Here is a 53045-nt window from a genome sequence, read left to right as displayed (position 1 = left end):
GTCCGCGTCGCCGCCGGCCTGCTGTGCTTTTTGCTCGTATTCGGCTTTCTCGGTCTCGTCCTTCGCGCCATCGGCGAGGTCCTGCCACCGGTCCTTCGACCCCGCAGCCGCCTGCGCCGCATCCTGCGCCTCGCGCGCCCGGTCCAACGCCGCGAGCGTCTCGGCCTGCACGCGCTCCAACGACGACGCGTACCCGACCAGCGCGTCCCCGGCGGCGACATACCGCGAATGGGCCTTCCGGATCTCCCCGACGGTGTCTTCCTTGGCACTCATCAACGAGTCCACGGCCTGCGAGATCGTCCCCTCGACATCCAACCGGGACATCGAGGAGGCCGCGTTGTCGATCGAGCGGGCAACCTCCTGATACTCCTGCCCACCCGACAGCACCAGCACCGGATCCCCCGGCGTCGGATCAGCGTCCAACCCCACCGGCGACCAATCAGACGGCCTCACGCGCCGTCGCCTGAGATGCCCTTGGCTAGGTCGCCATCGATCTGCGTGAACGCGTCAGCCACCTGGGTCGAGGCGTCGGCCAGCTTGCGCAGGTTGTCCGTCATCTTGCCGCGTGTGTCGTCCCACTTGTGCGCGAAGTCCCGCACCACGCCGGACAAGCCCTCGTGCCCCACGGCCTCCGCGATCCGGTCACTATTCGCATTCGCGTTCTCGAACTCGTTCGCCACCGTCGTCAGGCTCGAACCCAGTTCCCGCACTGCATCCAGATCCACCTTCAGATCAGCCATCGCACACCGCCTTTTCGCCGTCAGTCACCGTCTGATCAGCGAGGATACTGGGCGCTCGCACGGCGGGCCATGGGTTTAGGTACCCATGGCCACTGGCCGGGCGGGTCATACCTGCTACGCGGTCGGCAGGGCGATCGCAGGGAGCCGACATCGGTCTGCGGGTTGACGGTCGGGCGGGCCTCTCGTTGTCGGGCCCAAGAGGTCCCACACGGGACGATTCGTCGCTCACACCTGGCGGTCTCCTTCGTTCCGGTCCTGACGGGGACCGTTCCGGGACGGGCGTGGTGCAAGTATCACGAGGAGGCTTCTTCTGAACGCGCGATGAACGTCCAGACCACTGTGTCTTGAGGGGTGATGGTAGGTGTGTCGTGCACCTTCTGCTCGATGGTCACGGTCGCCTGCTCTCCCAGCAGGACCGCCAGTTCTTGAGCGATCTCCTGGAGGTCCTCCGTGCCGTCATCGTTGATCTCCCGCACTTGGCACGTGAGGGTCACATGGAGACCGTCGACGGCGACCCCGAACGCCAGAGCGCCCTGCGGGATGAGCCCGAGGGATGCCTGGGTCGCCTGAACGATGATGTAGTTCTCCCACACGGGGGCGTTGCCTAGATCTTCTGGTGTCGGCAGTGTCATGGGGTCCAACCTGGGGTTGTAGGAACGACGGTGGGGCTGCCGCTTCCCTTGATGAAAATGGTGTCCGTTGTGACTCGAACGATGACGTCGTGAGGAACGAGGTCCCACCGGGCACGATTCGTCGCTCATACCTGAGCGTCTCAGCCGTTCCGTTCGAGAACCTGGACAGCGTCGGCGGCGGCGCTGACGACGGCGCTCCAGCCCGGATGCGCCAGGTACGCCGCGTCGGGCTCGTCGCCCAGCTCGTCGACGATCGGCTCCAGGACGGAGTTGAGCTTCTCCAACACGTCAACCTCGTCGGTCGTGATGATCGATCCGACGCTCTCGACCGGGTCGGGCAGCACCGTGGTGTCGTCGTAGAGGACGTGAACGTTGAGGTCCAAGTCGCCGTAGTACGCCTCGTCATCAGACACTTTTCCCCACCGCGTGCGCTGGTGCTCGGGGTCGCTCAAGGAGCGGAGAGACGTGATCACCTGCGCTCGCATCTCTGGGTACTGGATCTTGCTGAAGGCCACGACTACGGGAGCGCCACCTTCGGCAAGATAGAAGTGGTCCGGGAACCACTCGACGTGCCAGTGCTCGCCAGGCTTCCCTTCCCGCGCGAAGCTGACGAGGTTCTCTGTCAGGACCTTCCGGCTCTCCTGGCTTCCCGTGATCCGCATCGCGGCCGCGCTCTCGTCGTGGTCGATCAGGACCAGTGACTTGGAGGACTCGACCCGGACTGAGGTGAGTGCCTCGTCGTAGGGCCAGATCCTCTCCGGGGCCTCGACCTCGATCGTCGTCGGAGCGTTGGCGACAGCCGCGGCCAACGCGGCAAGGCCTTCGGGATCGGCGCCGATCTCCATCTCGCCGGACTCTGTGTGCCGCCGTACGTGAATCATGCTCACCTGCCTTTCGGTCCGAAGTGGTGGAGTCGCCCCGGTCTCGTCAGGAGTTCTGGTCTTCTTGCGTCGTGACGGCCACCAGCTTTGCCCTGAGGCTGGTGAGGTGCTCGAGCGACTGTCCTTCGATCAGGGACGCGGTGATGTCGGCTCCTATCGCGTTGGCGAGCCAGTCAGCGACGATGCTCTGTTCCTCGACGGTCATCGTTGAGAAGTTGACCCCGATGACGCTGACGTTCTCGTCGAGGATCCGGCGGAGGTCGCCCGTTTCGGCCTCCACGTGGCGTTCGAGAAAGTCGAACCACCACGACGAGCTGACGTAGTCGTCCTGTACGCGGTCCGAGCCGAAGGCGATCATCGCAGTCATGGTGGAATCGATATCCGTGAACGCCTGCGCCACCTGCGTCGAGGCGTCCGCCGCGGGCCATGGGTCGAGGCACCCATGGCCCGCTGTCCGCCTGAGGTGAAGGTCGTCCTACGCAGGATAGGTCCGGAAGGTCTGGGTGCGTTCGAGGAACCCTTCGGCGAAGAACGTGCTCCGCACGGTGTTCTGCTGCACTCCACGCAGGAAGTCCGTGGTCGTCGTCTCGAACCGTTCCCACGCGTCGCCGTCGGCGTTCTGGACGTAGATGGGGTACGGGTCATCGACGGCCGCCTCCGGCTCGACGAGCCAGTAGAGCACCGGGCCGGTGCCGGTGCTGGCCCAGGCGATGAGCCGTGCGCCGGCCGGCAGGTCGTCGGGCGGGGTGGAGAACTCGTTCTCCCAGAAGATCTGCAGGTCCTCGAACACGCCGTTCGAGTCGAGCAGGTTCCGGTCGCTGTACTGCTCGCCCGGCGCGTAGACCCGGATGTAGTCGAACCAGAGGCCGTCGCCTCCGGCGTCGACCAGCGCCCGGTAGTCCTGCGGGATCCGGAGCTGCAAGACGTTCTCGGCCTGGTCCCAGTCGAAGGGCTCGCCGGGCGGGACCAGTCCTCCGGCGTCGATCAGCTCATCCAGGCTTGCCATGCGTCATGACCTCGTTCCGAAGAAGAATCCATCTGCGTTCTTGGTGATGTTCCCAGCTTTCACCTCAGCACTGAGCAGGGGCAGGTCAGTGCGGGAGTGCTGATCGTCATCGCGGCAGTCGCGGCCAGGTGTCCCGCCTGGTGGACGTCCAACGCGGCCAACGTCTCCGCCTGCACACGTTCCAGGGAGGACGCGTACCCGACCAGGGCGTCCCCCGCGGCGACATACCGCGAATGGGGCCTTGCGGATCTCCCCGATGGTGTCTTCCTTGGCACTCATCAACGAGTCCACGGCCTGCGAGATCGTCCCCTCCACATCCAACCGGGACATCGCCGAGGCGGCGTTGTCGATCGACCGGGCGACCTCCTGATACTCCTGCCCACCCGCCAGCACCAGCACCGGATCACCCGGCGTCGGATCCGCGTCCAAACCGACCGGCGACCAATCAGACGGCCTCACGCTGCACCGTTGGCGGGAGCCGGTGCCGCTGCCCTTTTACCATTGGTCACCCGTCTGACCAGGGAGGATACCGGGCGCTCTGGCGGTGGCTCATGGGTTGAGGTACCCATGGCCGCCAACCGCGGCGGACGATAGCGCCGACCCGGCCCGCAAGGCAGCCGGGGCAGGGAACCACCACCACCGATTAGACTTCCGACGGCGCACGCTGCGTCCCGCCGTCGGACAGCCCCCGGGCGACGAACGGCGGAAACCCACCCCACGCTGGAAGGACCTCTCCGTGCTCCGCACCCACACGGCCGGCTCACTACGGGCCGAGCACATCGGCCAGACCGTCACCCTCACGGGCTGGGTCGATCGCCGCCGTGATCACGGGGGAGTGGCGTTCATCGACCTGCGTGACGCGTCGGGCATCGCCCAGGTCGTCATCCGGGACGAGGAGATCGCCCACCCGCTGCGCGCCGAGTTCGTGCTGCAGGTGACGGGCGAGGTCGGCCGACGCCCCGAGGGCAACGCCAACCCCAACCTCGCCACCGGTGAGATCGAGGTCGTCGCGACCGAGGTCATCACGCTCAACGAGTCGGCCCCGCTGCCGTTCCAGGTGTCCACCGCGCTCGCGGACACCGAGGTCATCGGCGAGGAGGCGCGCCTCAAGCACCGCTACCTCGACCTGCGCCGTCCGGCACCGGCCGCCGCGCTCCGCCTGCGTTCGAAGGCCAACCAGGCCGCGCGCCGCGTGCTGGACGAGCAGGAGTTCGTCGAGATCGAGACGCCGACCCTGACCCGGTCCACCCCGGAGGGCGCCCGCGACTTCCTGGTCCCGGCCCGCCTCGCGCCCGGCTCCTGGTACGCCCTGCCGCAGTCGCCGCAGCTGTTCAAGCAGCTGCTCATGGTCAGCGGGATGGAGCGCTACTACCAGATCGCCCGCTGCTACCGCGACGAGGACTTCCGCGCGGACCGCCAGCCGGAGTTCACGCAGCTCGACGTCGAGATGAGCTTCGTGGAGCAGGACGACGTCATCGCCCTGGGTGAGAAGATCCTGCAGGCGCTGTGGGCCCTGGTCGACGTCGAGATCCCGACCCCGATCCAGCGCATGACGTTCCACGAGGCAATGCGCCTGTACGGCTCGGACAAGCCCGACCTGCGCTTCGGCAACCCGATCGTCGAGCTCACCGACTTCTTCAAGGAGACGCCGTTCCGCGTGTTCCAGGCGGAGTACGTGGGCGCCGTCGTCATGCAGGGCGGCGCGTCGCAGCCCCGCCGCCAGTTCGACGCCTGGCAGGAGTGGGCCAAGCAGCGTGGCGCGCGCGGCCTCGCCTACGTCACGTTCTCGGAGGACGGCGAGCTCGGCGGCCCGGTCGCCAAGAACCTGTCCGACGACGAGCGGGCGAACCTCGCGAAGGCCACCGGCGCCGAGCCGGGCGACGCGGTGTTCTTCGCCGCGGGCAAGACGTCCGACTCCCGCGCGCTGCTCGGCGCGGCGCGCGTCGAGATCGCGCACCGGACCGGCCAGATCGACGAGAACGCCTGGGCGTTCGTGTGGATCGTTGACGCCCCCCTGTTCAAGCCGGCGGGCGAGGATGACGACGTCGACCTGGGCTCGTCGGCCTGGACCGCGGTGCACCACGCGTTCACGTCGCCCACCCCCGAGTGGATCGACACGTTCGAGCAGGCACCCGGCGACGCCCTGGCCTACGCGTACGACATCGTGTGCAACGGCAACGAGATCGGTGGCGGCTCGATCCGTATCCACCGCCGTGACGTGCAGGAGCGCGTCTTCGAGGTGATGGGCATCGGTCAGGAGGAGGCGCAGGAGAAGTTCGGCTTCCTGCTCGACGCCTTCGCGTTCGGCGCCCCGCCGCACGGCGGTATCGCGTTCGGCTGGGACCGTATCGTCGCCCTGCTGACGAAGTCCGCCTCGATCCGCGACGTCATCGCGTTCCCGAAGTCGGGCGGCGGGTTCGACCCGCTGACCGCTGCACCGGCTCCGATCACGCCCGAGCAGCGCAAGGAGGCCGGCGTCGACTTCCAGCCGGAGGCCGCAGCGCCCGTGGCGGCCACCACGGCGTGACCCGGCTGGGCCGGCACGGGCTCGACCACGTCTTCCACGCCGTCCGGACCGACTTTCTCGACGTCGCCCGGTCGTGGACGGACAGCACGGGTCCGGACGACGCCGGTGCGGCCGGCGTCGTCGAGCTCGCCGACCCGACGGGCGAGCGCGCCGGACGCGTCTACGCGGCGGTGGGCGAGCCGGCGCGCGTCGCGGCACTGCTCGGCACGGTGACGCCGGACGACACGGTGCGCGGTGTGACGATCACGCGCGGTTCCGGGGTCCTGGCCGGAGAGACCCTCTCCGGCTGGGGCCTCGCACCCGACGCCACCTGGGACCGGATGGTCACCGAGACCGCGCCGAAGGTGCCCGACGCCGCCGGGGCCGTCGTGGAGCTGCTCGACCTGGACCGCGACGCCGACGAGATCGCGGACCTGCTCGCCCTGGCCAACCCGAGCACGCGGCAGGGGGTGCACGGACCTCGCGCGCGCCGTGCCCGCTGGTACGGGGTCCGGGTGCCTCCGGAGGTACCGGGGCGCAGCTCAGGGAGTCTCGTCGCGGTCGGCTCGGCCATGCCCGTCCCGGGCGACGCGGTCCACCTGGGTTCGATCGGTACGCTGCCGGCGGTCCGCGGCCGTGGGTACGCCGGGGCCCTGACGGCGCGCATGGCGGCGGACGGTGTCGACGAGCGTGGGCTGGTGACTCTCGGGCTGTACCACGACAACGTCGCAGCGCGGAGGGTCTACGAGCGGCTGGGCTTCGTGCTGGCGCACGAGGTGGAGACGTGGCACCGCGCCTGACCCGCGTGTTTGCCGGGCGTACCTGGGGCAACACTGGTTAGGTGGAGGCGGGGCGCCGGTCCCGGTGCCTCGAACCCAGCTTTGAGAGGCAGCCTCATGACCGAGAACGAAGGCGGCACACCGCGCGATCCGCAGCGCGATCCGGAGACACCGTTCACGCAGCCGGTGCCGGAGTCGTCGCTGGACGCGGAGCAGCCACCGGGCACCCCGACCGACCCCACCTCGAACGAGCCGTCGGGCCAGCCTGGTGCGCATTCGCCCTACGGGATGCCAGGGGCGCCCGCCGCCTACGGGCAGCCCGGGGATCCCGCCACCCAGCAGTACGGCTACGCGCCGTCGCCGCCCAAGAACGACCTGGCCGTCTGGTCGCTGGTCACGGGCATCCTGAGCTATGTGTTCTGCCCGCTGCTGCTCGGCATCGCGGCGATCATCACCGGCACCATGAGCCGCAGGGCTGCCGACGAGGGCCTCGCGAACAACCGCGGGATGGGGACCGCGGGTCTCATCCTGGGCTGGATCAACGTGGCCCTGTCGTTGCTCGCCATCGTGTTCTTCGTGATCGCCATCGCGGCGGGGCTGTTCGCCGGAGGCCTCGGTAGCTTCTACGAGATGAACGAGATGCGGGACATGACCGGCTACTGATCCTCCCGCCTGCGTCGACGGTGGGGTCGACGGTGGGGTCGACGGTGGGTAGGCTTCCCCATCCGAACGACGTGCCGCACCCGGGGTCTGACCTGTAGGTTTGGCACCTCCGCGCCGGGTCAGCCCCGGCACAACGCAAGCAGAGAGGCAGCACGATGACCCAGCCTGACGGCGGCCAGTCGCCGTACGACCCGCCGCAGCATCCTGAGCAGGGCCAGCCCGCGTCGCAGCCGGGAGCGGCTCCGGGGGAGCCGCCGCCGTACCAGCAGGCGCCGTACCAGCAGGCGCCGCAGGGACCCGCCTACGCGCAGGGCGGTCAGCCGTACGCCTACGGCGCCGCACCGATGCCGAAGAACAGTCTCGGTGTGTGGTCGCTCGTGCTGGGCATCCTGGCGGTGCTGGGCTGTGGCCTGCTCACGGGCATCGCCGCGATCATCACCGGGCACAAGAGCCGCAGGGCTCAGCAGGAGGGCCAGGCGGACAACGGGGGCATGGGGCTCGCGGGCATCATCACCGGTTGGGTCGGCATCGCATGGACCACGATCTACATCATCATCATGATCTTCTTCGTGGGCATGGCCATCAACGACCCGTCGTTCCAGGACAGCTTCGAGCAGGAGATGGAGAGCGGCTACTCCGAGAACTACTGAGTCGTCCCGCGGTCGCCGGTCAGCCCGGCACGCTCCTGGTGAGATATCCGATCTCGTCCGGGGCGTGGCGGGCTGACCTGTAAGTTTATGCCCTGCGCCATACGGCGCGCCGAGCATGGAAGGCAGCGTGATGACCCAGCCCGACGGGTGGCAGTCCCCGTACGACCCGCCGCAGCCGTACCAGCAGGGGCCGAACGTCCCGCCGCCGTACCAGGAGCAGCGGCCGGAGGCCCCACAGTCGCCCTATCATCAGGCGCCGTACCAGCAGCAGCCCGCCCCACAGCAGCCTTACGGGCCGACGACCCCGTACCAGCCTGGTGCCCAGCAATACCCGCCGTCCATGTACGCCGCCTACGGATACGCGGCGACGCCGCCCAAGAACGGGCTCGGCGTCTGGTCGCTGGTCCTCGGGATCGTCAGCATCGTGATGCTGTTCACCTGCCTCGTCGGGTTCCTCGCCGCGATCCCGGCGCTCATCACCGGGTACATGAGCCGCCGGGCGCATCGCGAAGGTTTGGCGAACAACGGCGGCATGGCACTCGCCGGGATCATCACCGGCTGGGTCACCGTCGGGCTGACGCTCCTGCTCACGGTCCTCCTGGTGGCGCTCGGCCTCTCTGGAGAGCTGGACTGACCGTCACCGCGGTGCCGTCCCCCGGGTGAGATCCGCCTTTACGAGCGGTATGCGGTGCGCTGACCTGTAGGTTCAGTGCTCCGAGCCGCCCGGTGCGGCCTGAGCAGGCGTCGGGGCAGCTGCAGCCGTACCTGTCCGGGCCGCAGCCTTCGCAGGTCGTTCCCCAGCCCCAGTACGTCTACACGGTCTCTCCGCCGAAGAACGACCTGGGTGTCTGGTCCCTGGTGACGGGCATCCTGAGCTGGATCCTCTGCCCGGTAGTCCTGGGTATCGTCGCGATCGTCACGGGCAACGCGAGCAAGAGAGCGGTCCGGCAGGGGCAGGCGAACAACCCCGGACTGGCGACGGCCGGCCTGATCCTCGGCTGGATCAACGTAGGCCTGATCGGTGGGTTCTTCGTCGTGTGGATCGTCGTCGTGGTCATCGCGTTCAGCGGTGCCGGGATTGCCGTCTTCCAGGAGTGAGGAGCCCGGCGGCGGCGACGTAGCCGTCGGGGCGAACCAGGAGGGCGGTGGCGCCGCCGTCGGCCCGGCGGGTCAGGACCCGCTCGGCCGGGTCCACCTCGCCGAGGGCGGCGGGCAGGTCCGGTGCCGACGCACCTGCCCGAGCGACCAGGACGAACCGGCCCGCCCGTAGCGCCTCGGCGAGGCGTGCGCCGCCCTCCAGAGGCAGGTCGCGCGCCCGGGTCCCGACCAGCGGGTGCGCCCCATGAGGCCGTGGGTAGGCGACGCCCAGTGCGGAGATGAAGCCCGCGGCCCGCCGCCGGATCGGCGCGGCACGCGAGACGATCCCTACGCCGATGGTGCCCGCGATCGTGGCGAACGGACCCCGGCTGGTGGCCGCCCGCAGGATGCCACCGCTGGCGCGCAGGACCTGCCGGCCGACGGGATGCCGCTCGGCCTCGTAGCTGTCGAGGAGCTCGGCACCGACGCCGTCGGGCAGCCGCAGCGTCGCGGCAAGCTTCCAGCCGAGGTTCGCGGCGTCCTGCATCCCCGTGTTCATGCCGAGCCCGCCGGCCGGGCTGTGCACGTGCGCGGCGTCGCCGGCCAGGAGCACTCGGCCGGAACGGTAGGTGGGGGCCTGGCGCTCGTCGGCGTGGAACCGGGACAGGAAGCGCGGCTCGGTCATGCCGAAGTCGTCGTGCAGGGTGGCGCGCGCGATGGAGCGCACCTCGTCGAGCTCGACGGGCTCGTCCTCGCTGACGGAGCGGTTCCCGTGCCAGCCGATGAACCGGTACCAGCCGTCGCCGAACGGGGCGATGAAGCCCAGCGAGTCGTTCGCCGCCGCGACGGTCAGGGTGTCGGCGGGCTCGCGAGCCAGCCGGACGTCGGCAAGGACCATCGACCGGATCACGGCGCGGCCGGGGAACGGGATGCCCACCGCGGCCCGGACCGTGGAGCGGGCGCCGTCGGTGCCGACCAGGTACCTGGCCCGCAGGTGTGAGCCGTCGGCGGTCGTGGCCGTGACGCCGGCGTCGTCCTGGGTCAGGGACGTGACCTCGGTGTCGTAGCGGAACACGGCGCCCGCCGCCTCCGCACGACGGCGCAGCAGCCGCTCCACCTCGTACTGGGGCGTGACGAGCACGTACGGGAACCGGGAGGGCAGGTCCGCGAGGTCGATGGTGAGCTTCTCGAAGAGCTGGACGCTCCGTACCGGCCGCCCCTTCGCGACCAGCTCGTCCGCGAGGCCGCGCGCGTCGAGCACCTCGAGGCTGCGGGCGTGCACGGCGAACGCGCGCGTGAGGTTGCTCAGCTCGGCCGGACGCTTCTCGACCACGGTGACCCGGGTCCCCGCGGTGGCGAGGTCTCCGGCGAGCAGCAGGCCGGTGGGCCCCGCTCCGACGACGATGACGTCCGTGTCCATGATGTCCTCCTCCGGTGCGTGGCCAACGGTTGTTTGCCAACGCCTGTTGGCCACGGTAGCCAGGTCCTGGCGGCGAAGTCAACGACCGTTGGCATACAGTTGTTGGCATGACTGGCCCCGAACGCCCCCGCCGCCGCTCCGACGTGACCCGCACCGCGATCCTCGAGGCGGCGAGGGAACGCTTCGCGTCCGACGGCTACGAGCGTGCGACGGTGCGCGCCATCGCGCGCGACGCCGGGATCGACCCCTCCATGGTCATGCGCTACTACGGCTCGAAGGAAGGCCTGTTCGCCGCGGTGATCGACGTCGAGCTGGACTTCCCCGACCTCAGCGAGCTCGACCCGGACCAGCTGGGCGTCGTCCTGGTCACGCACTTCCTCGACCTGTGGGAACGCGACACGGTGCTGCGGACCCTGCTGCGCGTGGGGGTGACGAACGAGTCCGGTTCGGACCGCCTGCGCCAGGTGTTCGCCACCCAGCTCGTGCCGGCCGCCCGGGCGTTCGTGCCCGACCCCGCCGACGCCGAGCGGCGTGCCGCGCTCGTGGCCTCGCAGGTGCTCGGCATGGCGCTGGTGCGGTACGTGCTGAAGTTCGCTCCGGCCGCGGACATGTCCAGGGAGGATGTGATCGGTTGGCTCGCACCCACCGTGCAGCGGTACATCACGGCGGAGACTCCCTGACCCGAGGTGGGGCCTGAGGGTGCTGCTCAGCCGGCTCGGGGCCACACCACGGTGAACCGGGCGCCGCCGTCGGGCGACTCGCCCACGGCGACCCGCCCGCCGCGCCGGCGGACCAGCTCGGCGACCAGCGCCAGGCCGAGCCCGGCGCCGCCGGAGGAGCGCGCGCGGTCGTCCGCGACCCGGTAGAAGCGGTCGAAGACCTTCGCCCGGTGTTCCGGCCGGACGCCCGGGCCGTCGTCGTCGACAAGCACACGGACGCTGGTCCGGCTGGTCAGCACCGACACCACCACCCGGGTCCGGGTGTACCGGCAGGCATTGCGCAGGAGGTTGTCGAGGACCAGCTCGACCTCGGTGTGCGCGGCGGCCGCCCACGCCTGGCCGGTCATGGCGTTGACCACGACCGGCACCGGTTGCTCCCCGACGCGTTCCACCGCCACGCGCACCTCGCCGACCAGGTCGACGGTCTCCGCAGGCGGCAGCTCCCCGGCGTCCGAGCGCGCCAGCGCCAGCAGCCCGTCGAGCAGCGCGGACAGCCGCTCCGCGTCCGCGAGGACGTCGGCGTGCACCTCGTGCGAGAGCTCCGGATCGAGGTTGGCGACCGCGACCTCCGACTGCACCCGGATGGACGCCACGGGCGACCGCAGCTCGTGCGCCGCGTCACCCGTGAACCGCCGCAGCCGTTCCGCGGTGGCGTCCTGCTGGTCCAGCAGGGAGTTGAAGTCGTCGGCCAGGGCGCGCAGCTCGCCGGCCGCCGCGTCGGGCACCTCCACGCGGGCGCCGGGTGCGAGACGGCGGACGGACTGGCGCATCCGGGCGACCGGGCGCAGCGCCGAGCCGACGGCGAACCAGATCGCGACGCCGGCCACGACCGCCCCGACGAGCGCGGTGCCGAGCAACCATCGGCCGCCCGAGGCCTCGGCGGCGCCCTGCCCCACGAGACCGGCCCCGACGACGACGAGCCGCTGGCTCCCGTCCGGCGCGGTGACGACGGCGCCGTGCCACCGGACCGGCCCCCGGCCGTCGGTGGTGGTCGGTCCGCCGGCCTTCAGCGTGCGGACCTCTTCGCGCGTGAGGTTCGGCGACGCGCCGTCGTCGACAGAGCTCCCGGCGGTGTCCAGGACGCGCACCTCCAGGCCGTCGGGCGGGACGGGGGCGCGTCCGGCGACGACGGCGCGGGTGGCGCCGCTCAGCTCCGCCCGGAGCTCGTCGTCCATGGCGCGCGTCAGCAGCGGTCCGAGGCCCTGGCCCGCGACCGTCGCCAGCCCCAGCAGGCACACCAGCGTCACCGCCGTGGCGAGGGTGGTGACCCGCAGGCGCAACGACAGGCCCGCCCACGGCCCGCCAGGCGACCCCCGCACTAGAGCGGGTCCCCGAGCTGGTACCCGTGGCCCCGCACGGTCCGGACCAGACCGTCGGCACCGGCGGCGGACAGCTTGCGGCGCAGGTAGCCGATGTACACCTCCACGACGTTCCTCGTGGCGGCCCACTCGTCGCCCCACACCTCGTTCAGCAGCTCCTGCTTGGTCCGGACGGTCCCCGCGCGGGTCGCCAGCACCTCCAGCAGCGTGTACTCACGGGGGCTCAAGGGGACGTCGGCGTCGTCGTACCGCACGGTGCGTGCCTCCCGGTCGATCGTCAGCGGCCCGACCCGGATCAGGTCCCGCGGGGTTCCCGTGGCGGCGCGGCGCAGGGTGGCGCGCAGCTGAGCGAGCAGCACCACGAAGGAGAACGGTTTGACCACGTAGCCGTCGGCGCCGAGGTCCAGGCCGTCGGCCTGGTCCACCTCGCCGTCCTTCGCCGACACGAGCAGCACGGGTGTCGCGATCCCGTCGGCCCGTAGCTCCTCCAGCACGCGGTACCCGGACAGGCCGGGAAGCATGATGTCCAGCAGGATCGCGTCGAACGACCCGGTGCGCGCCAGCCGCAGCGCCGTCGGCCCGTCGGCGGCGACCGTGACGTCCATGCCCTCGGCGCGCAGCCCGCGGTCCAGCGCCTTGCGCACGCCCGGCTCGTCGTCGACCACCAGTATCTGCGGCCTCATGCCTGCCAGCATGCCGTATGCGGGGCCCTTCCCGGAGCATCTTCGGACGCTGAAGGTCACGACCTCGGCATGCGACCGCTACCTGAGGGAGGTCTCAGCGGGCAGGGCGCATCGTTGACGTGTCGGATGCAGCACACTGGTCGAAGAGCGAAGGAGCTGGACATGGGGCCGAGGACGAAGGCACTGGTCGCCGCAGGGGCAGGCATCACGGTAGGGATCGCAGGCCTGGCGCTGAGCACGCTGCCCGCCGGCGCGGACGACGACCCGGTGCTGCCGGCGATCGGCGCGGAGGAGCTGGTCACCTCGGCGCTCGCGGCACGGGCGCCCGCGTTCTCCGGTGTGGCCGAGATGCAGAACGAGCTCGGGCTGCCCGCCGTGCCCGGCACAGAGGCGCTCGACTTCGAGTCGGTCCGGGTTTTCCACGACGGCGAGGAGAGCGCGCGCGTCCAGGTCGAGCGGGAGGCGTCCGAGCTGACGTTCGTCAAGGGCAGCGACGAGGCGTGGGCCTACGACTCGCGCGAGCACTCGGCGAAGCGCTTCACCTGGGACGAGGCCGATGCCGCAGCGGCAAGGGGGCACGCAGAGGCCGAGCTGGCCGACCCGTCCGAGGCGGCGGCGGAGATCATCGAGCGTCTGCGTCCGACGAGCGACATCGCCGTCGACGGCACGGCGCGGGTCGCCGACCGCGCCGCGTACGAGCTCGTGCTCACGCCCAAGCCGACGGAGAAGACCCTGCTGCGGGAGATCACGATCGCTGTCGACGAGGAGACGCGGGTCCCGCTGCGGTTCGACGTGTTTGCCAACGGCAGGTCCGAACCGGTGCTGTCGCTCGGCTTCGTCGAGTTCGAGGTCGGTGCGCAGGACGCGGACCTGTTCGAGTTCACGCCGCCGGAGGGCGCTGAGGTCGAGACCACCGAGGCCGACGACGCCGTCGGCTCCGCCCGCGACGCCAAGGGCCGTGACGACGTCGGGCAGTACGCGTCGACGGTCGGCGAGGGCTGGGACACGGTGGTGATCGGCGAGGCTCCCGACGACCTGCCGACCGAGGCAGCGGTCGAGGACGGGCAGGATCTCGGTGGGATCCTCGCGCAGGTCGGGCAGCCCGTGACCGGCGAGTTCGGTACCGGGACGCACGTCCAGGTCGCCGTCGGCGGCGCGGTCGTCACCGACGACGGTCGTATCGCGGCGGGGGCGGTGCCGCGGCAGGTGCTCGTCGACGCCCTCGACACCGACGGCGCGGTCCAGCAGTGACCGCAGCCCGTGCCGGAGCGGCGGTACCGGAGGCCAGGAACGGCTCCGGTACCGCCCTCGCGGCGCGCACGCGGGGGCTGCGCAAGGTCTATCGCGGCACGGTGGCCGTTGACGGGGTGGACCTGGAGGTCCCGGAGGGCGCGGTGGTCGGGATGCTGGGGCCCAACGGCTCCGGCAAGACGACGACCATCCGGATGCTGCTCGGCCTCGTCGAGCCGACGGAAGGGGAGATCGAGCTCCTTGGCATGCCGATGCCGAGGTCGGCGGACCGGGTGCTCCCGCACGTCGGGGCGCTGGTGGAGGGTCCGGGGTTCCATCCGTTCCTGTCCGGCCGGGAGAACCTGCAGCGGCTCGCCGCCGCCGAGCCGCTCCTGTCCGGCAGGGAGCTGGACGGCGCCGTGTCCGCGGCGCTGGAGCGGGTGGGCCTCGCGGACGCCGCCAGGCGGAAGTACCGCGCGTACTCCCTCGGCATGAAGCAGCGGCTGGGCCTCGCCTCGGCGCTGCTGGTCCCGCGCAGGCTCGTCGTGCTGGACGAGCCGACGAACGGCCTCGACCCGGCAGGCACGCAGGAGGTCCGCCGGATCATCGCGGAGCTGCAGGCCAACGGGGTGACCGTGCTCGTGTCGTCCCACCTCCTGGCGGAGGTCGAGGCGACCTGCACCCACGTGGTCGTGCTCAACCAGGGCGTCGTCGTGGCGCAGGGCGCGCTGGACGACCTGCTGGAGTCCGGCAGTCCCACGCTGTTCGTGTCCACGCCCGACGGCGCATCGGCCGTTGATGCCCTGCGGGACCACCGGATCCCGGCGCGGCTCGCGCCCGACGGCGTCCGTGTGGACATCACGACGACGGCGCCTGCGACCGTGATCGAGACGCTGGTCCGTGCCGGTGCGCGGGTGGACGAGGCCCGCCGGGAGCGCGCCGGGCTGGAGGACGCCTTCGCGCGGCTGACGCACGACGTCGGTGAGCTGGTCGGCGAGCTCGACCCTGACGAGCCGGAGTTGGTGCGATGACCACCCAGGGCCCGGTGGCTGCCCGAGGCGCGGCTGTACAGGGCCGGGCTGCCGCGCCGGACGCCGACGCCGTCCCGCCCGAGGCGTCGCCCGTTCGCCGGCGCGCCCCGATCGGGCGTCTGCTGCGGGCAGAGGTGCGGTGGATCTTCCGGCGACCGAGGACGCTGGCCGTGCTGGGCCTGCTGGTCCTGCTCCCGGTGATCACCGGCGTGGCCGTGGACCTGACGCTGGACGGCGCCACCGCCGCCCCGGTCGACGCCGGTCCAGGTGGTGCGCCAGGGGCCGGCGGGGGACCACCGATCTTCGTGACGATGGCCACCAGCGCCTTCGTGCTGCCGCTGGGGTCGCTCATGACGCTCCTGATGCTCCTGCTGCCGCTCACGGTGGCGATGGCGGCCGGCGATGCGCTGGCCGGTGAGCAGTCCCACGGCGCGCTGCGCGGCTGGCTGCTCGCGCCCGTGAGCCGCGGTCGGCTGCTGCTGGTCAAGACGGTGGGCGTGCTTGTCGTCGCGCTGGTCGCGGCCGGGCTGGTCGTCACGTCGGGCCTGGTGACGGGGTTCCTCCTTGCCGGGACCGACGGCCTGGTGTCGATGTCCGGGACGGAGCTGTCGGTCGGCGGCGTGCTGTGGCGGCTGGCCGTCGCCGTCGCCTGGGCGACCATCTACCTGATGGCTGTCGGTGCTGTGGCCCTCGCGATCTCGGCCTCCACGGAGCACCCGATGCTGGTCGTGGTCGGCGTGCTCGGCGGCCTGATCGTCTCCGTGGTCCTGATGCAGATCCCGGCGCTGGACTGGCTCCATCCCTACCTGCTGCCGTCGTCGCTGACCAGCCTGGTCGACCTGATCCGGGACCCGGTGTCGTTCGACGGCCTGGTCGAGGGAGCGTTCCGGGCGGTGTGCTACCTCGTCATCGGGCTGTCGGTGGCCTACGCCCGCCTCACGACCAGGGACGGCTGAGCGCTCCCGCGCGGGGAGGCGGCGTCGCCTCCTCGTGCGGACCGCTCGGGTGCGAGTTCGCGTGCCTAATCGTTTAGGGCCGTGGGCTGCGGCGACGTCGCGTCCTACGTTTCGACGTGACCGCGCCGCTGACGTCGCACGAAACGGAGACCACGACATGACCATCGATGCTCCCGGCCCCACCGAGGTAGTCAGGACCGCAGCGGGACAGCACTCAGAACCGGCCCCGTGGCGGGCGCTCGCCGAGCGGGCGGCTCCCGTGCTCGGCTGGATAGTCACCCTGGCGATCGCAGCGAACCTTGGTCAGGGCGCCTTCGGCCAGCTCACCGAGTCCGAGCGGTCCGTCGGCATGTTCGAGGCCATCGGCTACCCGGCCTCGGCCGTCCTCCTGATCGGCGTGCTGCAGGCAGTGGGGGTAGTGCTCTACGTGGTGCCGTGGACGGCGTTCCTCGGCGCCCTGCTCCTGACCGCATACCTGGGCGGCGCGGTCGCGGCACACATCCGGATGGAGGACACGGTGGCGCACGTGCTCACGCCGGTCCTCTACGCCGTGGCGCTCTGGGCCGCGCTGTTCCTGCGCAGCGAGCGGATCCGCTGGGCGGTCCTGACCGGGCGCTGAGCTCGCCGGGGCGCACCGTGGTGCGCGGCATGGGCGCCGCAAATCACGTTGCGCCCCGGCGTGGGGCCGTGTCAGGCTCTCTCTGCTCCTGCGGGCGTTCCGCGGTGTGAGGGAGCGACCCGAAGGACTGTGATGACAGGCATCTCCCGGTACGAGACCACCTCGCGCTGACGCCTGTCCCGCCGCACCATCCGTTGCGGCATCCCGGCGTCGGCACCAGCCACCACCCGGGAGTCCTTCCATGTTGTCCAACCCTTCCGTCGTGCTGCACGACGTCACCTTCGCCTGGCCCGACGGCGCCGTCGCGCTCGACCACGTCTCCGGTTCCTTCGGCCGCGGCCGCACGGGCCTGACCGGCCTCAACGGGGCGGGCAAGTCCACCCTGCTGCGCCTGGTCGCGGGGCTCCTCACGCCGACGTCGGGCAAGGTCACCCTGAGCGGGACCGCCGACTACCTGCCGCAGCGGATCACGCTCGATCTCGATGCCACGGTCGCCGACCTGCTCGGCATCTCGCCGGTCGTGCGCGCGCTGCGCGCCATCGAGTCGGGCGACGTCGATCCCGCGCACTTCGACGTGGTCGGCGACGACTGGGACGTCGAGGAGCGGGCGGCCGCCCTGCTCTCGGCCACCGGTCTGCCCACGGGGCTGGACCGCTCGGTCGCGACGCTGTCGGGCGGCGAGACCGTGCTCACCGCGATCACCGGGGTGCGGCTGCGGCAGGCGAGCGGGGGCGGCGCCGTCGCGCTGCTCGACGAGCCGACGAACAACCTCGACGGCGCTGCCCGCGAGCGCCTCTACGAGCTCGTGCGGGGCTGGCGGGGCGCGCTCGTCGTCGTCTCGCACGACCTGGCGCTGCTGGAGCTGATGGACGAGACGGCGGAGCTGCGCGCAGGCTCGCTGACCACCTTCGGCGGTCCGTACTCGGCGTTCCGGGAGTGGCTGGAGGTGCAGCAGGAGGCGGCGGCGCAGACGCTGCGCGCGGCCGAGCAGACGCTGCGCCGGGAGAAGCGGCAGCGGATCGAGGCGGAGGAGCGGATAGCGCACAGCGAGCGCAAGGGTCGCAAGGACGCCGCGAACAGCAGGTACGTGAAGGCGGTGATCAACGACCGCCGCAACGGCGCGGAGAAGTCGCAGGGTTCGCGGCGGGGGATGCTCGACGACAAGGTGGGCTCGGCCCGGGCGGCGGTGGACCAGGCGGAGCGGGCGGTGCGGGACGACGACCGGATCTTCGTGGACCTGCCCGACCCGGGGGTGCCCGCCGGGCGGCGGCTGGCGGTGCTGCGCGGTGCGGACGGCCGGGAGATCGTGGTCCAGGGTCCGGAGCGGTTAGCCCTGACGGGCCCGAACGGCGTGGGCAAGACGACTGTGCTGGAGCGGCTGCTGGCGGGCGGGCCGACGGCGGTGGGCGAGCTGCTCACGGAGCGTGTCGCCTATCTGCCGCAGCGGGTCGACGTGCTGCCCGAGGCGACTACCGTGCTGGAGGCCGTGCGGGAGGGCGCGCCGCACGTGCCGCCGGGGGAGCTGCGCAACCGGCTGGCCCGGTTCCTGGTGCGGGGCGCGGCGGTGGACCGGCCGGTCGCCACGCTCTCGGGCGGCGAGCGGTTCCGGGTCGCGCTGGCGCGGCTGCTCCTGGCGGACCCGCCGGCACAGCTCCTCGTGCTGGACGAGCCGACGAACAACCTGGACACAGCCAGCACCGACCAGCTGGTGGACGCGCTGTCGGCGTACCGGGGAGCGCTGCTGGTGGTGAGCCACGACGGGGCGTTCCTGGACCGGCTGGGTCTGGACGCGGAGATCCGCCTCGACACGGCGGGAAACCTCACGGAGATGCGGCGCTGATCTTCCGCACCCGGACCTCGGGTCACCACGGTGGCCCGAGGCCCGGGGAACGTAGGGAAAAGCCCCCGGTGTCGCAATGATCAGGTAAGCAATAAGGTCTCCCTACGTAATGGCTTGGAAGTCAAGGGGGCGACCATGCAAGCACGTCGACGGTGCCGTGTCTTCGGTGACTTCACCGCTCTGACAGCCGCCCGGCCGACCGTGCTCGCACCGGACGTCGGAGCGCCGCCGCTGGCCGGCGGCATCGCGCAGCAGGACCTGGAGCTCACCGGCGTCAGCGCCGGGTTCTGAGATGGGCGCTCGAACACGAGACGCCCGCGGGTCGGTGCGCCGCGGCCGGGTGCGCCGCGGGCCGCCCGGGCCGCACGTCCTGGTCACGCTCGTGGCCGCCGTGGGGCTGCTCGTGCCCGCAGGGACGGTGACGGCCGCAGCCGGTGTGCGCACCGCGCCCCCCGATGTGCCCACGACGTTCACCCACCCTGGCGTGCACGTGAGCCGGCCCCAGCTCGACTTCGTCCGGCAGCAGGTGCAGGCCGGCGCCCAGCCCTGGCTGCGTGCGTACGACTCGATGATGGCGAGCCGGTACGCGTCGCTGTCCTACACGCCGCACCCGCGCGCGGTGGTCGAGTGCGGGCCGTACTCCGAGCCGAACCACGGGTGCACCGAAGAGCGCGACGACGCGATCGCCGCCTACACGCACGCGCTGGCCTGGTCGGTGACGGAAGACACGCGGTACGCGAAGAAGTCGATCGCGATCATGAACGCGTGGTCGCCGGTGATCGAGGACCACACCAGGTCGAACGCGCCGCTGCAGACGGCGTGGGCGGGCTCGGTGTGGCCGCGGGCCGCCGAGATCATCCGGTACACGGACGCCGGATGGGCGGCGGCCGACGTCGACCGGTTCGAGACGATGCTGCGCGACGTCTACCTGCCGGAGGTGATCGACGGGTACAACGGCAGCGGCAACTGGGAGCTGACGATGATGGAGGCCGCCGTCGGCATCGCCGTCTTCCTCGACGACCGGGACATCTACTCGTCGGCCCGCGAGCGGTTCCTCGTGCGGGTGCCCGCGTACATCTACCTGACCTCGGACGGGCCGGTGCCGCGCACCGTGCCAGGCTCCGGGCGGGACACACCGGACGAGATCTTCTCCTACTGGCACGACCAGCGCACGCTGGTGGACGGCCTGGCGCAGGAGACCTGCCGGGACTTCACGCACACCGGCTACGGCATCTCGGCGATCTCGCACGTGGCCGAGACCGCCGCGATCCAGGGTGACGACCTCTACCCGGAGGTGGGGGAGCGGCTGCGCCACGCGCTCGAGTTCCACTCGACCTACGAGCAGGGCGCCGCCGTGCCGTCCTGGCTCTGCGGCGGGTCGGTGCAGCTGGGGCTCGGCCCGGTCACCGAGGTCGGGCTCAACGCGCTCCACGGGCGCCAGGACCTACCGATGGCCAGTACGCAGGCCCTGACCGAGTCCACGCGGCCGGACGGTACGAACGGCCTGTTCGTCGCCTGGGAGACGCTCACCCACGCGGACAACCCGCACGTGCTCCGCTGACCCGTTGCCCCGTCCGTCGTTGGCACGCCCACGACGGACGTGGTCAGCGGGTGGAGTAGCTGGTACGCATCGTGTAGTCCTTCTCCGGGCCCGTCACGCGCCAGTGCAGCTCCCACGACGGCGTCGGCTCGTCCGGGACGTCGATGCCGCCCCGGTAGAGGTCGAGGCCGCACGGGTGCTCGACGGCGCCGGCGGTCCACGGGTGGAAGTCCCGGCCGTCCTCGAACGTGACGCGCCAGCGCCGTTCGACGCCGGCCGGCTCCCGGACCAGGAACAGCGTGCGCGACACGGGGGTGCTTCCCCCCGCCCAGCTCAGCGTGCCGTGCTCCGTCCAGCGCACCCGTCCGTCGTCCTGAGCGGTGAGCTCTGCCGTGCCCCGTGCGGTGTACCCCACGCCGTCGCGGTGGTCCTGGATCTCCCGGTGGAAGTCCCAGGTGCCGACGAGTCGCAACGGATCCATGGCTTCATTGTCGCTGGTGCGCGTGGTCCCTGGTGCGCGGGGCGATGGTGCCGGTGCCGGTGCCGCACGTGCCTCCGCGAACGACACCACCGTCCAGAGCGAGGACGCAGCCCTCGACCCGGCAACCCCTTCGCCACGGCGTCAGCCCTCCCGTACGGGCCGCCCGACTACTCCGTGATCCGCGAGGAGCACTACGAGCCCGCCGTCGTCGCGGGCATGGCCGCCCACCGCACGGAGGTCGAGGCGATCGCCGTCGATCCGGAGCCCCCGACGGTCGAGAACACCCTGGAGGCGCTGGAGCGGGCGGGACAGCTGCTGGACCGGGCGTCGCGAGCGTTCCACAACAAGCTCTCCGCGGACTCGACGCCGGGCACTCGAAGAAGCGATCGAGCATCACGCGCGACGCTACGAGGAGACGCCGCCCCCGCCGTTAGGCGCGGAGCGTGAGCGCCAAATCCGTAGCCTACTGCGGTAGATTGAGACTCTCGCCGGGAAGGCCTCTCCTACGGCAGTCCCGGCGAGCATAATGAGATAGCCCCACTTGAAAGGCCCCTGCTAGGGCCGTTCAGGTGGGGCTTCTCTCATGTCCGGGCCGGCTCGAGGTCCGTGATGACGAAGCGGTCCTTCGCGTCGATCTCGCCGCGATCGATGCGCCGGCCCTGCCCGACCGGCATGAGCTTGATGTCGAACAGGAGCCTGATGATGGTCCGACGACGCGCCATCGACAGCTCCTTCCACTGAGACGCCACTGCGCCAGTCCCCAGACTCAGCCCCTCGAAGTCCGGCGCCGTGCGAGTGCGCAGGCGGTTCTGAGCATCGCGCAGGAGGCCCCGGGCCACGCCAGCGGCATCCTCGTAGTCCTCCTGTTCCATGGTTCCGGCCCCGAGCATCCTGGACATCATTTTGAGCCGATCGTTCAGCTTGGTGATCTCGGCCTGGACCGCCTGCTGATCCTCGGGCTCATCGTCGGAGAAGAGGTTCGCCGCGTCGGGCCGGGAGAGCCGGGCGACGGCCGCGCCCTCGATGAAGTTCTCGGCAATGTCGCGCTCGATGAAGACATGACCGGCCTTGCAGGCGTAGGTCTTCCTGAGCTCGCCGCGCCTGGGCTTGGTTGACGCGATGACCGGACCCTCGCACTTGCCGCACTCGAACGCACCGACGAGGACGTTCTGTGGTGCCCGCCCAGTCCTGCCCGAGTTTGCGGAGCGGTTCGGGCTACGGTCGATCTCCGTGAGCCGTAGGTAGGTGTCCAGGTCGAGGATCGGCTCCCACGCGGCAGGCCCGACCTGCTTGCCGTTGTAGACGCGGATCGCGGCGTTGCGAGCGTTTGTGAGGCAGTTCTGCACGCCCTCGCTCGTCCAGTCCTTGCCGAACCCTCGAGGCGGGTTGAGGCCCTTCGAGCTCCAGAGCTGAGCGATGGCGGCGTACGTCTCGCCGGCCAGGGCCATCTTCGCGCCCAAGCGGATTGCGTCCGCCTCGGCAGGGATCGTCCCCATCCAGTCTTCCTGGTAGCCGAACGGCCTCGGACCACCAAGGTGGGGGAGGCCCTGCGACGCCTTCTGCTCGTTCTTCAGGCGCGTGCGAGCGGCCTTGCGCTCAACCTCAGCTCGAGCGACCGCGCCCAGGATGCGCGCGACCATGCGACCAACGTCGGTCGTCAGGTCGATGTCACCGGAGACCGTCGCGACGCCGACACCCTGCTTCTCGGCGATGTCGATGAGCTTCTCGAGATCCGCCATGTTGCGGGTCATCCGGTCGATGTGCCAGGCGACAACAACGTCAGCCTCGCCGGCCTCGATCATCCGCATAACCTCGGTCCAGCCGTTGCGGCCCTTCCCGCTGTAGCCGGACATCGCGATATCCCTGATGGGCTCCCTCACGACCACCCAGCCGCGCATGTCGCAGAGCTGCTGGCACGCCTTGGCCTGCCGGTCGTTGGACTGCCCCTCACCCGTGTCGTCGCGAGAGACCCGCGTGTAGATCACGGCGCGCTTGGGCATGATGCGGGCGCTCATTCGCGCCCTCGCTGCTCGGACTCGTGCTCCTCGAGGAGGCCGAAGATGCGCGCCATGGCAGCCTCCTCGGGCGTCGTGTGCGTGCTCTGCTGGACCGTCGCGATGCCCACGCCGTGCTCTGCGGCGAGGTCGCTGAAGTCCTTCAGTTCCTCGGCCGACCGAGTGAGGCGCGACGCCTGCCAGGCGACCACGATGTCCACCTCGTTGCCCTTGACCATGTTTAGGAGGCGGCCCCAGCCGGGCCTGTCGTTGTCGTTGCCGGAGGCGCTGTCGCCTACGACCGCCGCCACGTCCCACTGGTTCTCCTGGCAAAGGCGCTGGCACTCTTCCACCTGCCTCATCGCACCGATCTGCTCGGTGTCCTCGCTGGCCGTGCGCGTGTAAATCGCCGCTCTCGTCATGGCCCGCAAGGATACCGAACTTGGTGGTGAATCCAAAGCAGGCAGTAGCCTGGATGAACAGCCTCGTGGTCCAGAACGAGCTGCTCGGTCAGCGGCCCGTCGTGACCAACAACCTGAACATCGTCAAGCCCCCGGCCGGCGAGCCGACGCTGCTCGTCTGGGACGAGGTGACCACCCTGTTCCACGAGTTCGGGCACGCGCTGCACGGCCTGCTCAGCGACGTGCGCTACCCGTCCCAGTCGGGCACGTCCGTACCGCGCGACTTCGTGGAGTACCCGTCGCAGGTCAACGAGATGTGGTCCTGGGAACCGGAGATCCTGCGGTCGTTCGCCGTGCACCACGCCACCGGCGAGCCGATGCCTGCCGAGTGGGTGGACACCATGCTCGCCTCCCGTGTCTGGGGCGAGGGCTTCGCGACCACGGAATACCTCGCCGCTGCCCTGCTCGACCAGGCGTGGCACCAGCTCGCGCCGTCGGACGTGCCGACGTCGGTCGAGGACGTGCTGCCCTTCGAGGCTGCGGCGCTCGCGGCGGCGGGCGTCGACTTCGAGTCCGTGCCGCCGCGGTACCGCACGACCTACTTCAACCACATCTTCGGCGGCGGGTACTCGGCCGGCTACTACTCCTACATCTGGTCGGAGGTGCTCGACGCGGACACCGTCGAGTGGTACGCGGAGAACGGCGGCCTGACGCGCGCGAACGGCGACGCCTTCCGGCACAGGCTGCTCGCCCGCGGCGGGTCGCAGGACCCGCTCGCCTCGTTCGAGGACCTGCGGGGGCGGCCGGCGGAGATCGGGCCGCTGCTCGAGCGCCGCGGCCTGGTCTGACACGTGCCCGACGTCGAGCACGGGCTGGGTACGGTTGCTCCTGTGACTGACACCGTTCCGACCGCCACGCCCACGCCCGTGCCCGCCGCCGCCGACGAGGTCATCCGGATCTGCCAGGAGCTGATCCGGATCGACACGTCGAACTACGGCAACAACGAGGGCCCGGGGGAGCGCGCCGCGGCCGAGTACGTCATGGAGCTGCTGCACGAGGTGGGCCTGGAGCCCGAGCTGTTCGAGTCCCTCCCCGGGCGTGCGTCCGTCGTCGTGCGGCTGGAGGGGCAGGACCGCAGCCGTCCGGCGCTCGTGCTGCACGGGCACCTCGACGTCGTGCCGGCGGCCAAGGACGACTGGACCGTCGACCCGTTCGGCGGGGAGGAGACCGACGGCCTGCTCTGGGGCCGCGGCGCCGTCGACATGAAGGACATGGACGCCATGATCCTTGCGGTCGTCCGGCAGATGGTGCGCGAGGGACGCAGGCCCGCGCGCGACGTCGTCGTCGCGTTCTTCGCCGACGAGGAGGCCGGCGGCGTGTACGGCGCCCGGTGGGCGGTGGACCACCGGCCCGAGCTGTTCGAGGGCGCCACAGAGGCCATCTCCGAGGTCGGCGGCTACTCGGTCGAGCTGGGCGGCAAGCGCGCCTACCTGCTGCAGACGGCGGAGAAGGGGCTGGCCTGGCTGCGCCTCGTCGCGGACGGCAGGGCCGGGCACGGCTCGCAGGTCAACGAGGAGAACGCCGTGACGGAGCTGGCGGCGGCGGTCGCGCGGATCGGCCAGCACGCGTGGCCGTACACGATCACGCCGACGGTCGACGCGCTGCTGCGCGGCGTCGGCGACCTCACCGGGCTCCCCGTGGACTACTCCGACCCCGCGACCATCGACGAGCTGATCGGCGCGCTCGGCCCCGTCGCGAAGTTCGTGGGCGCCACGGTGCGCAACACCTCCAACCCGACCCAGCTCCAGGCCGGCTACAAGGCGAACGTGATCCCGGGCCGGGCCGAGGCGACGCTCGACGTGCGGCTCCTGCCGGGCCACGAGGAGACCGGCATGGCGAAGCTGCGCGAGCTCGCCGGACCGACGGTGCGGATCGAGACGATCCACCAGGACACGGCGCTCGAGGTGCCGTTCACCGGCTCCCTTGTCGACGCCATGGTCGCGGCGATCGACGCGGAGGACCCGGGCGCGACGGTGCTGCCCTACACGCTGTCGGGCGGCACGGACAACAAGTCGCTGCACCGGCTCGGGATCACCGGCTACGGTTTCGCGCCGCTACAGCTCACGGGCGACCTCGACTTCGCGGGCATGTTCCACGGCGTCGACGAGCGCGTGCCGACGGAGGCGCTGAAGTTCGGCACGCGTGTGCTGGACCGCCTGCTGGCGACCTGCTGAGCGGGCGGGACCGGTCAGAGGGTGGACGAGACCTTGATGATCTTGCGGCGCAGCCAGACCTTGCGCCTGCCGCCGATGTAGAGAAGGGTCCTTGCCAGCTCCCAACGGCCGTACTCGGCCTCTTCGGTGAGCAGCCGGCGAGCGTCCGGCACCGTGGTGTCCGGGTCGAACGTCACGACGCGGTACTCGTACTGGCTGTGCTTGCGGAACACGGAGCCGTCTCTCGCCATCTGATGCACCGTCCTCGGGTCACGGGTGAGGTCAGTTTATGCCGGTTTCATTGCTGAGCGGCGACAGCAACACACTTCGATCCGCCCATTGTGACCCACCGAGCGACCGGTGCGCAGTGACCGGGCTCGCAGTCACGAGGTCGGCACCGGCCGTCGGGCGTCGCGGCGGAACGTCACCGGACGGAGCCAGGTCACGGTGCGCCACAGCCACTCGACCGGGCCGTAGGTGAAGTACGTGAGCCAGAGGCGGCTCAGGAGAGACTGCGCCACGATCAGGGCCAGGGACAGCACGACCACGGGTGCGACGCTCGTCAGGTGGCCGACGTCGACGACCAGCGGGACCAGTGCCATCACGATCGCGGCCCCGACGTAGTTGCTGAGCGCCATCCGGCCCAGCGGCTCGAAGGCGGCCGCGATCACGGTGCGGGCGGGAGTACGCCACACCAGCGCGAGCCCCGTGACGTACAGCACCGCCATGACCAGGCCGGCGATCCCGCCCGGTGTCGAGAACCGCGGGTCGCCCTGCGTGGTCTGCTGCCACAGCAGGGCGGGTCCCGTCAGCGCCACCGCGACGGCGAACACTACGGCGACGGCCTTGCCGGAGGTCTCGAGGGCCCTGGGCAGCCCGAAGGCTGCCGCGCCCGCGCCGAGCAGCACGAGGCCCGGGACGGACGTCAGACCCCCGCCGAAGAGCGCGTACGCGGCGACCGTGAGCACGACGCCGGCCCCGAGCGTCACCCAGCGGGGGGCGAACAGGACGACGGGCAGCATCAGCAGGCCGACGATCCCGTACTCCAGCAGGATGTTGCCAGGGTAGGCGAACATCAGGAGCCCGCCGATGAACGTGAGGCCGACGAGGCGGCGCACCAGCACCAGCCCGGGGCGCGCGGCGCGGGTGCGGGCGCCGTCGAGCACGATCCGGAGGCTCATGCCGAACAGGACGATGAAGATGGGCACGAAGCGGGTCTGGACCGTGAGGTAGAGCGCCTCTTGCAGCGGGTCGGTGACCGGGGCGCCGCCCTCGATCACCCGTGCCATGCCGACCTCGGTGATATCGATCGCGTTGACCAGCAGGATTCCGAAGACGGCGAAGCCGCGCAGCGAGTCGAGGAACCGCCAGCGCTGTCGGGTCCCGGCCGCCGGACCGGCTGCGAGGGCAAGAGTGCTCATGCCCACCATCCAAACGATCTGCCGCCGTCCCGTCGTCCGCCCACGGGACGACGTTCCCGGTCAGGCATCGGGGGAAACCCTGTGCGGGGCACCTCGGAAGTCGGCCGTAACGATCAGGACTTGCGATCCCGCCGGCCAGGACCTGACGCTAGAGTCAGGGCATGACCGTTGAACCGCGTGCCGCGCTCGATCGCCTCGTTGCCGCACTCGAGGCCCATCATCACGCGGTCGCCACTCGCCGGAGTGACGACGACCCCGCCGTCGACGACGCGTACGACGTGCTCGCCGACGCCTACGAGGTGTACGAGGAGTCCTTGGCCACGGTGTTCGGCGAGGTGACGCCGTTCTACCTGGCCGACGAGGTTGACGACGACGACGACGAAGAGGACGACGACGAGGACGACGACCTCGAGGACATCGACTTCGACGACGACCTGGAGGAAGCGGAGGAGCAGCCGCAGCCCGCGCAGCAACGCTGATCAGCCACGGGCGCCGGCACGGTCACCAGCGCTCGGGGTAGCCGATCTCGGGGGCGGAGACGTCGTCGAGCGCTGCGTGCACCTCGTAGGGCAGCTCGAGGGTCGCGGCCTCCAGCGACGAACGAAGCTGGGCGGGCGTCCGCGCGCCCACGATCGCCGACGCGATGCCCTCGCGCTCCAGCAGCCACGCGATGGCGACCTCCCCGGCGGCACGGCCGAGCCCCTCGGCAGCGGTAGCCACCGCCTCGACGACGGCGGGCGCCGAGCCCTCCAGGTACGGCTGCACGAACCCCGCGAGCGCCCCAGCGGCCCGTGAGTCCGCAGGGATGGCGCGCCGGTACTTGCCGGTGAGCACGCCGCGCCCGAGCGGTGACCAGGCGAGCAGCCCGACCCCGAGGGCGTCCGCGGCGGGCAGCACGTCACGTTCCACGCCGCGCTGCAGCAGCGAGTACTCGAGCTCGACGGCGGCCAGGCCGATGTCGGGCTCCAGCAGCGTCGCGACGCGCGCGGTGGCCCAGCCGGGGTGGTTGCTCAGCCCGACGTACCGGGCACGTCCGCTGGTGACCGCGATGCGCAGCGCGTTGCAGGTCTCCTCGAGCGAGGTGTGCGGGTCGGGGCAGGCCACGAGGAACAGGTCCACGTGATCGGTCCCCATGCGCAGCAGCGACTCGTCGAGGCTGTCGAGCAGAGCGCCGCGGGAGGCGTCCACCACGCGGCCGGAGCCGCCGTCGGGCCGGGACTCCGACCGGATGCCCGCCTTGGTGGCGAGCACCACCTCGTGGCGTGCCACCTTGCCGGACAGCAGCGTGCCGATGACTCGTTCGGCGTCGCCGTCGGCGTAGCTGGCCGCGGTGTCGATCAGGGTGCCGCCGGCGTCGAGGAAGTCTCGCACCTGCTCGGCCGCGTCGATCTCGTCGGTGTCGCGACCCCATGTCATGGTCCCGAGCCCGAGTTCGGAGACCCGTAGGCCAGAGCTGCCCACGCGGCGTCGTTCCATGTGAAGCAGGCTACCCGCGGCTCCAGCGGGTGCGTCAGGAGGCGCGCCGTGGGGTAGTGTCACCGCCCGTGACTGCGTGGGAAGCGATCCTTCTGGGCCTGGTGCAGGGCCTTACCGAGTTCCTGCCGATCTCGTCGTCGGCGCACCTGCGGATCGTCGGTGAGCTGATGGGCTCGGGTGATCCTGGTGCGGCGTTCACCGCCATCACGCAGATCGGTACCGAGGCGGCGGTGATCATCTACTACCGCAAGAAGATCGGCGCGATCCTCGTCGCCTGGTTCAAGGCGCTGTCCGGCGCGAGCGGCAAGGGCTGGCGCGCGCGCACCGGCCTGGGGCCGCGGCCCGGGTCCGTCGACGTGCGGCACGGCCGCCCGGGCGTCGTCGCGGACCACGACGCCGCGATGGGCTGGTACATCATCTTCGGCTCGGTCCCGATCGTGGTGCTCGGCCTGCTGTTCGAGGAACAGATCGAGTCCACCTTCCGCAACCTGTGGCTCACGGTCTTCACCCTCACGTTCTTCGGCCTCCTCCTTCTCCTGGCCGACATCTTCGGCCGCCAGGAGCGCGAGCTGACCTCGCTCACCGGGCGCAGCGCCATCGGCTTCGGTCTGGCCCAGGCGCTGGCTCTCGTGCCGGGCGTCTCGCGCTCCGGCGGCACCATCACGGCCGGCCTGACCATGGGCTTCACGCGGAAGGCCGCCGCGGACTACTCGTTCCTGCTCGCCCTGCCCGCCGTGCTCGGCTCGGGCTTCTACCAGCTGTTCAAGACGCTGGGCGAGCCGATCACCGCCGGGGCGCCCGGCTGGGGCGCCACCATCATCGGGACGATCGTCGCGTTCGGCGTCGGGTACGCGGTGATCATCGGGTTCCTCAAGATCATCGGGAACTACTCCTACAAGCCCTTCGTGTACTACCGGTTCGCCCTCGCCGGCGCCGTCGCCTGGCTGCTCATGTCCGGCACCATCGACGCGACCGGCGGCGTCGCGTAGAACACAGGCGCAGGGCCCTGACGTGGTCCGGGGGTGTCGTTGCCGACGGTTATCGTTGGTGGCGTGCACGCCTGGCCCACACCCCAAGTCCCGGAGCTTCCCGGCTTCCCCGCCTCCGACCCGGTGCGGGTCCACGACTCGTCCACCGGTGAGCTCGTCGAGGCGGCGCCGGGGCCACGCGCCCGGCTGTACGCGTGCGGCATCACGCCGTACGACGCCACCCACATCGGCCACGCGAACACCTACGTCGCGTTCGACCTGCTGGTGCGCGCCTGGCGCGACGCGGGCAAGGACGTCGTCTACACCTCGAACGTGACCGACGTCGACGACCCGCTGCTGGAGCGCGCGGAGGCGACCGGGATGGACTGGCGCGAGCTCGCCGCCTCCCAGACCGCGCTGTTCCGCGAGGACATGACGGCGCTCGGCGTCGTCCCGCCGGACACGTGGACGGGGGCCGTGGAGTCGGTACCCGAGGTCGCACGCGCCGTGGCCGCCCTGGTCGAGTCCGGTGCCGCCTACCGCGTGCCGGTCGAGCCGGGTGCCGGCGGCCCGACGCCGGAGCTGGGCGACGTCTACGCCGACCTGACCGCGGACCCGCGCTTCGGCGCCGTCGCGCACCTCGGCCGCGAGCAGGCGCTGGCCGACTTCGCCGAGCGCGGCGGTGACCCCGACCGCGCGGGCAAGAAGGACCCGCTCGACCCGCTGCTGTGGCGCCGCGAGCGCACGGGCGAGCCCGCCTGGGACGGCGGACCGCTCGGTACCGGGCGCCCGGGCTGGCACATCGAGTGCGCGGTGATCGCCCGGGACGGGCTCGGCCTGGCCGAGGGGGAGCGGTTCGACGTGCAGGGCGGTGGCTCGGACCTGCTGTTCCCGCACCACGAGATGTCGACCTCGCACCTGCGGATGCTGTGTCCGGGGCCGCAGGGGGGCGAGCCCGCCGGGGCGCGCACGCACGTGCACGCGGGCCTCGTCGGCTACGAGGGCGAGAAGATGAGCAAGTCGCTCGGGAACCTGGTCCTGGTGTCGCGCCTGCGCGCGACAGGGCACGACCCGATGGCGATCCGGCTGGCCCTGCTGGTCCACCACTACCGCACCGAGTGGGAGTGGGACGAGACGTCGATGCCCGAGGGCGAGGCACGGCTCGTGCGGTGGTGTTCGGCGGTCTCGGGCAACGGCGGCCCACCGGCCTCCGCTACGCTGACCGCGGTCCGTGCGGCGCTCGCGAACGACCTCGACGCACCGGCCGCCGTGGCCGCCGTCGACGCCTGGGCCGAGGTGTCGCTGGACCCCGCGCGGGACACCTCCGCGGACGAGGAGGGCGCCCCCGGGATCATGGCCCGGACGGTGAACGCCCTGCTCGGAGTGCGTCTTTGACCGTTCGGTGGCCTGGTTTGTACCAGGTAGGCCAGGGCCACGTCATGCGCCGGTCAGGTTAGTTTTGACCCCTGCTTCCGTTTGCATTTAACCCGGGGCAGGATGGGGAACATGACGGAGTACGAGGAAGACTTCACGGGCGAGACCCGGGTCACCGTCACGACGACGCCCCGGTGCAGCACGCGTTATCGCGTGGTGCGCAACGGGCCGGGATACGCCCCGGTCTACGACCGCGTAGAGGACGCCGCACGGTGCCTCGAGACGTGGGTGGGATTCCACGGTCCGGACGCCGGAGTGCGGATCGAGCCGATCTCGAACAGTGCGTGAACCCGACCGCCAGAACCGGATGAGAGAGGCCTGAGCCCCGGTGGGGCTCAGGCCTCTTTGCTGCGCCGGTACCGGCTGCGTGCGGTCAGAGCTTCTCGGGGCCGCTGTCCTTGCCGCCGGTGTCCCGGCGGCGCAGGTAGCGCTCGAACTCCCGCGCTATCGCGTCGCCCGACGCCTCGGGAAGCTCGACGGTGTCCTTGGCCTCCTCCAGCTGGGCCACGTACTCGGAGATCTCCGAGTCCTCCGACGCCAGCTCGTCCACGCCGTGCTGCCAGGCGGCAGCGTCGTCGGGCAGCTCACCCATCGGGACCGACTCGCCGAGGATCTCCTCCACGCGCGTGAGGATCGCCAGCGTCGCCTTGGGCGACGGCGGGTTGGCGACGTAGTGCGGCACCGCCGCCCAGAGGCTGACCGACTGCAGGTCGCGCTGCGCCGCCTCGTGCTGCAGCACCCCGACGATCCCGGTCGGACCCTGGTAGGTGTTGGCCTCGATGTCGAGCACGGCCTGCAGGCCGACGCTGTCCGACGTCGCGGTCATCGGGATCGGCCGCGTGTGCGGTACGTCGGCCAGGAGCGCGCCGAGCGTGATCACCGTTCGCACCCCGAGGTCGTCGGCCACCTGCAGCAGCTCCTCGCAGTACTTGCGCCAGCGCATCGACGGTTCGACGCCGTGCACGAGCACCACCTTGCGTTCACCCACCTGCGCCACCGACACGGACGTCGTCGGCCAGGTGATGGACCGCTTGCCGTCGTCGTCCAACGAGATGTACGGCCGGTTGACCTGGAAGTCGTGGAACTCCTCGGGATCGAGCTCTGTCACCTTCTCGGCGCCCCACACCTCGGCCAGGTGCGTGAGAGCCGTCGTAGCGGCGCTCCCCGCGTCGTTCCAACCTTCGAAGGCAGCGAGGAGCACGGTCTGGCGAGGCGAGGCCTGCTCCGGCCGCTCGTGATGCGCGTCGGTCATCCCCCCAGCCTAGGGTGTGGGGCGCTCGGCGTGGCCAGGGGCGCGGCCGCGTTCGCGGACGGGCGAATCGCAGGTCCGGGGTCCTCGGCGGACCGGGCGGCCAGGTCAGAACACCGGCACGCCGGCCCGCAGCGCACCGCGCACCTGCACCTCGACGCCACGCCAGGTCCCGGTCCACAGGGTGTAGCCAGGGTTGACCATGCGCTGGTCGATGGGGTGGTCCAGGCCGAGCGCGCGGGCGATGCTCTCGCCGTCGTCCAGGTGCCAGGGCTGCAGGCACACGCGCTCAGGCGTGACGGTGAGGACTTCGATCCAGTCCGCACGGACATGACGCAGGAGATCGATGACGTCGCCGAGACGTTCGGTGACCGACTGCGCTGCGATGGGGTTCACGAGGCTCTCCGGGGCACGGGTCGGGCATAGGGCGGACAGGGACGACTCGCTGTGTCCACTGTGCGCCGAAGGCATGGGACGTGCCATCGGCAGCGCTCGGGACGTTTCGGTGATAGATACGTCCCTGGGGGGTAACACGTGAGGAATCAAAGACTGGTCGCGGCGATGAGTCAGGCCGGCCTGAGCCAGGTGCGGCTCGCGGCCGCCGTCGGCGTGGACCCGAAGACCGTGGAGCGGTGGGTGGCCAAGGGCCGCACGCCGCACCCGCGCCATCGCGTGGCGGTGTCCGACGCTCTGGGCTGCGACGTCGCGGCGCTGTGGGGCGACGTCGACCGGGCCGAGGCGGCCGCCCAGGAGATCGTCGGGGTGTACCCGGCGCGGCGTGCCGTGCCGTCCGGGACCTGGCGGGCGTTCCTCGCGGGCGTGGAGCAGCGGTTCGAGCTGCACGCGTTCGCGGCGACGTTCCTGCCCGACCAGACCCTTGACCTGACCACGGAGATCGTCACCATGGCTGCGCGTGGCGTGCAGGTGCGGATGCTGCTGGGCGACCCGGAGGGCGATGCGGTCACCATCCGTACCCAGGAGGAGGGCGGCACGGGGCTCGCCGGGCGGATCGAGCTGGTGCTGGCCTACCTGGCGCCCGCCCTCGGCACCCCGGGCGTCGAGGTGCGGTTGCACGACCAGACGCTGTACGCCACGACCTTCCGGTTCGACGACGACCTGCTGGTCAATACGCACGTGTGGGGCTCGCCCGCCGGGGCCAACCCGCTGCTGCACCTCAAGGACGGCCCGGAGGCCTCGATGGCGCCCGCCTACCAGGCGGCGTTCGAGCGGGTCTGGAGCACTGCGAAACCACTGGAGGCCTGGCCCCGGACGGAGGACTCGGGCAGGGTGGCGTGATGGCACGGCTCGACTATTTCGACGACCCTGCCGCGCCACCCGTCAACTCGGTGGTTCCCTCGGTCACGGTGGCGGTGCGGGACACCGTCGGACGGCTGTTGCTCATCCATCGCACCGACAACGGGCTCTGGGCGCTCCCGGGCGGCGGCATCGACCCGGGCGAGACCGTCCGGGAGGCGGGCGTCCGGGAGACCGAGGAGGAGACCGGCTACCGCGTGCGGATCACCGGCCTCGTCGGGATCTACACCGATCCCCGGCACGTGATCGCGTACTCGGACGGCGAGGTCCGGGCCCAGTTCTCCATCTGCATGCGCGGCGCGGTCACGGGCGGTGCGCTGCGGACCTCCGGCGAGTCGAGCGAGGTCGTGTGGCAGCCCGTCGACCGGCTCGGCGAGCTGGACGTCCACCCCTCGATGCGGCTGCGGATCGAGCACGCGGTGGACCCGGTGCGGACGGAGCCCTTCCTCACCTGAGCGGCGGCCGCTCCAGCCGGCGCTCGACGGCCGACACGATCCGCCGCAGCCCGGGCTCCACGCGCTGCATGCTCCGCGACACCAGGTGACCCGGCGGATAGCGGTCGTAGATGTGGTCGAACCGCTCGTCGACCGTGACGACCTCGCCCCGCGCCGACGTCGTCATGTCGCAGTACGTGAGCAGGTCCAGGAGGTCGCCCGAGGGCTCGGGGAACTCGCGGCGCAGGATGGTGTCAAGGCCCCGCTCCGCCGCCTCGACGGTCGCCGCCGTGTGATGCGCGACGAGGCCGGTCAGCGCCGCCGGGGCACCGAGCGCACGAAGACAGCGGGCGCCGTCGAGCTGGTGCAGGCCCGTGTCACGAGCCGCCGCGGCATAGCCGATGTCGTGCAGGTAGGCGGCGGAGACGAGCAGCTCCGGCCGGCCCAGCGCCCGCGCGACATGCTCGGCGCGCCGTCCGACGCCGATCGAGTGGGCGAGCCGGTCGGCGTCCGGCTCGAAGAGCTCGGTCAGGAGTGCCTGTGCGCCCGCGGGGTCCAGCTTCCACGGGGTGGTTCCGTGCATCGGTTCACCGTAGATCGCCGGGCCGTGCACGGCGCGGCGGGCGGTGAGAGCCGTGGTCGGGGAAGGCGCGCTGGTCTGCATCGGTGGCCTCCGTCGTCAGAGCTCTGGGCGACCGTTGACTACCCAGTCGCGGACCATCGTCAGAGCGCGGTGATGGCCGGCCAGCGCGTCGTCGCGCGTGGCGTGCAGCTCCGCGTACTGCTCGGTGCAGTCCAGCCGGTCGTCCTCCGCGAGCACGCCGTCTGGGTCGAGCCGCTCGACGAAGACCATGGTCTCGTAGATCAGCGGGGTGGGACCGTCCTCGTCGTCGAGAGAGGCCGCGGTATCGACACCGGTCCAGACGGTGGACACGTGGTAGAACCCGATGTGGTCCCGCGCGACGTGGGCGCTGCCGGCCCCGAGGCGCAGCACGGACCACTGGTCCTGTGTGATCGGCTTGCCGTCGAGGTCGTAGTACATCCGCTGCGAGAGCCGCTCGAAGAAATCGGGTCCGAACACTGTCTGTTTCCCTTCGGTCGATGCCGGAAGCCGTCGGCCGAGGCCGCCGATCGAGGGTCAGCATTGCTCAGGACGTCGCGGCGCGCGCGGCGGGGCTGTGGGGTGCGACGCTGGTCCCGGCGCACGATCTTGGACGCGTGCCAGCCGGGAATGTGGATGTTTGTCCGATTGCTCCGCTAGAAATCACACTGAGAGGTGCGCGGCGGACCCCGGGTTCGGGTGAGTATGAACGAATGCTCAACCTGCGAAATCACCGGGCCCTGCTGTCCGCCGTCGGAGCGGCCCTCGTCGCCGGCGCCGGTGGCGGCATCGCCTGGTCCCAGGCCGAGCGCACCAGCGAGCCCGCTGACGTGCTGCTCGATGCCGTGGAGCACAGCGAGTCGACGATGCGCGACTACATCGACGAGGTCAGCGGCCGGTTCGACGAGATCGAGGCCACCTCCGACGCCGGGCAGCAGGAGGAGCTCGCCACCGCGCTCATGACGGACGTGCCCGACCTTGCCGCAGAGGCGCGCGACGAAGTCCTGACCGCCAAGGAGGACGTCCAGGCGGTGATGCTCGCCGACGACAGCCGGCTCGACCGGGCGCGCGACGCGTACGTGGCGCACATCGATGCCTGGATCGCGGAGTACGAGCAGGCGATGGTCACCCCTGCGGGCGTCGTCGAGATCGAACCCACGGTGAACCGGACGTTCGACAAGGCGGTCACCGCGTTCGACCGGGCCTCGCTGGACGCCGGCCAGGAGGAACGCGTGCAGGAGCTGCTCGCGGACTGAGCTCGGTGCTCAACGACGGAAGACGCCGGTCCCACCTGTACAACGTCGGCACCTACGATGTGCCAGTGCCCCGTGACTCATCCGCTGCCCTGCCCGCTGCCGTCCTGCCCGCTGCCGTCCTGTTCGACATGGACGGCACCCTCGTCGACACCGAGCCCTACTGGATGCTCGCCGAGCGGGAGATCGTCGCAACGCACAGGGCGACGTGGACCCATGAGGATGCGCTGAGCGCGGTCGGGCAGGCGCTCGTCACCACCGGCGGGATGCTGCGCGACGCCGGCGTCCCGCTCGAGCCCGCCGAGATCGTCGGCTGGCTCGTGGCCCGGGTGAACGAGCAGCTGCGCGAGGCGGTGCCGTGGCGCCCCGGCGTGCTCGAGCTGCTCGAAGACCTGCGCGCTGCGGACGTCCCGTGCGCGATCGTCACCATGTCCTACCGCGGCCAGGCCCAGCTCGTCGCGGACGGCGCGCCCGCGGGCACCTTCGGCCACCTCGTCACGGGCGACGAGGTGACGCACGGCAAGCCGCACCCCGAGCCGTACCTGGTGGCCGCGGGCCTGCTCGGCGTGCGACCGGAGGACTGCGTGGCGATCGAGGACTCCAGCCCCGGGATCACGTCGGCGCTCGCCTCGGGCGCCCGCACGCTGGGTGTTCCCGCCGTGGTTCCCGTGCCGCAGCGCCCCGGGCTCAGCCGTGCGGCCTCGCTCAAGCAGATCGACCTGGACGTGCTCGCACGCATCGTGTCGGGCGAGGTCGTGGACCTGCTCGGCTGATCCGGACCGGGACCCGGACCCGGATCCGGATCCGGATCCGGACCGTGATCCGGAGGCGTCACGCGGCCCGGCGTCCGGTGCGGCGTCGGACTCGGTTCAGCCGGCGATACCCAGCCGCAGCTGGACGGCGCCCTCCGGGATCTCCGGTGGCGTGCCGCCGAACTCCGGGCAGATCGCCTGGTGCGCGCACCAGCCGCACAGCTTGGACCTGCGCGGCTTCCACTCGCCGGTCCGCGCCGACTCCTCGATGCCCGACCAGATGGCGCGGATCTTCTGCTCCGTGTGCTCCAGGTGCTCGGCCGTCGGCTCGCCCCGCAGCACCTGGCCGTCGCCCAGGTACACGAGCTGCAGCATCTTGGGCAGCACCCCGCGCTCGCGCCACAGGACGAGCCCGTAGAACCGCATCTGGAACACCGCCGACGTCTCGTAGCCCGGGCGCGGAGACTTGCCGGTCTTGTAGTCGACCACCCGCACGTCGCCGGTCGGCGCGATGTCCAGCCGGTCCACGATGCCGCGCAGCAGGGGACCGCCGTCGAGCTGCGACTCCACCAGCAGCTCCCGCTCGGCCGGCTCCAGCCGGTTCGGATTCTCCAGCGTGAAGTACGTACCGAGCAGCGAGCCGGCCCGCGCGAGCCAGCCGTCGCGGTCCTGCCCCTCCGGGCCGACCCCGTCGGTGAACAGCGACGTATACCGGTCGTCCGCCTCCAGCAGCCGGTCCCACTCGCCAGGCAGCAGGTCGTGCGCCGCGGCGAGCGTCCGCTCGCCCAACGGGGCGTCGTAGAGCCGCTCCAGCACGGCGTGCACCAGGGTGCCGCGCGCGGCTGCGGCCGACGGCGGCTCCGGCAGCCGGTCCACCGTCCGGAACCGGAACAGCAGGGGGCACTGCATGAAGTCGTTCGCACGGGAGGGCGACAGGGCCGGCGGCCGCGAGGGCGCGCGCACCGCCGGTGCGGCGTCGACCGCCTCGGCCGGGATGCTCGGCACCGGCTCCTGGGATACCTCCGTCGTCGTCATGGCCCCAACCCTATGGGTGGCCACCGACATCCCCGGGGAGTCGTCCACAGCGTGCCGTGCACCCGAGGGCGACAGGGCGGTTAGGTTTGTCCGGTGACCACCTCGGAGCCCGCCTCCACGCCAGCACCGCCCTCCCCCCAGCGTTCGAAGGGGTTCGTCATCGGCCGCGTCGCCGGCGCGCCCGTCATCGTCACGCGGTCCTGGTTCCTCGCGGCGTTCATCCTGACCATCCTGTTCGTCCCTGCCGCGGAGTCGCGCGTGCCGGGGCTCGGCGCAGGTGCCTATCTCGTCGCGTTCATGTTCGTGCTCCTCCTGTTCGGCTCTGTGTTCCTGCACGAGACCGCGCACGCGCTGGTCGCCAGGGCGCGCGGCCAGAACGTGACCGAGCTCGCCGTCACGCTCTGGGGCGGCCACACCGCCTACACCGGCGGCCTGGGCCGGCCGCTCGACGGCTTCTTGGTCGCCGTCGTCGGGCCGCTGACGAACCTTGCGCTCGCGGCCGGATTCTTGTTCGCCTACCAGGCCTCGCCGGTGATGGACGCGTACCAGGCCCCGTCGGTGATGGACCTGCTCCAGGGCTCACATGTGATGGACGTGCCGACGTTCCTGCTGTGGGCCGGCGCGGCGTCCAACGCGCTCGTCGGTGCGTTCAACCTGCTTCCCGGACTCCCGCTCGACGGCGGGCAGATCCTTGAGTCCCTCGTCTGGGCCGTCACGGGCAGGCGTACGACGGGCACGGTCGTGGCCGGCTGGGTGGGCCGCGTCGTCGCCGTCGGCGTGCTGCTCTGGGCCCTGGTGCTGCCGTACGTGCTGGGTACCAGGCCGGACATCTACAACGTCCTTTGGTCGGCGCTGATCGGGGCGTTGCTCTGGGCGGGTGCGGGGGCCGCGATCACCAACGGCCGGCGGCGCGAGGCGGTCGCGCGTCTGTCCGCCGCCGGGCTCGCAGGCCCCGCCGCACTGGTGCCGCTGGGTGCCACCGTCGCCGACGCGCTCGACGCCCGGGCGGCGGCGGGCGGCGGCGTACCGTCCCTCTACGTGGTCGTCGTGACTCATGACGGCGTCCCGATCGCGGTGCTCGACGCCGACGCCGTCGCCGCGGTACCCGCAACGGCCCGGGCCCAGACCCAGGTCGACGCCGTCGCGGTGCCGTTCGCGCCCGGGTCCGCGATCCACCCCGAGCTGGCGGGCACCGAGCTGCTGACGCACCTGGCCCAGCGGTCCGGCGGCGCCAGGCTGGTCCCGGTGGTCGACGCGGGCAGGGTCACCGGGGTGCTCGACCTCGCCGACGTCGCGCGGGCGGTCCGCGCGACGTGACGGGCGGCGCCGCGCCCGCCGCACGCGGGCAGGTGGCCCAGCGCCTAGGATGGTCGGTCGTGACCACACCCACCGATACCCCGACCGCCACCGGCGCCGAGCAGCGCCGCGGCCCGTTCCGAGTGGGCGACAAGGTCCAGCTGACCGACCCCAAGAATCGCCTGCACACCATCACGCTGCAGCCCGGCGGCACGTTCCACACGCACAGGGGCTACTTCCAGCACGAGCAGCTCATCGGGCAGCCCGAGGGCTCCGTGGTGGTCAACACCGCCAACATCGAGTACCTCGCCCTGCGCCCCCTGCTGGCCGACTACGTCCTGTCGATGCCCCGCGGTGCCGCCGTCGTGTACCCGAAGGACGCCGCGCAGATCGTCGCCATGGCCGACATCTACCCTGGCGCACGCGTGGTCGAGGCGGGCGTCGGCTCCGGCGCGCTGACCATGTCCCTCCTGCGTGCCGTCGGCGACGCGGGCCACGTGCACTCGATCGAGCGGCGCGAGGACTTCGCGGCCATCGCGCAGGGCAACGTCGAGACGTTCTTCGGCGGCCCGCACCCGGCGTGGCAGCTCTCGGTCGGCGACCTCTCCGACGTGCTGCCCCAGGTCGCGGAGCCCGGCGAGGTCGACCGGGTCGTCCTGGACATGCTCGCACCCTGGGAGAACGTCGACGCCGTCGCCTCGGCGCTCGCGCCCGGCGGTGTCCTCGTCTGTTACGTGGCCACCACGACGCAACTTTCGCGCACAGCGGAAGATCTGCGTGCGGACGGCCGGTTCACCGAGCCGGTGGCCTTCGAGACGATGATCCGCGGGTGGCACCTCGAGGGTCTGGCCGTGCGTCCCGAGCACCGGATGATCGGCCACACGGGCTTCCTCATCATCGCCCGCCGGATGGCCGACGGCGTGACCGCGCCCGAGCGGAAACGGCGTCCTGCCAAGGGTGCGTACCCCGTGACGCCCGAGGCGGAGTGGACTCCGGAGGAGCTCGGTGAGCGCGCCGTGTCGGACAAGAAGGTCCGTAAGGTGCGCCGTGACCTGGGCGTTGCGCCCGAGGATCCGAACGTCCCGTCTGCGTGAACGGGCTGTAACGATCGCGTACCCCGCACGTCCCAAACGGGTGTCCTTACTCCCGGTGTGTCAGTGACTGTGCTTAGAGTGCTGTTCTCGGAGGCGTTTGCGTCATATGGTCGCCTCCCGGGCCCTACGAGAGGGGATGTCATGACCGAGAGCACGTCAGGATATAACCATCCCGAGCATGAGTCTTTGCCAAACCGCGACTACGAGCGCCAGATTGCCCTCCTCTCAGCCAAGAACGAGCGTCTGGCGGAGGCACTCCGTGCGGCGCGCGACCAGATCGTCGAGCTGAAGAAGCAGCTCGACGAGCTTGCCAAGCCGCCGGGTACGTACGCCGTGTTCCTTGGGGCTCATGCCGACGGCTCGGTCGACATCTCGTCCGCCGGCCGCAAGATGCATGTGTCCGCGAGTCCCAACCTGGACGTCACCCGGCTCAGCCCGGGCCAGGAGGTCAAGCTCAACGAGGCCATGACGGTGGTCGGTGCGGGTGAGTACGAGCGCACGGGCGAGCTGGTGACCGTCAAGGAGATGCTCGGTGGTGACCGGGTGCTCGTCGTCGGCCGCGCCGACGAGGAGCGCGTGGTGCGCCTCGCCGGCTCGGTGATGGACGTGCCGCTCCGGGTGGGTGACTCGCTCACGATCGACACGCGCAGCGGCTTCGTGTTCGAGGTCGTGCCGAAGTCCGAGGTCGAGGAGCTGGTCCTCGAAGAGGTCCCGGACATCGAGTACGAGGACATCGGCGGGCTCGGCCCGCAGATCGAGGCGATCCGGGACGCCGTCGAGCTGCCCTTCGCGCATCCCGACCTGTTCCGTGAGCACGGGCTGCGTCCGCCCAAGGGTGTGCTCCTGTACGGTCCGCCCGGCTGCGGCAAGACGCTCATCGCCAAGGCGGTGGCCCACTCCCTCGCGGGGATGGTCGCGCGTGCCAACGGGGGCAACCCCGAGGTGAAGAGCTTCTTCCTCAACGTCAAGGGCCCGGAGCTGCTCAACAAGTACGTGGGTGAGACCGAGCGGCACATCCGGCTGATCTTCGCCCGTGCTCGGGAGAAGGCCAGCCAGGGGATGCCCGTCGTCGTCTTCTTCGACGAGATGGAGTCGCTGTTCCGCACCCGCGGTACCGGACTCTCCTCGGACGTGGAGACCACCATCGTGCCCCAGCTCCTCGCCGAGATCGACGGCGTGGAACGGCTCGACAACGTCATCGTCATCGGCGCGTCCAACCGCGAGGACATGATCGACCCGGCCATCCTGCGCCCGGGGCGCCTCGACGTGAAGATCAAGATCGAGCGGCCCGACGCCGAGGGTGCCAAGGAGATATTCGGCAAGTACCTCACCAAGGAGCTGCCGATCCACGCCGAGGACCTGGCGGAGTACGACGGCAACATCGCCTCGGCCCTCGACGGCATGATCACCTCGGTCGTGGCACGGATGTACTCGGAGGACGAGGAGAACCAGTTCCTCGAGGTCACCTACGCGTCCGGGGACAAGGAGGTCCTGTTCTTCAAGGACTTCAACTCCGGTGCCATGATCCAGAACGTGGTGGACCGGGCCAAGAAGAACGCGATCAAGGACTTCCTGTCCACGGGGCAGAAGGGCATCCGCGTGGAGCACCTGCTGACCGCGTGCGTCGACGAGTTCAAGGAGAACGAGGACCTCCCGAACACGACGAACCCCGACGACTGGGCGCGCATCAGCGGCAAGAAGGGCGAGCGCATCGTCTTCATCCGCACCATCGTCCAGAAGAAGGGCGAGGGTGCGACGCCCCGCACCATCGACACCGTCCAGAACACCGGTCAGTACCTCTGAGAGCGATCCGGGCAGGGTCCGTTTCCGTCCGACCGGCGGGCGCGGGCCCTGCCTGACCAACGGGACTACTCCGGCATAGGGTGGTGGACGTGAGCGTACGTCGTGTGATGGGCATCGAGACCGAGTACGGGGTGCTGCAGCCAGGTCGTCCCCTGGCCAACCCCATGCTGCTGTCGAGCCAGGTGGTGACGACCTACCGAGCGATCTCTACGCGTACCGAAGGTACGGGTGGCAAGGCTCGCTGGGACTATGACGACGAGGACCCGCTCCAGGACGCGCGCGGGTTCCACCTCGACCGCGCCTCGGCGCAGCCGTCGATGCTGACCGACGACCCGGCGCTGCCCGCGCCGTCGGGCCCCGTCACCGGGCAGGTGCCCGTGGTGGAGCCGGGGCTGCCGGGCCGGGGCCGACGCCGGACCGGGTCGACCCAGGAGGTCGAGCGGCCGCCCGCCGAGGAGTACGACGACCCGAGCGCCGCGAACGTGATCCTCACGAACGGTGCCCGGCTGTACGTCGACCACGCCCACCCCGAGTACTCCTCGCCCGAGGTGATGACTCCGGAGGACATCGTGCGCTGGGACGTCGCCGGCGAGCGGGTCATGCTCGCCGCGCTGCGGGAGCTGGCGAGCTTCCCCGGCAGCGAGGTCGTGCTCTACAAGAACAACGTGGACGGCAAGGGCGCCAGCTACGGCACGCACGAGAACTACCTCGTGGACCGGGCGCTGCCCTTCACCACGCTCGCCGAGCTCATCACGCCGTTCCTCGTCACCCGTCAGGTCTTCACGGGTTCCGGCCGGGTCGGCCTCGGCGCGACGAGCGGCACCGCCGGTTACCAGATCTCGCAGCGCGCCGACTACATCGAGGCCGAGATCGGCCTGGAGACGACGCTGCGCCGGCCCATCGTGAACACCCGTGACGAGCCGCACGCCGACCGTCAGCGATGGCGCCGCCTGCACCTCATCGTCGGCGACGCCAACCTGATGGAGGTGCCCACCTACCTCAAGACGGGCACGACCTCGTTGGTCCTGTGGGTGCTGGAGCACCTCGACGAGCTGGCGGAGGCGGGCGTGGACGCCCGCGCGGAGCTCGGTGCGCTGCGCCTGGCCAGCCCGGTGAGCGACGTGCAGAAGGTGTCGCGCGACCTCGAGCTGACCGCACCGCTCGATCTGGCCGACGGCCGGACGATGACGGCGCTGGAGGTCCAGGGTGAGGTCGCCGACGTCGTGCGGCGGTCCCTGAAGGTGCTCGGTACCGACGCCGAGTCGGACGCCGTGCTGGACCGCTGGGCGTCGGTCGTGGAGCGGCTCGGCACGGACCGGGCGAGCTGTGTGCGCGAGGTGGAGTGGATCGCCAAGCTGCGCCTGCTCGACCGGCTGCGCTCGCGGGACAGCCTGGAGTGGGACCACCCGCGACTGCACGCCATGGACCTGCAGTGGTCCGACGTGCGCCCCGAGCGCGGCATCTATCACCGGCTGCTCGCCAAGGGCGCGGTGGACCGCATCGTCGACGAGGAGAGCGTCGCCCGGGCGGTGCAGCACCCGCCGACGGACACCCGCGCCTACTTCCGGGGCGAGGTGATGGCTCGCTACGGGGACCAGATCTCGGCGGCGAGCTGGGACTCCGTCATCTTCGACGTCGACGGGTCCCAGGCCCTGCAGCGTGTGCCGATGCTCGACCCGACCCGCGGCACGCGCCGCCACATCGGCGCACTGCTCGACGCGAGCCCTGACGCAGCGACCCTGCTCGCGGGACTCTCCGGAAGGAGGTGACCTTCTATGTCAGTGTCACCGCCTAGGGTCGGTATCTAGGGTCAGGCCGTAGGCTTCGAGACCAGCACTACGTCAGTGAATCACCAGGAGGCGATCATGGCCGGTCAGGAACAAATCAACCCGTCACACGAGGACCGCACTCCCGACGACGACGCGGAGGCTCCGGCCCCCGCCGCTGCGGCGGCACAGAAGGACGACGACGAGGTCGACGCTCTGCTCGAGGAGATCGACGGGGTCCTGGAGACCAACGCCGAGTCGTTCGTTCGTGGATTCGTCCAGAAGGGTGGGCAGTGACCCTGAGCGCAGACCGCACCACAGGACGACTCCCGGACGCCTTCCTGCGTCCGGGATCGTCGTCCTTCGTGGACTTCCTGGCCGAGCACGCCCCCGACCGCCTGCCCGGGAACCGGGTCATGCCGGCCGGCGTGACCGACCCGGCGACCCTGTCCCCGCACGCCACCACGATCGTGGCGCTCACCTTCGACGGTGGTGTCCTGCTGGCAGGGGACCGCCGGGCGACCGCAGGCCCCATGATCGCCAGCCGCAGCATCGAGAAGGTGTTCCCTGCGGACGAGTACTCGGCCGTGGGCATCGCAGGCTCTGCCGGTATCGGGCTGGAGCTGGTGCGGCTCTTCCAGCTGGAGCTCGAGCACTACGAGAAGATCGAGGGCTCGCTGCTCTCGCTCACGGGCAAGGCGAACCGCCTGGCGACGATGCTGCGTGGCAACCTGCCCATGGCGATGCAGGGGCTGGCGGTGGTGCCGCTGTTCGCGGGCTACGACCTGGCCAAGGGCATGGGCCGGATCTTCAGCTACGACGCCACCGGTGGGCGGTACGAGGAGCATGAGCACCACGGCGTGGGCTCGGGCTCGCTCTTCGCCCGCGGCTCCCTGAAGAAGCTGTGGCGTCGTGGGATGGACGCTGAGGCGGCGGTCCACGTGGCGGTAGAGGCCCTCTACGACGCCGCTGACGACGACTCGGCGACGGGTGGCCCCGACACGGTGCGTGGCATCTTCCCGGTGGTCGCCACGGTGTCCGAGGACGGCTATCAGCGCATCGAGGACGCGGAGATCTCCCGCGTCGCGGAGCAGATCGTGGCGCAGCGCCGAGAGAGGGGGCACCTCGCATGAACATGCCGTTCTACGTCTCACCAGAGCAGCTGATGAAGGACCGGGCGGACTTCGCCCGCAAGGGCATCGCTCGCGGCCGGTCCGTGGTGGTGCTCGCCTACGACGGCGGCATCGCGTTCGCCACGGAGAACCCGTCGCGCGCGCTGCACAAGATCTCGGAGATCTACGACCGCATCGCCTTCGCGGCCGTCGGCAAGTACAACGAGTTCGAGAACCTGCGGGTGGCCGGCGTGCGGTACGCCGACATGCGGGGCTTCTCCTACGACCGGTCGGACGTGACGGCGCGTGGCCTGGCGAACGCGTACGCGCAGACGCTCGGCACCGTGTTCATCACCGAGTCCAAGCCGCTCGAGGTGGAGATCGTCGTCGCAGAGGTGGGCGCCGACTCGGCGGACGACCAGATCTACCGGCTCACCTATGACGGCACCGTGGCGGACGAGCACGGCTTCGTCGTCATGGGCGGTCAGGCCGAGCAGCTCGGCCGGCGTGTCAAGGAGGGCTGGCGCGAGAACATGTCGCTCGGGGAGGCGCTACGCCTCGCCGTGGCCGCGCTCGGTTCGGGCGATGGATCGGCCTCGCGCACCATCGAGGCCGCTCAGCTCGAGGTGGCGGTGCTGGAACGGGACCGGCCGCGGCGGTCGTTCCGACGCCTCGCCCGCCCGGTCCTGGCCGAGCTCCTCGCCGAGGGCGCGGAGCCGCCGGCGGCGGCCGCGCAACCGGCGGAGCCCTCCGCGAAGTCGGCACCCGAGGCCGAGGGCAGCACCCAGGCCAGGGCCGAGCCGATTCCCGCACCTGCAGCACCGACCGAGCAGGCCGACGAGTCCCCGACCGACGAGTCCCCGACCGGGAAGTCCTCGACCGGGAAGCCTCCGACCGGGAAGCCTCCGACCGGGAAGTCCCCGACCGAGGAGAAGCCCGGCGAGGAGCCGGGCACCCCCGGCGCTACGCCAGGCGCCGACCGCTAGCAGCAGGTTCCGCGAACAGGGAGGGGAAGTCCATGGACCGCAGGATCTTCGGTCTCGAGACCGAGTACGGCGTGACGTGCGCGGCCGATGACGGGCGTGGTCTGTCTGCTGACGAGGTCGCCCGCTACCTGTTCCGGAAGGTGGTGGCGTGGGGCCGTTCCTCGAACGTGTTCCTGAGGAACGGCTCCCGCCTCTACCTCGACGTGGGTTCGCACCCGGAGTACGCGACGGCGGAGTGCGACGACGTGCGCCAGCTCGTGTCGTACGACCGGGGCGGGGAGCGCATTCTTGAGGGGCTCGTGGCGGACGCGCAGCAGCGCCTCCAGCACGAGGACCTCCCTGGCCGCATCCACCTGTTCAAGAACAACACGGACTCAGCGGGCAACTCCTACGGCTGCCACGAGAACTACCTGGTGCGGCGGTCGGGCGACTTCTCGCGGCTGTCCGACGTGCTCGTGCCGTTCCTCATCACCCGTCAGATCCTGGTCGGGGCAGGCAAGGTGCTCTCGACGCCGCGTGGTGCGGTGTACTGCCTCTCGCAGCGCGCCGACCACATCTGGGAGGCCGTCTCCAGCGCCACCACGAGGTCGCGCCCCATCATCAACACGCGCGACGAGCCGCACGCCGACGCCGAGCTGTACCGCCGTCTGCACGTCATCGTCGGCGACTCGTCGATGGCGGAGCCGACCACCATGCTCAAGGTGGGCAGCACCGACCTGGTGCTGCGTCTCGTCGAGGCAGGGGTGCCGATGCGGGACCTCACGCTGGAGAACCCGATCCGTGCCATCCGCGAGATCAGCCACGACCGCACGGGCAAGCACTCCGTGACGCTGGCCAACGGCCGGACCATGACTGCCATCGAGATCCAGTCGGAGTACTACGAGCGGGCTCGCGAGCTGGTCGAGGCCAACCTCGAGGTCACGCCGGTGGTCAAGCAGGTGCTCGACCTGTGGGAGCGCGGGCTGCGTGCCCTGGAGGCGGAGGACCTGTCGCTCGTGGACCGTGAGCTGGACTGGGCCATCAAGCTCAGGCTCATCCGGCGGTACCAGGAGAAGCACGGTATGGGGCTCGACGACCCGCGCGTCGCGCGGCTCGACCTCGCATACCACGACATCTCCCGCACGGAGGGCCTGTACAACCTGCTCGCGGCACGTGGCATGGTCGAGCGGGTCACGACCGACCTGGAGGTCTTCGAGTCCACGGCACTGCCGCCGCAGACCACCCGGGCCAAGCTGCGCGGTGACTTCGTGCGCGCGGCACAGGAGGCGCGCCGGGACTACACGGTGGACTGGGTGCACCTCAAGCTGAACGACCAGGCACAGCGCACCGTGCTGTGCAAAGACCCGTTCAAGAGCGTGGACGACCGCGTGGAGCGGCTCATCGAGAGCATGTAGGGCCTGGTCGGTGCCCCGGGATCGACCACGGGTCGATCCCGGGGCACACCCACGTCATGGGAGACTCTGCTGGTGAGTTCCTGGGTACGTGTCATCGTCGGTGCGCTGGCAGCGGCGACGGTGACGGCGACAGCTGCGTGCGCGCCGGCATCGCTGCCGGTCGAGGTCGGCCCAGCACCGACGTCGTCGGAGTCGCAGGCTCCGCTGCAGGTCGACGGAACGAGCGGCGCTCCGCCGACGCTCGACTACGAGAAACCGTTCGACGTGGTGCGGTCGGGTTCGCGCACGGTCTGGCCTGGCACCGGGGACGTGCTGGAGCGCGACGACCCGGTGCTGCTGAACCTCTACGCGCAGGACGGCCGCGACGGCACGGAGCTGCAGAACACGTTCCGCACGGCGCCTGCCGCCTACACGATGACCGAGCGGTCCCTCGGCAACAACCTCTTCGAGGCGCTCGACGGCAAGCGCGTCGGCGCGCGGCTCTCGATCGTCGAGGAGCAGGACGGCGTCCCGGTGCTGCTGGTCGTGGACGTGCTGCCCGCCCGCGCGTCCGGCGTCGAAGGTGTGGCCCCGGCCAAGAGCCTGCCGCAGGTGCGGCTCGACGATCTCGGCGTGCCGGAGGTGCGGATCCCGCGCGGCGTCGAACCGCCGACGGAGCTCGTCGTGCACCCGCTGATCCGCGGGTCGGGCCAGCAGGTACGGGCAGGGCAGATCCTCACCGTCGAGCTCACCGCGGTCCGCTGGAGCGACGGGGGCGTCGTCGACACCACCTGGACGGAGGACACCCCGCCGCAGTCCGTGGAGATCGGGATCGGCAGGCTGGTCGAGGGCTGGGACCAGGGACTGCTGGAACAGACCGTCGGATCCCAGGTGTTGCTGGTGGTACCACCGCAGGACGGTCACGCCAACACCACGAGCCGGCTCGCCGGCGAGACGCTGGTCTACGTGGTGGACATACTCGACGCGCACCAGCTCGATCCGAACGAGCTCGATCCGCCCAAGGCGGGTACCGAGGAAGAGACCAAGGAGAAGGAGGGCTGATGTCTGTCGCGATCCGCGTGATCCCGTGCCTGGACGTCGACGCGGGCCGAGTGGTCAAGGGCGTCAACTTCGCCGACCTGCGCGACGCGGGGGACCCGGTCGAGCTCGCCGACCGGTACGACGCCGAGGGCGCCGACGAGCTCACGTTCCTGGACGTGTCCGCCTCGTCGGGCGACCGCGAGACCATGGTCTCCGTTGTGAGCCGCACCGCGGAGCAGGTGTTCGTGCCGCTCACGGTGGGCGGCGGCGTGCGCTCGACGGACGACGTCGACCGGCTGCTCCGGGCGGGCGCCGACAAGGTGGGCGTGAACACGGCAGCCATCGCGCGGCCCGAGCTGATCGCCGAGATCGCCCAGCGGTTCGGCTCCCAGGTGCTGACGCTGAGCGTCGACGCGCGCCGGGTCACGGGCGACGTGGTCACCCCGTCGGGCTACGAGGTGACCACGCACGGTGGGCGGCGCGGGACCGGGATCGACGCTGTGGAGTGGGCCGAGAAGGCTGCCCGCCTCGGCGCGGGCGAGATCCTGCTCAACTCGATGGACGCCGACGGCACCACAGCCGGGTTCGACCTGGAGATGCTCCGCGCCGTGCGGGGCCGTGTCCGTGTGCCGCTCGTCGCGTCCGGCGGCGCGGGCACGCCCCAGCACTTCGTGGAGGCCGCCAAGGCGGGGGCCGACGCCGTCCTCGCGGCGTCGGTGTTCCACTTCGGCGTGCTGACGGTGGGCCAGGTCAAGGACGCGATGCGTGCGGCGGGCCTTGAGGTGCGCTGATCCATCAACGGCCGAGCCCTGTCTGCCGGCCGTGCTCGTCGAGACCCCTTGACCTCAACCAACGTTGAGGTCCTAACGTCGTCGATGCCCTGGGCGAAAATCTGTCGAATCGATTCCCGGGCCGTGAGAAAATTGTGCTGTCCCCGAGGAGCGAGGTTTTGCCGTGCCCACAGATGCCCCGCGATCCAGACCTATGGCCCTGGCCGGCTCCCGCGTCGGCCGTTCGCTCGCGCTGATGTGGCGCGGTATGCGCTCCCACCCCGGCATCTATGCCCTGGCCGTGGGAGCGTCGGCGATCTTCGGCGCGCTGACGGTCGGTGTGAGCCGCGCCGTCGGCTGGGCCACGGACTCCGTCGTCGTCCCCGCCATCGCTGGTGACGAGGTGGCACGCGACCGGGTCTGGCTCGGCGGCCTCGTGCTCGCGGCCGTCGCGCTGACGCTCGCCCTGTCCGTCGCCGGTCGCCGCATCTGGGCGGGCTTCGGTGTGGTCCGCATCCAGGCCGACCATCGCACCGCCCTGACCCGCCAGTACCTGCGCCTGCCCGCTTCCTGGCACCGCGCGCACCCGGCCGGTCAGCTCCTCAACCACACCACCTCCGACACCGAGGCCGCGACCGGTGTCTTCAACCCGCTGCCGTTCGCGCTCGGCGTGGTGGTCATGATCGGCGTCTCCGTCGTGATGCTCTTCATGATCGACCCCTGGCTCGCGATCGCGGCGCTCGCGATCATCCCCGTCACCGTCGCGGTGAACGCGATCTACCAGCGCCACATGTCGCCGGCGGTGACCAGGGCACAACGCCTGCGTGGCGACGTGGCCGACGCGGCTCACGAGAGCTTCGAGGCGGCCCTGCTGGTCAAGTCGCTCGGGACCGAGGACCGCGAGGAGAGCCGGTTCGACGACCGCACCCAGGAGCTGCGGGCGGCGAACGTGCGTGTCGGCATCGTGCGCTCGCTGTTCGACCCGGTGATCCAGACCCTGCCTGCGGTCGGCACCTTGCTGGTGCTCGGTATCGGCACGTGGCGCATCTCCACCGGTGACGTCGACGCGGGCGACATCGTCACCGCCGCCTACCTGCTCACGATGATGACGGTGCCGGTCCAGGCGTTCGGCTGGGTGCTCGGCGAGCTGCCGCGCGCGCTGGTCGGCTACGAGCGCATCGCGCAGGTCGTCGACTCGACCGGAGCGCTCGCGTACGGCGACGCCAGGCTGTCCCGGACGCCCGGTCAGCCGGGCCTGGCGGTCCGTCTGGAGGGAGTGGGCGTCGACGTGCCGGCGCTCAGCGGGGCACAGCAGCGCTCGATCACGCTGCTGGACGGCGTGGACGTCGGTGTCGAACCGGGCACGACGGTCGCCGTCGTCGGCACAACGGGTTCCGGCAAGACCACCCTGGTGAGCCTGCTCGCCCGGCTGTCCGACCCGACCCGCGGGCACGTTCTGCTCGACGGCGTCGATGCGCGAACCCTTGTCGACGGTGAGATCCCGGACCAGGTCGCGTTCGTCACGCAGACCACGTTCGTCTTCGAGGACACGGTGCGCGGCAACGTGACGCTTGCCGACGAGGGGGCGCCCGGCGCGCCGTCGGACGCCGAGGTGTGGGACGCGCTGCGGCTCGCCCGCCTGGAGGACACGGTCCGCGCCATGGCCGGAGGGCTCGACGCGCCACTGGGGGAGCGCGGCGCCAACCTGTCGGGTGGTCAGCGGCAGCGGCTCGCGATCGCGCGCGCCCTGGTCCGCGGCCCGCGGCTGCTCGTGCTCGACGACGCGACCAGCGCCGTCGACCCGCGGGTGGAGCAGGAGATCCTGCGTGGCCTGGCCGACCGGGCCGACGAGAGAGCGGCCGGCGCGGCCGAGCCAGGGTCCGCCGCCGGGGCGGGCGACCACAGCCCCGGCACGACCGTCATCATGGTCGCCTACCGCATGTCGTCGGTGACGCTCGCGGACCGGGTCGTCCACGTCGACGGCGGCCGAGTGGTCGACACGGGGACGCACGACGAGCTCATGGCACGCGATCCCGGCTACCGAGAGCTCGCCACGGCCTACGAGGTCGAGACCGAGCGCCGCGAGCAGGAACGGGCGGACGCGGCCGCCGCCGGCGCCTTGGACGACGAGCTGGAAGAGGTGGCCCGATGACCACGGTGACGGACGAACCCGACGTGACCGACGTGCCGGAGGACCTGCTCGACGCCGACGGTGCCCGCATCGAGTCCACGAGCAAGCTCGGCGTCTTCGCGACACTGCGCCGCGGGATCCAGATCAGCCCCGAGATCACCAGGGGGATCTGGCTCACGCTCGGCCTCGCGTCCCTCGCGGCCGCCGGCCGCGTGGTGGTGCCGCTCGCGGTGCAGCAGACGATCGACGTCGGCATCCTGGCCGACGCCGGGCCCGATGCCGGGCGGGTGGCGCTCCTGGCGGTGCTGGCGGCGGGGGCGCTCGTGCTGGCCGGCCTGTGCGCGGCACTCGTCAACGTGCGCCTGTTCCGCGCGGCCGAGGCCGGGCTGGCGACGCTGCGGGTCAAGGCGTTCCGGCACGTGCACGACCTCTCGACCCTCACGCAGAACACCGAACGGCGGGGCGCGCTCGTCTCGCGCGTGACCAGCGACGTCGACACCGTGTCGCTGTTCGTGCAGTGGGGCGGCATCATGCTGCTCGTCAGCGCGCTGCAGATCGTGGTGGCGACCGGGCTGATGCTCGTCTACTCGCCGATCCTCACGGCAGTGGTCTGGGTCAGCTTCATCCCGATGTTCCTCGTGATCCGGTACGGGCAGAAGTACGTGAACCGCGCCTACACCCTGGTGCGCGAGCGAGTCGGGGCGATGCTGGGCGCCGTCTCCGAGTCGGTCGTGGGCGCCGAGACGGTGCGCGCCTACGGCGTGTCCGAACGCACGGGGCGCCGTATCGGCGGTGCCGTCGAGGCCACCCGCAGCGCGCAGGCCCGGTCGCAGGTCCTGGTCGCGGCGACGTTCTCGTCGGGCGTCCTGATCGCCAACCTGGTGCTCGCGGTCGTCGTGGTCGTCGGGACGCTGCTCGGCGTCGGCGGAGGTCTGACGGCGGGCCAGCTCGTGGCCTTCCTGTTCCTCGTACAGCTGTTCACCGGGCCGGTGCAGATGGCCACCGAGATCCTCAACGAGCTGCAGAACGCCGTGGCCGGGTGGCGGCGGGTGATCGCCATCATCGATACGCCGGTGCAGGTGGCCGAGAAGCCGGACGCGGTGACGCAGGAGCGCGGACCCGCCCACGTGACGCTGCGCGACGTCCGGTTCTCGTACCCGAACGGGCCCGAGGTGCTGCACGGGGTGACGCTGGACCTGCCGCCGCGCACCAAGGTCGCGGTCGTGGGCCAGACCGGCTCCGGCAAGACGACGATCGCCAAGCTCGTCACCCGCCTCATGGACCCGACGGCCGGTGCCGTGGAGCTGGACGGCGTGGACCTGCGCGACCTGGCCTTCGCGTCGCTGCGCAAGCGGGTGGTGCTCGTGCCGCAGGAGGGCTTCCTCTTCGACGGGACGGTGCTGGACAACGCGGCGTACGGCCTTCGTGTCCCGGCGGGCTCGACCGCTGAGCCGGAGGCCGAGCCCGCTGAGACCTCCCCCGAGACGCGTGCAGCGGTCGAGCGGGCATTCGTCGAGCTCGGTCTGTCCGACTGGGTCGCCGACCTGCCCGACGGGCTCGACACTGAGGTGGGCCAGCGGGGCGAGTCGCTGTCGGCGGGGGAGCGGCAGCTGGTCGCGATCGCGCGGGCCTACCTCGCCCAGCCCGACCTGCTCGTGCTCGACGAGGCGACGTCGGCGGTGGATCCCGCGACCGAGGTCCGCATCGCGCGGGCTCTTGACTCCCTGACGGCCGGCCGGTCGACGATCACCATCGCGCACCGGCTCTCGACCGCCGAGGCGTCCGACCTGGTGGTCGTCGTGGACCAGGGCCACGTGGCCGAGGTCGGCCCGCACGACGATCTGGCCGTGGCGGGCGGCATCTACGCCCGCATGCACGCGAGCTGGGTCGCGCAGACTCGGTAGCGGCCCGGCCCCGCCGCCGAACCGCACGTTAGCTCCCGCCGTGGGCGTCGAGCCGCAAGTTAGCTCCCGCCGTGGGCGCCGAGCCGCAATACACGCGTCGATCAGGCTGGCGGATTCATACGGTCAGTGCAACGTCGACTGATCGGGGATTGTGATGCCGTCTGGGTATCCGTGGCCGTTGTCCAAGCGGCGGGAAGTGCTGGATGCTGTGGCGTCGGGGATGCCGATGTTGCAGGCGTTCAGGGTGTGCGGGGTGTCGTTCGCGACGGTCCGTGAGTGGTGGGTCCAGGCTGCCGGGATGGGACTGTTGAAGTCAGGTCGGGGCGGTAACAGCTTGCGGGTGGTGCCGGATCCGGACCGTCCTGGCGGGCTTGGGCGCCGGTTGAGCTTGGATGAGCGGATCTCGATCCAGCACGGGCGGGATCTGGGCTGGACGCTGGCCCGGATCGCGG

The 53045-nt window shown here is 71.0% G+C and carries 57 protein-coding genes and 1 pseudogene; 38 read left to right on the top strand and 20 right to left on the bottom strand.

The features are described 5' to 3' along the window. The 6 genes from APR04_RS28035 to APR04_RS28010 form a co-directional block, all read right to left on the bottom strand. On the bottom strand, positions 1–423 hold a 423-nt coding region (locus APR04_RS28035), incomplete at its 3' end, for a hypothetical protein (protein WP_253877383.1). Between the two features lie 26 nt (positions 424–449). Beyond that, the gene (locus tag APR04_RS28030) at positions 450–740 is read right to left on the bottom strand and encodes a DUF6317 family protein (RefSeq protein WP_253877381.1); all 291 of its coding nucleotides are present in this window, start codon (positions 738–740) and stop codon (positions 450–452) included. Between the two features lie 293 nt (positions 741–1033). Continuing rightward, complete coding sequence (locus tag APR04_RS28025) at positions 1034–1372, bottom strand: hypothetical protein (protein ID WP_253877379.1); 339 nt, start codon at positions 1370–1372, stop codon at positions 1034–1036. A 140-nt stretch (positions 1373–1512) separates the two neighbouring features. Continuing rightward, on the bottom strand, positions 1513–2217 hold the full coding sequence (locus APR04_RS28020) for an SCO4402 family protein (RefSeq protein WP_253877377.1): 705 nt from the start codon (positions 2215–2217) through the stop codon (positions 1513–1515). An 82-nt stretch (positions 2218–2299) separates the two neighbouring features. Beyond that, on the bottom strand, positions 2300–2653 hold the full coding sequence (locus APR04_RS28015; protein WP_253877375.1) for a hypothetical protein: 354 nt from the start codon (positions 2651–2653) through the stop codon (positions 2300–2302). Between the two features lie 75 nt (positions 2654–2728). Continuing rightward, entirely contained in the window at positions 2729–3259 is a 531-nt protein-coding gene (locus APR04_RS28010) for an SMI1/KNR4 family protein (protein WP_253877373.1), read from the bottom strand. 736 nt (positions 3260–3995) lie between these two features. Between APR04_RS28010 and aspS the strand changes: the two genes are divergently transcribed. From aspS to APR04_RS27980, 6 genes are all read left to right on the top strand, one after another. Beyond that, positions 3996–5786 (top strand): aspartate--tRNA ligase, encoded by a 1791-nt coding sequence (gene aspS / locus APR04_RS28005; protein ID WP_253877371.1) that lies wholly within the window; start codon positions 3996–3998, stop codon positions 5784–5786. Further along, positions 5783–6565 (top strand): GNAT family N-acetyltransferase, encoded by a 783-nt coding sequence (locus APR04_RS28000; protein ID WP_253877369.1) that lies wholly within the window; start codon positions 5783–5785, stop codon positions 6563–6565. The genes aspS and APR04_RS28000 overlap by 4 nt, the downstream gene beginning before the upstream one ends. 96 nt (positions 6566–6661) lie before the next feature. After that, complete coding sequence (locus APR04_RS27995; RefSeq protein WP_253877367.1) at positions 6662–7207, top strand: DUF4190 domain-containing protein; 546 nt, start codon at positions 6662–6664, stop codon at positions 7205–7207. A gap of 155 nt (positions 7208–7362) precedes the next feature. Beyond that, the gene (locus tag APR04_RS27990; RefSeq protein ID WP_253877364.1) at positions 7363–7857 is read left to right on the top strand and encodes a DUF4190 domain-containing protein; all 495 of its coding nucleotides are present in this window, start codon (positions 7363–7365) and stop codon (positions 7855–7857) included. A gap of 130 nt (positions 7858–7987) precedes the next feature. Next, the gene (locus tag APR04_RS27985; RefSeq protein ID WP_253877362.1) at positions 7988–8491 is read left to right on the top strand and encodes a DUF4190 domain-containing protein; all 504 of its coding nucleotides are present in this window, start codon (positions 7988–7990) and stop codon (positions 8489–8491) included. 92 nt (positions 8492–8583) lie between these two features. After that, positions 8584–8955, top strand: a complete 372-nt coding sequence (locus APR04_RS27980; RefSeq protein WP_253877360.1) for a DUF4190 domain-containing protein — start codon at positions 8584–8586, stop codon at positions 8953–8955. Here the strand turns inward: APR04_RS27980 and APR04_RS27975 are convergent. Continuing rightward, entirely contained in the window at positions 8921–10354 is a 1434-nt protein-coding gene (locus APR04_RS27975; RefSeq protein ID WP_253877358.1) for an FAD-dependent monooxygenase, read from the bottom strand. The two genes, APR04_RS27980 and APR04_RS27975, sit on opposite strands and share 35 nt — an antisense overlap. Positions 10355–10461: 107 nt before the next feature. Here APR04_RS27975 and APR04_RS27970 point away from each other — a divergent pair, with 107 nt between their 5' ends. After that, positions 10462–11034 carry a TetR/AcrR family transcriptional regulator gene (locus APR04_RS27970; RefSeq protein WP_253877356.1) on the top strand — a complete coding sequence of 191 codons (573 nt, stop codon included), beginning with the start codon at positions 10462–10464 and terminating at the stop codon, positions 11032–11034. A gap of 26 nt (positions 11035–11060) precedes the next feature. On the opposite strand, the gene APR04_RS27965 is transcribed toward APR04_RS27970, so the two are convergent. Together APR04_RS27965 and APR04_RS27960 are read right to left on the bottom strand one after the other, a co-directional pair. Next, on the bottom strand, positions 11061–12392 hold the full coding sequence (locus tag APR04_RS27965; protein WP_253877349.1) for a sensor histidine kinase: 1332 nt from the start codon (positions 12390–12392) through the stop codon (positions 11061–11063). Continuing rightward, positions 12392–13075, bottom strand: a complete 684-nt coding sequence (locus APR04_RS27960; protein WP_253877347.1) for a response regulator transcription factor — start codon at positions 13073–13075, stop codon at positions 12392–12394. Before APR04_RS27960 ends, APR04_RS27965 begins: the two co-directional genes overlap by 1 nt. Before the next feature lie 162 nt (positions 13076–13237). Between APR04_RS27960 and APR04_RS27955 the strand changes: the two genes are divergently transcribed. The 7 genes from APR04_RS27955 to APR04_RS27925 all read left to right on the top strand — a co-directional run bounded on the left by APR04_RS27955 (position 13238) and on the right by APR04_RS27925 (position 20312). After that, complete coding sequence (locus APR04_RS27955; protein WP_253877345.1) at positions 13238–14326, top strand: hypothetical protein; 1089 nt, start codon at positions 13238–13240, stop codon at positions 14324–14326. Beyond that, positions 14323–15336: an ABC transporter ATP-binding protein gene (locus tag APR04_RS27950; protein ID WP_253877343.1), complete on the top strand. Its 1014-nt coding sequence runs from the start codon at positions 14323–14325 to the stop codon at positions 15334–15336. The genes APR04_RS27955 and APR04_RS27950 overlap by 4 nt, the downstream gene beginning before the upstream one ends. Further along, positions 15333–16292, top strand: a complete 960-nt coding sequence (locus APR04_RS27945) for an ABC transporter permease subunit (protein WP_253877341.1) — start codon at positions 15333–15335, stop codon at positions 16290–16292. Before APR04_RS27950 ends, APR04_RS27945 begins: the two co-directional genes overlap by 4 nt. A gap of 157 nt (positions 16293–16449) precedes the next feature. Continuing rightward, complete coding sequence (locus APR04_RS27940; RefSeq protein ID WP_253877339.1) at positions 16450–16911, top strand: DoxX family protein; 462 nt, start codon at positions 16450–16452, stop codon at positions 16909–16911. 241 nt (positions 16912–17152) lie between these two features. Next, positions 17153–18751 carry an ABC-F family ATP-binding cassette domain-containing protein gene (locus APR04_RS27935; protein ID WP_253877337.1) on the top strand — a complete coding sequence of 533 codons (1599 nt, stop codon included), beginning with the start codon at positions 17153–17155 and terminating at the stop codon, positions 18749–18751. Between the two features lie 135 nt (positions 18752–18886). After that, positions 18887–19042: a hypothetical protein gene (locus tag APR04_RS27930; RefSeq protein ID WP_253877335.1), complete on the top strand. Its 156-nt coding sequence runs from the start codon at positions 18887–18889 to the stop codon at positions 19040–19042. Between the two features lies 1 nt (position 19043). Further along, positions 19044–20312 carry an alginate lyase family protein gene (locus tag APR04_RS27925; protein WP_253877333.1) on the top strand — a complete coding sequence of 423 codons (1269 nt, stop codon included), beginning with the start codon at positions 19044–19046 and terminating at the stop codon, positions 20310–20312. Between the two features lie 43 nt (positions 20313–20355). Here APR04_RS27925 and APR04_RS27920 read toward each other — a convergent pair whose 3' ends face one another. Then, positions 20356–20772 (bottom strand): DUF6314 family protein, encoded by a 417-nt coding sequence (locus APR04_RS27920; RefSeq protein ID WP_253877331.1) that lies wholly within the window; start codon positions 20770–20772, stop codon positions 20356–20358. A gap of 174 nt (positions 20773–20946) precedes the next feature. On the opposite strand from APR04_RS27920, the gene APR04_RS27915 reads away from it, so the two are divergent. Beyond that, entirely contained in the window at positions 20947–21219 is a 273-nt protein-coding gene (locus APR04_RS27915) for a hypothetical protein (RefSeq protein ID WP_308292401.1), read from the top strand. 134 nt (positions 21220–21353) lie between these two features. Here APR04_RS27915 and APR04_RS27910 read toward each other — a convergent pair whose 3' ends face one another. Next, a complete protein-coding gene (locus APR04_RS27910) occupies positions 21354–22787 on the bottom strand; it encodes a recombinase family protein (RefSeq protein ID WP_253877329.1) in 1434 nt (477 codons plus the stop codon). Then, positions 22784–23188, bottom strand: a complete 405-nt coding sequence (locus tag APR04_RS27905) for a recombinase family protein (protein WP_253877327.1) — start codon at positions 23186–23188, stop codon at positions 22784–22786. Before APR04_RS27905 ends, APR04_RS27910 begins: the two co-directional genes overlap by 4 nt. Positions 23189–23223: 35 nt before the next feature. Between APR04_RS27905 and APR04_RS27900 the strand changes: the two are divergent. Together APR04_RS27900 and APR04_RS27895 are read left to right on the top strand one after the other, a co-directional pair. Continuing rightward, a pseudogene (locus APR04_RS27900) lies at positions 23224–24015 on the top strand (M3 family metallopeptidase); the annotation flags it as partial. 42 nt (positions 24016–24057) lie between these two features. Continuing rightward, a complete protein-coding gene (locus tag APR04_RS27895) occupies positions 24058–25401 on the top strand; it encodes a M20/M25/M40 family metallo-hydrolase (protein ID WP_253877325.1) in 1344 nt (447 codons plus the stop codon). Between the two features lie 14 nt (positions 25402–25415). Here the strand turns inward: APR04_RS27895 and APR04_RS27890 are convergent, their stop codons facing one another. Continuing rightward, complete coding sequence (locus tag APR04_RS27890) at positions 25416–25631, bottom strand: DUF5703 family protein (RefSeq protein ID WP_253877323.1); 216 nt, start codon at positions 25629–25631, stop codon at positions 25416–25418. A gap of 132 nt (positions 25632–25763) precedes the next feature. Then, positions 25764–26801 (bottom strand): DUF418 domain-containing protein, encoded by a 1038-nt coding sequence (locus APR04_RS27885; RefSeq protein WP_253877321.1) that lies wholly within the window; start codon positions 26799–26801, stop codon positions 25764–25766. A 161-nt stretch (positions 26802–26962) separates the two neighbouring features. Here APR04_RS27885 and APR04_RS27880 point away from each other — a divergent pair, with 161 nt between their 5' ends. Further along, on the top strand, positions 26963–27280 hold the full coding sequence (locus tag APR04_RS27880; protein ID WP_253877319.1) for a primosomal protein: 318 nt from the start codon (positions 26963–26965) through the stop codon (positions 27278–27280). Positions 27281–27302: 22 nt separating this feature from the next. Here the strand turns inward: APR04_RS27880 and APR04_RS27875 are convergent, their stop codons facing one another. Then, positions 27303–28277, bottom strand: a complete 975-nt coding sequence (locus tag APR04_RS27875; RefSeq protein WP_253877317.1) for an aldo/keto reductase — start codon at positions 28275–28277, stop codon at positions 27303–27305. A 68-nt stretch (positions 28278–28345) separates the two neighbouring features. On the opposite strand from APR04_RS27875, the gene APR04_RS27870 reads away from it, so the two are divergent. The 3 genes from APR04_RS27870 to APR04_RS27860 all read left to right on the top strand — a co-directional run bounded on the left by APR04_RS27870 (position 28346) and on the right by APR04_RS27860 (position 30967). Continuing rightward, entirely contained in the window at positions 28346–29266 is a 921-nt protein-coding gene (locus APR04_RS27870; RefSeq protein WP_253877315.1) for an undecaprenyl-diphosphate phosphatase, read from the top strand. Positions 29267–29329: 63 nt separating this feature from the next. Then, on the top strand, positions 29330–30640 hold the full coding sequence (gene mshC, locus APR04_RS27865) for a cysteine--1-D-myo-inosityl 2-amino-2-deoxy-alpha-D-glucopyranoside ligase (RefSeq protein WP_253877313.1): 1311 nt from the start codon (positions 29330–29332) through the stop codon (positions 30638–30640). A gap of 111 nt (positions 30641–30751) precedes the next feature. Then, a complete protein-coding gene (locus tag APR04_RS27860) occupies positions 30752–30967 on the top strand; it encodes a hypothetical protein (RefSeq protein WP_108494475.1) in 216 nt (71 codons plus the stop codon). An 85-nt stretch (positions 30968–31052) separates the two neighbouring features. Here APR04_RS27860 and APR04_RS27855 read toward each other — a convergent pair whose 3' ends face one another. Then, the gene (locus APR04_RS27855) at positions 31053–31931 is read right to left on the bottom strand and encodes a PAC2 family protein (RefSeq protein ID WP_253877311.1); all 879 of its coding nucleotides are present in this window, start codon (positions 31929–31931) and stop codon (positions 31053–31055) included. A gap of 105 nt (positions 31932–32036) precedes the next feature. After that, a complete protein-coding gene (locus APR04_RS27850) occupies positions 32037–32324 on the bottom strand; it encodes a hypothetical protein (protein WP_253877309.1) in 288 nt (95 codons plus the stop codon). A 165-nt stretch (positions 32325–32489) separates the two neighbouring features. Here APR04_RS27850 and APR04_RS27845 point away from each other — a divergent pair, with 165 nt between their 5' ends. Then, on the top strand, positions 32490–33224 hold the full coding sequence (locus APR04_RS27845; protein WP_253877307.1) for a helix-turn-helix domain-containing protein: 735 nt from the start codon (positions 32490–32492) through the stop codon (positions 33222–33224). Then, on the top strand, positions 33224–33697 hold the full coding sequence (locus APR04_RS27840) for an NUDIX hydrolase (protein WP_253877305.1): 474 nt from the start codon (positions 33224–33226) through the stop codon (positions 33695–33697). The genes APR04_RS27845 and APR04_RS27840 overlap by 1 nt, the downstream gene beginning before the upstream one ends. Here APR04_RS27840 and APR04_RS27835 read toward each other — a convergent pair. Continuing rightward, complete coding sequence (locus APR04_RS27835; RefSeq protein WP_253877303.1) at positions 33690–34259, bottom strand: HDIG domain-containing metalloprotein; 570 nt, start codon at positions 34257–34259, stop codon at positions 33690–33692. The genes APR04_RS27840 and APR04_RS27835 overlap by 8 nt on opposite strands. Positions 34260–34355: 96 nt before the next feature. Then, complete coding sequence (locus APR04_RS27830; protein ID WP_253877301.1) at positions 34356–34757, bottom strand: hypothetical protein; 402 nt, start codon at positions 34755–34757, stop codon at positions 34356–34358. Positions 34758–34990: 233 nt separating this feature from the next. On the opposite strand from APR04_RS27830, the gene APR04_RS27825 reads away from it, so the two are divergent. Together APR04_RS27825 and APR04_RS27820 are read left to right on the top strand one after the other, a co-directional pair. Further along, positions 34991–35533, top strand: a complete 543-nt coding sequence (locus APR04_RS27825) for a hypothetical protein (RefSeq protein ID WP_253877299.1) — start codon at positions 34991–34993, stop codon at positions 35531–35533. A 65-nt stretch (positions 35534–35598) separates the two neighbouring features. Then, positions 35599–36303, top strand: a complete 705-nt coding sequence (locus APR04_RS27820; RefSeq protein ID WP_253877297.1) for an HAD family hydrolase — start codon at positions 35599–35601, stop codon at positions 36301–36303. 96 nt (positions 36304–36399) lie between these two features. Here the strand turns inward: APR04_RS27820 and APR04_RS27815 are convergent, their stop codons facing one another. Then, positions 36400–37317 carry a RecB family exonuclease gene (locus tag APR04_RS27815; protein ID WP_253877295.1) on the bottom strand — a complete coding sequence of 306 codons (918 nt, stop codon included), beginning with the start codon at positions 37315–37317 and terminating at the stop codon, positions 36400–36402. A gap of 93 nt (positions 37318–37410) precedes the next feature. Here APR04_RS27815 and APR04_RS31210 point away from each other — a divergent pair, with 93 nt between their 5' ends. The 13 genes from APR04_RS31210 to APR04_RS27750 form a co-directional block, all read left to right on the top strand. Beyond that, positions 37411–38634 (top strand): site-2 protease family protein, encoded by a 1224-nt coding sequence (locus APR04_RS31210; RefSeq protein WP_253877293.1) that lies wholly within the window; start codon positions 37411–37413, stop codon positions 38632–38634. A gap of 59 nt (positions 38635–38693) precedes the next feature. After that, positions 38694–39707, top strand: coding sequence for a tRNA (adenine-N1)-methyltransferase (locus APR04_RS27805; RefSeq protein ID WP_253877291.1), 1014 nt, complete (start codon positions 38694–38696; stop codon positions 39705–39707). Positions 39708–39848: 141 nt separating this feature from the next. Beyond that, on the top strand, positions 39849–41510 hold the full coding sequence (gene arc / locus APR04_RS27800) for a proteasome ATPase (RefSeq protein ID WP_253877289.1): 1662 nt from the start codon (positions 39849–39851) through the stop codon (positions 41508–41510). Between the two features lie 107 nt (positions 41511–41617). Beyond that, positions 41618–43279 carry a depupylase/deamidase Dop gene (gene dop, locus APR04_RS27795; protein ID WP_253877390.1) on the top strand — a complete coding sequence of 554 codons (1662 nt, stop codon included), beginning with the start codon at positions 41618–41620 and terminating at the stop codon, positions 43277–43279. 96 nt (positions 43280–43375) lie between these two features. After that, a complete protein-coding gene (locus tag APR04_RS27790; RefSeq protein ID WP_253877287.1) occupies positions 43376–43573 on the top strand; it encodes a ubiquitin-like protein Pup in 198 nt (65 codons plus the stop codon). Next, on the top strand, positions 43570–44409 hold the full coding sequence (gene prcB / locus APR04_RS27785; protein ID WP_372496182.1) for a proteasome subunit beta: 840 nt from the start codon (positions 43570–43572) through the stop codon (positions 44407–44409). The genes APR04_RS27790 and prcB overlap by 4 nt, the downstream gene beginning before the upstream one ends. Further along, positions 44406–45374: a proteasome subunit alpha gene (gene prcA / locus APR04_RS27780; protein ID WP_425569992.1), complete on the top strand. Its 969-nt coding sequence runs from the start codon at positions 44406–44408 to the stop codon at positions 45372–45374. The genes prcB and prcA overlap by 4 nt, the downstream gene beginning before the upstream one ends. A gap of 32 nt (positions 45375–45406) precedes the next feature. After that, positions 45407–46768 (top strand): Pup--protein ligase, encoded by a 1362-nt coding sequence (pafA, locus tag APR04_RS27775; protein ID WP_253877285.1) that lies wholly within the window; start codon positions 45407–45409, stop codon positions 46766–46768. 72 nt (positions 46769–46840) lie between these two features. After that, positions 46841–47809, top strand: a complete 969-nt coding sequence (locus APR04_RS27770) for an FKBP-type peptidyl-prolyl cis-trans isomerase (RefSeq protein WP_253877283.1) — start codon at positions 46841–46843, stop codon at positions 47807–47809. After that, positions 47809–48579 (top strand): imidazole glycerol phosphate synthase subunit HisF, encoded by a 771-nt coding sequence (gene hisF, locus APR04_RS27765; RefSeq protein WP_253877281.1) that lies wholly within the window; start codon positions 47809–47811, stop codon positions 48577–48579. The genes APR04_RS27770 and hisF overlap by 1 nt, the downstream gene beginning before the upstream one ends. A gap of 193 nt (positions 48580–48772) precedes the next feature. Beyond that, positions 48773–50710, top strand: coding sequence for an ABC transporter ATP-binding protein (locus APR04_RS27760; protein ID WP_253877385.1), 1938 nt, complete (start codon positions 48773–48775; stop codon positions 50708–50710). Continuing rightward, a complete protein-coding gene (locus tag APR04_RS27755) occupies positions 50707–52593 on the top strand; it encodes an ABC transporter ATP-binding protein (RefSeq protein ID WP_253877279.1) in 1887 nt (628 codons plus the stop codon). The genes APR04_RS27760 and APR04_RS27755 overlap by 4 nt, the downstream gene beginning before the upstream one ends. 253 nt (positions 52594–52846) lie before the next feature. Next, positions 52847–53045, top strand: a 199-nt coding sequence (locus APR04_RS27750) for a helix-turn-helix domain-containing protein (RefSeq protein WP_253877277.1), incomplete at its 3' end; no start/stop codon positions are given.

Source organism: Promicromonospora umidemergens (assembly GCF_024171995.1).
GTDB classification, from domain to species: domain Bacteria; phylum Actinomycetota; class Actinomycetes; order Actinomycetales; family Cellulomonadaceae; genus Promicromonospora; species Promicromonospora umidemergens.
This window is presented reverse-complemented; position numbering and strand designations above follow the sequence as displayed.

Bases quoted from the DNA above. Each gene is read 5' to 3' on its own strand.
- APR04_RS28030 (WP_253877381.1), bottom strand. From the start codon at position 740: ATGGCTGATCTGAAGGTGGATCTGGATGCAGTGCGGGAACTGGGTTCG.
- APR04_RS27860 (WP_108494475.1), top strand. From the start codon at position 30,752: ATGACGGAGTACGAGGAAGACTTCACGGGCGAGACCCGGGTCACCGTC.
- APR04_RS27815 (WP_253877295.1), bottom strand. From the start codon at position 37,317: ATGACGACGACGGAGGTATCCCAGGAGCCGGTGCCGAGCATCCCGGCC.
- APR04_RS27975 (WP_253877358.1), bottom strand. From the start codon at position 10,354: ATGGACACGGACGTCATCGTCGTCGGAGCGGGGCCCACCGGCCTGCTG.
- APR04_RS28025 (WP_253877379.1), bottom strand. From the start codon at position 1,372: ATGACACTGCCGACACCAGAAGATCTAGGCAACGCCCCCGTGTGGGAG.
- APR04_RS27990 (WP_253877364.1), top strand. From the start codon at position 7,363: ATGACCCAGCCTGACGGCGGCCAGTCGCCGTACGACCCGCCGCAGCAT.
- APR04_RS27885 (WP_253877321.1), bottom strand. From the start codon at position 26,801: ATGAGCACTCTTGCCCTCGCAGCCGGTCCGGCGGCCGGGACCCGACAG.
- APR04_RS27935 (WP_253877337.1), top strand. From the start codon at position 17,153: ATGTTGTCCAACCCTTCCGTCGTGCTGCACGACGTCACCTTCGCCTGG.
- APR04_RS27910 (WP_253877329.1), bottom strand. From the start codon at position 22,787: ATGAGCGCCCGCATCATGCCCAAGCGCGCCGTGATCTACACGCGGGTC.
- APR04_RS27845 (WP_253877307.1), top strand. From the start codon at position 32,490: ATGAGTCAGGCCGGCCTGAGCCAGGTGCGGCTCGCGGCCGCCGTCGGC.
- arc (WP_253877289.1), top strand. From the start codon at position 39,849: ATGACCGAGAGCACGTCAGGATATAACCATCCCGAGCATGAGTCTTTG.
- APR04_RS27880 (WP_253877319.1), top strand. From the start codon at position 26,963: ATGACCGTTGAACCGCGTGCCGCGCTCGATCGCCTCGTTGCCGCACTC.
- APR04_RS27835 (WP_253877303.1), bottom strand. From the start codon at position 34,259: ATGCACGGAACCACCCCGTGGAAGCTGGACCCCGCGGGCGCACAGGCA.
- APR04_RS27855 (WP_253877311.1), bottom strand. From the start codon at position 31,931: ATGACCGACGCGCATCACGAGCGGCCGGAGCAGGCCTCGCCTCGCCAG.
- APR04_RS27905 (WP_253877327.1), bottom strand. From the start codon at position 23,188: ATGACGAGAGCGGCGATTTACACGCGCACGGCCAGCGAGGACACCGAG.
- APR04_RS28010 (WP_253877373.1), bottom strand. From the start codon at position 3,259: ATGGCAAGCCTGGATGAGCTGATCGACGCCGGAGGACTGGTCCCGCCC.
- APR04_RS27955 (WP_253877345.1), top strand. From the start codon at position 13,238: ATGGGGCCGAGGACGAAGGCACTGGTCGCCGCAGGGGCAGGCATCACG.
- APR04_RS27920 (WP_253877331.1), bottom strand. From the start codon at position 20,772: ATGGATCCGTTGCGACTCGTCGGCACCTGGGACTTCCACCGGGAGATC.
- APR04_RS27970 (WP_253877356.1), top strand. From the start codon at position 10,462: ATGACTGGCCCCGAACGCCCCCGCCGCCGCTCCGACGTGACCCGCACC.
- pafA (WP_253877285.1), top strand. From the start codon at position 45,407: ATGGACCGCAGGATCTTCGGTCTCGAGACCGAGTACGGCGTGACGTGC.
- hisF (WP_253877281.1), top strand. From the start codon at position 47,809: ATGTCTGTCGCGATCCGCGTGATCCCGTGCCTGGACGTCGACGCGGGC.
- APR04_RS28020 (WP_253877377.1), bottom strand. From the start codon at position 2,217: ATGGAGATCGGCGCCGATCCCGAAGGCCTTGCCGCGTTGGCCGCGGCT.
- APR04_RS27930 (WP_253877335.1), top strand. From the start codon at position 18,887: ATGCAAGCACGTCGACGGTGCCGTGTCTTCGGTGACTTCACCGCTCTG.
- APR04_RS27945 (WP_253877341.1), top strand. From the start codon at position 15,333: ATGACCACCCAGGGCCCGGTGGCTGCCCGAGGCGCGGCTGTACAGGGC.
- APR04_RS27925 (WP_253877333.1), top strand. From the start codon at position 19,044: ATGGGCGCTCGAACACGAGACGCCCGCGGGTCGGTGCGCCGCGGCCGG.
- APR04_RS27840 (WP_253877305.1), top strand. From the start codon at position 33,224: ATGGCACGGCTCGACTATTTCGACGACCCTGCCGCGCCACCCGTCAAC.
- APR04_RS27790 (WP_253877287.1), top strand. From the start codon at position 43,376: ATGGCCGGTCAGGAACAAATCAACCCGTCACACGAGGACCGCACTCCC.
- dop (WP_253877390.1), top strand. From the start codon at position 41,618: ATGGGCATCGAGACCGAGTACGGGGTGCTGCAGCCAGGTCGTCCCCTG.
- prcA (WP_425569992.1), top strand. From the start codon at position 44,406: ATGAACATGCCGTTCTACGTCTCACCAGAGCAGCTGATGAAGGACCGG.
- APR04_RS27825 (WP_253877299.1), top strand. From the start codon at position 34,991: ATGCTCAACCTGCGAAATCACCGGGCCCTGCTGTCCGCCGTCGGAGCG.
- APR04_RS27960 (WP_253877347.1), bottom strand. From the start codon at position 13,075: ATGAGGCCGCAGATACTGGTGGTCGACGACGAGCCGGGCGTGCGCAAG.
- APR04_RS27995 (WP_253877367.1), top strand. From the start codon at position 6,662: ATGACCGAGAACGAAGGCGGCACACCGCGCGATCCGCAGCGCGATCCG.
- APR04_RS27755 (WP_253877279.1), top strand. From the start codon at position 50,707: ATGACCACGGTGACGGACGAACCCGACGTGACCGACGTGCCGGAGGAC.
- APR04_RS27875 (WP_253877317.1), bottom strand. From the start codon at position 28,277: ATGGAACGACGCCGCGTGGGCAGCTCTGGCCTACGGGTCTCCGAACTC.
- APR04_RS27940 (WP_253877339.1), top strand. From the start codon at position 16,450: ATGACCATCGATGCTCCCGGCCCCACCGAGGTAGTCAGGACCGCAGCG.
- APR04_RS27985 (WP_253877362.1), top strand. From the start codon at position 7,988: ATGACCCAGCCCGACGGGTGGCAGTCCCCGTACGACCCGCCGCAGCCG.
- APR04_RS27890 (WP_253877323.1), bottom strand. From the start codon at position 25,631: ATGGCGAGAGACGGCTCCGTGTTCCGCAAGCACAGCCAGTACGAGTAC.
- APR04_RS27760 (WP_253877385.1), top strand. From the start codon at position 48,773: ATGGCCCTGGCCGGCTCCCGCGTCGGCCGTTCGCTCGCGCTGATGTGG.